The sequence below is a fragment of the Bacillus sp. FSL L8-0099 genome (assembly GCF_038006385.1).
Taxonomy (GTDB): Bacteria; Bacillota; Bacilli; order Bacillales; family Bacillaceae_G; genus Bacillus_A; species Bacillus_A toyonensis.
Window position 1 is genome coordinate 288358 of sequence record NZ_JBBOVC010000002.1, and the last position, 57671, is coordinate 346028.

The window sequence follows — 57671 nt, forward strand, 5'->3', positions numbered from 1 at the left end:
CAAATCCACCATTAATAATTAGATTAGTAATCAAAAAATCACCTCTGTTCTTGATATAAATTAGTGAAAATTCTTTTTTTTGCACATTAAGCTAGATAAGACATCCCTATAAAAATTAAACTATTATATATGTATGAAAATAATAAAATCTATGATTAAACTTTTATACCCTCCAAATAAATTTATTTATGTAACATGCTTACTTTTCTTATATGTATTATTTATCACTGTTTAGCATAACGCAGTATTATCATTAGTAAATAATAGGATTTATCCTTTACCTAGATTAACAATAGTATAATATATGAGTAGAGATAACCTATACAACGATAGGTGTTTTTCTTTTTTGTCTCTTTGTAGAAGCTATAATAATAGTAAAAGGAGATAGTATTTATAATATAGATAGATTGAACAGTTGAAGATGGAAAAATGTTTAAAGTACAGAGTAATATTACATCGTTTGGGGAAGAACGTTGGATGATTTTACATAACAATAGTGAACCTATTATCCCAGTCATGAAGTTTATAAAACATAAGGATTCGTTAGGAAAAGCATCTAATACGCTTAAAACGTACTTTTATCATTTGAAAATATTCTGGTGTTTTCAAAACGAAAAGAATAAAGATTACACAGAAGTGGATCTAAGTCTATTAACAGAGTTTATTCATTGGTTAAGAAAACCAACAAATGATATGAATATTATCTATTTAAATGAAACAAAGAAGTTAGCGTATAATAAAAAACTGAATACCTTTGCGACGACTCAAAATATTTTAAAGAAAATGTATTTGTTTTTTGATTTCATTGTAGAAAATTATTCAAAGTGGATAGATTTACAGAATCTACAAAGACAGGACATTGAAGATTTTTTATTTTATGTAAGAAATCGTGAAATGGGAAGAAAGAGTTATACGAAAAATCGCGTTCCTAGTAATCGTCATGTGATAGAGTGCCTTTCAAATGTCAGAAGAATAATTGAATATATGTAAGGTTTTGAATGGAAAGAAGCACCTAAAACCCCTCTTAACAGATTAATATTTCCCAAAGACTTTCCTCGAAGAGAAAAGAAGAACTATCACGAACATATTAAACATGTGCCAGATTTTAGATGGGAGCAAGTGCTGGAAACTCTACATAATTTAGATTCTGAAATTGCATGATTAATAGTCATAATGGAAGCAACAGGATTTAGAGTCTCAGATGTATGTCAGCTACAATTAAATTGTCTAGCATATAAGCAAGATGGTTGGTGGTTAGTAGGAGATCATCGAAAGGTAAATGTAAAAGAACATATTGTTCCTATTTCAGAATAAATTGTGGAAATCGTTAAAATACAACAAGATTATATTAACAATCATGAAAAGAAGCATAACAACTTAAATTGATTTTTGTTCCCTGTTCTTAATGGAAAAAATAGAGGGATGGCTTTTTCACAAAAATCGGTTACCTATTCATTAAATCAACTAGCCGAAAAATATAAAATCCTTGATAAAAATGGAGAAATATTTCTGTTTAAAGAATAAGATTAACCTCTTAAAACATAAGAACAAGCTATTAGAAAGTGAAAATGAGCACTTAAAAACACAACTAAAAAAAGAATTAGGAAAAGTGTATAAAAATTTCTAAATATGTGATATCGTCGTATCAGTTTTAAGATAACACACTTAATACAACCAGTGGCTTTGAACACTTTTATTTTAACGTATTCTCCGAAAGAATTCTCCTTCCTCAAGCGTGTGAAGGGCTTAGCTCAACGATAGGTGGGAGATGAATTTCGGTTTGGCATAGCCAAAAGGCTTTGCTTTTTATTTTGCCTCTGATAAAATCAGTCTTATAAAGAATAAAGGTTGGTATACGAATGAAATTAGATAACAATAATCATTCAGTGTTCTTGTTGTATTATCATCTTGTGTTGGTCGTAAAATACAGAAGAAATGTGTTCGATGATGATATATCAGACTATGCAAAAGACATGTTTGTTAGGTTATCCGAGAATTACAACATAACACTAATAGAGTGGAATTATGATGTAGACCATGTTCATATTTTGTTCAAGGTACATCCCAATACAGAAATGACAAAATTTATTAATGCTTATAAAAGTGCAAGTTCTCGACTTATTAAAAGAGATTTTCCACAAGTAAAAAAGAAACTTTGGAAAGATATGTTTTGGTCAAGAAGTTTTTGCTTACTAACTACTGGTGGTTCGCCAATAGACGTAGTAAAGAAATATATTGAAAATCAAGGTGAAAAGTGAGGTGAAATGATATGACAAAGCAGAATAAAGCATATAAATTCCGTTTGTATCCAACAGAAGACCAAGCATATCTTATGCGTAAAACCTTCGGTTGTGTACGTTTCGTGTATAATAAAATGTTAGCTGAACGAAAAGAAGCATACGAAAAACACAAAGATGATAAGGAACAACTAAAGAAACAAAAGCCTTCAACTCCTGCGAAATATAAAGCAGAATTTGAGTGGTTAAAAGAAGTTGATTCATTAGCTTTGGCAAATGCTCAACTAAACTTGCAAACTGCCTATAAGAATTTCTTTAGTGGTCAAAACGACTTCCCAACATTCAAAAGTAAAAAAGACAGAAAGTCTTATACAACGAATGTAGTAAACGGAAATATCATGTTGCTTAATAGTCATATCAAATTGCCAAAACTGAAAATGGTACGTATTAAACAACATAGAGAAATACCACAAGATTATATAATCAAGTCATGTACGATTTCTATGACACCTACTGGTAAATATTATGTGTCCATCTTGACTGAATACGAAAAAGAGATTGTACAAAAAGAAGTAAAAACAGTTGTTGGGTTAGACTTTGCGATGGGTGGATTATACGTTAGTTCTGAAGATGAGAAAGCCAATTATCCTAAGTTCTATCGTGAAATGTTAGACCGATTAGCAAAGGCACAACGAGTATTATCAAGACGCAATAAAGATTCTGATCGTTGGAATAAACAACGTATTCGTGTAGCTAAGTTACATGAGAAAGTAGCTAACCAACGTAAGAATTTCCTTCATCATGAGTCTAAAAAGTTAGCTGCTAATTTTGATGTTGTAGCTATTGAAGACCTAAACATGAAAGGAATGTCGCAAGCACTTCATTTTGGAAAAAGTGTCGCTGATAATGGGTGGGGTATGTTCACTTCATTCTTAGCTTATAAACTAAATGAACAAGGAAAACAACTTGTGAAAATAGACAAATGGTTTCCTTCCACAAAAACATGTAGCAGTTGTGGAAATGTAAAAAATATGACATTGTCTGAACGAGTCTATTCTTGTATATGCGGTGTAAATTTTGGTAGAGATTATAACGCAGCTATCAATATCAAAAATGAAGCAATACGGTTATTAGCGTTAGCATAAATAGTAATCAACCTTTGGAACAAGGGAGTTAGCTCGACTGTCTTAGGACGAATTCGTTAGCTATCAAAAGTAACGACTAACCGAGAAGCCCCCACTTCAAAAAGTCCGTTAGGACGTTAAGTGGCGGGTAGTTCACGAAAAAGAATTTAGATCATAATTATACATATTAAAATCTTTTGCAAATACCTCTTGAACCAACTGAATTGTTTCTGCGTCATAAAAACTATCATAAGTAGGTAATCGTGGGAAAAGAGGGTTTGTAATATCAGCTTCTGCATAAACTCCTTTGTAAATCATCTTACTCCTTTGATGATGCCAAGATTTTGATAATAGATCTAATGGTGATTTTTTTAGTTTATATTCCTCTTCTAGTTTCGAAATGCCTGTGTTGAAATTTTCTAGATAAATATAGTTTGTAACGAATTCTTCTTCTCCTTCGATATATTGTTGAATATAGTGAGGGTCAACCTCATCTAATTTGGTCATATGAGCTCTTAGGTAATACAAAAATAATTTAAAAGAGATTGGTTTGTTGCATGTCTCATCACCATAAAGGAATAATCGAATATGTCTCCATGCAGGATGATAAATATTTGGAGGAGAAATCAGAGAAGTAAAAGAACTTACTGCTCTTTTATAAGGGTTTCTTACTAGTTTGTACGTATTCTTTTCTTTTATTTGTAATGCGGTAGCTACTTGTATTAAATAATTTGTAGAGTTCTTATATATATCATGTTCATAGTTATGGATGAACGAGTCATATTTTATTGCTTCTTTAAATAAATTAATTTGATAAAAAAACCAATGTGCTAGTGAAGTACAACCGCTTTTTTGACTCCAAAACAAGATAAGAGGAAAATCTTTATGAAAATGAGGTACACGCTGTTGCTTGAGTAAAAAATGATATAGTTCTGTATGATCCATTTTGAACCTCCATTCTTATATAGTAAAAACATAAAATATTTTTAATAAGTGATAACTAACTTTAGTCCACTAACACCTATAATGATAGCTAAAAATATTTGAAAAGGTTTAACGGGGATCTTAGTGGAGAATATACTATCAAGTATGACAACTGGGATAGAACCAATGAGTAAGTGAATTAATAAAAGAATCTTGTTGTATTCCACAAAATTTTTAGTTGAGTGATTTCTTTTTCAATATAGATTCTCTCTTGGTTTACTAGTACAGCATCAAATTTAGGGACCTTTAAATTCCCCATCCCAAAATGTGGTACATATCGATTAATGCGAATTCCATATTTTTTTAAAAAAATTATTCGATACAAATTTGGTGACAGGTGAGCGTATTCTGCGTTAGTTGAAAAAGTTATAATAACTGATTTTGTAAAAGTTGTAGTTCTATTTTGACAGTTTCTACACATTGAGTTAATCGTTGATATATCATGTCTGTCATATCTTTATTATAATGTTGAAAAGCGTATAAAATTCTCTGTAGAACTTCCTGTAAAGCCTTTTGATATTCTGTTTTATTTTGTAAAAAACCATAATTTTTAGATACAGTTATGAGATGTGTCAAATCTTCGATACCTTCTAATAGTTTCATATTTGATTGTAATTGTTGACCAGAATGAATACGAAAATAACTTAATGGTTCTGAGATATATGTTAAATTTCCTTTTGATAATAAATGAATCCATGATGCCATATCTACACAACAGTTATATTCTCTTCCATTTAAAGTTCCGAAAGCTTCTATTAAATGTTCTTTTTTGAATAATGGTGTAGTGGGTTCCCCGATATAATTGCAACAATTCATTAACATTTGATTTCCTACATCCATTCCAGATAATTTGGTAGTAATTTCGCATAATTTGATATTGATAGGACCATCAGGTATATGTTCCCCCTTTTCATCAATCAATTTCCTATATGATGTTACAAGAGAAAGACTATTATCTGTTAAAAACAAGTTCATCATTTTTTGTATTTTATCTGGATGTAATAAGTCATCATCCATTAAATAATTAATATAGTTCCCCGATGCTTTTTCAAATAAAAGTAAGCCATTTTGAAATTGACCCAAAGAAACAGAATTTTGAATATAAACAATATTTTTATATATAGGTAAATAAGATTGCTTAATTAACTCTTGAGTTTTATTATCAGTACTATCATCTCCAATAATAATTTCAATATTTGGGTAGGTTTGTGCTAGCGCTGAATCTAAAGCTAATTGAAAGTAATGAGGCCTGTTGTATGTCGGAATTAAAATAGAAACAAGTGGATATGTGTTAATCGTCATACAAATCACTCCAATTTTTAGTTAATAATATTTCATTTTTATTATAAGCTTATGAAGTATGTTCAAATATATATTCACAATATTTTAGAATAAGGGCTTTTTCATCCATATTCCTAAAAAGGTCACAACCAAGATACATGAGAAGGTTTGCGTGGGACTTATTTTTTTATAATTCAAGGAAATATATCTTGAATTAGCGTCAGTACTTTTTATAGAAAACTTATTTTAAAATTAGATGAAAATAAGAGATGATATTATGGATATTCATGTGAATTTTTCATTTTCGGGATATTACTTATCAATTTTATAATATAAAAATCTATTATAGGAGAATTATGTATGAAGATATGTGTACAAAGATAAAGGGATTAACATCGCTACAATAATTAAAAAAATGTCTTGAAAAAATGGTAAAGAGGTGAGTCTTTTTACTTTCGGATTTCTTTATGCACATTTTTTTCCGTTTTCTTTTAATCAACACATATCTATTAAATAACTCTTTTTTAATTAAAAAATCTTTATTTCTACGAAGTGCATACTCGTATATTATTTGCTAAATATTAAGTAAGAAAATAATTGGTTCTGGTGCAAAAAAATACTTCACTCTTTCTCATTAATATAAAAGAATAGTAATGTGCTTTTAATTTTAAGAATAGACTAAATACTTAAGTTGAGGGTAGTATGGCGGGATACATGTCTATCATGTTGAAAAATAAAAATTCCCTATAACGAAAAAAATGATAACTTTTTCTTTAAAGTCCATAGAAAAAAAGAATTTCTCTCATTATGGGGATACAAAGCTGTCTTAGCTTGATGTTGATGTGGCAGTACCCCACATCCATCAACTTAAGGTATATTTTTATACAAAATGCGGTCTTTCCATATAGTTTTTTATTATCTTTTATAGATTTTATAAAAGTAGGCATATCAAATAAACCCTGACGGGCTTCAATTTTTTTACTATGCTACCTGATGAGTAGAAGTGGTATACTCATAAACAACACCCAAAATATCAAAGACTGTCTTTTTCTCATATCGATGAGATTTTCGTCCGTTGTGCTGTAGGAGGTTAAACAGACGAAGGAGAACCTTTGATAATTCTTGGGTGTTTTTGTGTAATGCTTGGTAAAAAAGTAAAAAATAATCCTTAATTATGTACATCGCTTTATATTCACTTAGCTCTTTCTGTTTCTTACGTAACAGGAGTTCTCGCATTTTAAACATAGTAGAAGAACATAATAGAATACTAATGAGTTGCCCATAAAGGTGACATTCTAATCGTTCTTGTTTAATAGATTTACAATGATGAATTTGAAACCAAGATTTCCATATTTTAAATAACAGCTCAATTTGCCAACGCAGTGAATATAGATCATAAATTTTCTCTTTTGGTACCCATTCCGTAGGAATGTTTGTCATATATACCGTAATACCTTGTAAAAGTTTTGTACGCTCTGTATATGTAATTCCTTTTTTCTTTTCGCGAATAGCTCGATCACGTAGGCGTTTCTGTTTTTGCTCCTCGGTACATCTATAAACTACAATTCGAGTAGGCAGTTTGTCTTTACTCCCTACATATACATCATGTAATTCATACACTTGGCCAGGCTGCAATTGTTTCATGATGTCTTCCAAATGAATTTGTATATATACGGGTTTTAATTGAGCGGGTTTTGTTTTAAATACTACTGTTTCAAATTCTTTTCTATATATTTTAGTTGGTAACTTTAGACGTGATAAATAATATCCTTGCTTATCTTGAATAGACTTAAAGTCTTGTAGACGAAAATATCCTAAGTCACGAATATATAGTTCATTCTTTTGTGCCATGCCTGTTCGAGTCGCACTATATGCCTGATCACTTCGTTTTCCTGGTTCAATTTCCACATCAGAAAATTTTCCACTCAACAAGTCATACTCTAGTTGAATTTTCACACCAGCTGTATGACTACATCCTCCGGCACCAGGATAAGTAGTTGCGAATCGATCTGGAACTTGGAAGGTTGTAGAATCAAGGACGAGAATCCGTTCAAAATAAGAAGAAAGAGAATGAGAAATCTTAGATACTCCTCCAATTTTAGCTTGTAGAAGTGTAGTAAATACAGTGCGAAAGAAGGCTACTGAAGCCGAATTAAATCGTCGATTAAGTCCCTCCGGACTTAATAAAATTCCTGTTGAAGTTTCTAATTGACTACAAAGTTGAGTAAGAGAGGTAGTAGCGATTTGTTGATTTAACCATACACACAAAGATAAGAAATGGTGCCCGTGGCACTTGCGTTTTCGTTTCATTCCGCCTGCTTCTATAGCTAATTGATTAAGTGTAGCGGGAGACATATATCGATATAGCTCTTCGGCAAATAAAGATAACTCTTGTTTTTGATGCATATTCATAAAAAGCACGTCACCCTTTCTCATTAACATAAGAAAATAGTAACGTGCTTTTAACTTCAAAAATAGTCTAAATCCTTAAGTTGATGGATGTGTGGCAGTACCCCTTATAGGCAAAGGTTTTGACCCTTATTTTAATGGTGGGCGTTGTATATTGATAATAAAGTCATTTAAAAACAAAAGTAAATCTCTTATTGTTATTTTGTTAATTTTCACCATGAGGAAAAATAAAGTTAAAAGTGATGTAAAATGAATTCTTAGATTTGAATAAATAGGAGGAAAGTTCTAATAAACGAAAAAGAAATTGAAGAATTATTTGAAGGCGTAACACCAACATTTCGGAAATTTTGTACGGTAAGCAGTCAAAACTATAAAATTTGATTGTAATATGTTCGCTTAAGCCATTACCAAAAAGATATTAACCAATAATCATCGGCACTTTGTTTTTGGTAATGAGTTTTGGTGACAGCGAAAGAAGCCAGTGAGAAATGGGGCATTTCAGATCGTCGGATACAGCTTTTATGTAAGTAGGCAGGATTATAGGTGCATATCGCTCGGCTGGACATGGGCTATTCCAGAGAATACCGTAAAACTTGTTGATGGACGAATGAAATAAATCTTAAAACTACAGGGAAAATACAGATTGCTGTGTTATCCTTTTTTCGGAGGTATACATTTATGGATATACGAATACTGCTTGTCGAGGACGATGAGCATATTTGCAATGCAGTAAAAGTCTTTTTATCTGGAGCGGGATATAAGGTGGATGCCTGTTTTAACGGGGATGAAGCGCATACCAAGTTTTATGATAACACCTATCAGCTTGTCATTCTTGACATCTTGCTGCCGGGAATGAACGGTCATGAGCTTTTAAGGGAGTTCCGTAAGCTGAATAATACGCCGGTTCTGATGATGACTGCTCTTTCCGATGATGAGAATCAAATCAGAGCGTTTGATGCGGAAGCGGACGATTATGTGACTAAGCCGTTCAAGATTCAGCTATTGCTGAAACGTGTGGAGGCGCTGCTCCGTCGCAGCGGTGCGGTGGCAAAGGAACTTCACTATGGCAAGCTGACACTTTTGCCGGAAGATTTCAAGGTTTTTTATGACGACGAAGAATTACTTTTGACCCTTAAAGAGTTTGAAATCTTAATGCTACTGGTGCAAAACAATGGCAGAACACTATCTCATGAAGTTATTTTGTCCCGCGTGTGGGGCTACGATTTTGACGGTGATGGTAGCACCGTGCATACTCACATTAAAAATCTACGGGCGAAGCTACCGGATAATATCATTAAAACAGTACGCGGAGTGGGCTACCGATTGGAGGAAACTTCATGAAAAAGAATGGGATATTTATTAAGATTTTTGCCTATACGATAGTTGCTATGCTGTTGATTGTTTTCGTAACTGCCGCATTGTTTTCAAGTCAATTCTTAACACTGTACAGAGCAGTTGAAAGGGAACAAATATTAGTGTCCTATCAGCCTTTGGTCAATAGAGTAAAAAATAGTAATTATAACGATATTCCCGCAGCAGCGCAAAGGTTTCGTGACAACAACCAATCATTTGAGTTTTGCATTATAGATGATAATCGCGGCGTGATTTACGCTACGCCGGGTGCTGATACCTCGGATAATTTCAATGGTGACTTTTACTATGTGGTGCATAATGATAAAGCCCTCGGTTATTCTGTCGTCGCCCAGACCAGACCGGGCTTAACTGCTTTTTACAATGAAATAATTGTGCGGGCATTGGTCGCGTTTGCCATTATACTCGCCCTCTGCCTTGTGTGTGCGTATGTTTTTGCACGGCAGATAACCAACCCAATCAAGCGACTGGCGGATGACGCCGGGAAAATGACAAGGCTTGAAGATGTACCGCAAAACTTGCCTATACGCCGGGATGAATTAGGCGATTTGTCGCGTGACATTCACTCTATGTACGATAAGTTGAAAGATACCATTTCCCAGTTAGAAAATGAAATCCTGCGGGTAAGGGAAATGGAGGAAGCACAGCGATATTTCTTTTCGGCGGCTTCACATGAGCTAAAAACGCCTATCGCGGCAACAAGTATTTTGCTGGAGGGTATGCTCGAAAATGTAGGTGATTACAAAGACCATCCAAAATACCTGCGCGAATGCGTGAAGATGATGGAGGCGCAGGACGATGTGATTTCCGAGATACTGGAGATTGTCAACCTGAGCGATGGGAAAATCTCTCAAGATCCTGAAAAACTGAAAGTTAGGCAATTAGTGGCTGACATACTGCCTGACTTTCAGATATTAGCTGAAGCAAACGGTCAGTGCATTGTTATGGACATTCCTGACGGACAAAACTGCCTTGTCGATTCTAAAATGCTTCAAAAAGCACTTTCCAATATCATTTTGAACGCAGTACAGAATACGCCTACAGGCGGTGAAATTAGGATATGGAGCGAGCCTGCGGCTAAACAATATCGCCTTTGTATACTAAACACAGATGCAAGGATAGACGCTACAGTTCTGCCTAAGTTATTTGACCCATTCTACCGTATGGATAAAGTGCGGGGGCGGAAAAGTGGGCGCAACGGTTTAGGCTTGACCATCGTGCGGAAAACGTTGGAAGTAATGAACATTGAATGTGCTTTGGAAAACGTTCCGGATGGCGTTCTATTTTGGATGGATTTGCCAAAGGCATAAATAACACAAGGAGAAAAATAATGAAATCAGAAAACCGAAATAAACTTACAATTACATTGTTTGTAATATATATGCTGCTGTTGACAGGCGTCATTCTCTTCAAATTACCGTTTTTTTCTTCTGAAATATCAGACGGGATACGAGTAATCAATCTGATTCCGTTTCAGGGGTCTTTCGATAACAGCGGAACTATTGATTTTAGAGAAATAAGAGATAATATACTTATTTTTATCCCTTTAGGTATATATATTTGTATGCTAAAAAGCAAATGGCCTTTTATGAAGAAAGTTCTTCCAATTGTTGCTTTGACATTGGCGTTTGAAGCTATACAATTCATTTTCGCAATGGGAAGAAGCGATATTACTGATGTACTTGACGATACGCTTGGAGGGGTAATCGGCATTGGTATTTATGCTTTATTGTTCAAGATTTTCAAAAATAGGACTGTTAAGGTTGTAAATATACTTGCCTTGGTAGTAACTGTTTGCGTAGTATTATATTTCGCCTATCTGTTTTATCTCAGCCATTTTGTTATGAGGCGTCTGCACCCCTGATGTTAGCAACCAAGCTTTATCACTTTGATCGACAGGGTTATTCCTGCCGGTCTTTTTTGATTTTCTCCGCTACAGACAAACTACAGGTTGACTACAGGGAAAATACAAATTGCTTTGCCATAATAGGAGCATGACAAACGTAAATGTCTATTTTAGGCCATACATAGAATGACTACCGCAATTTAAATGAAAAAACTAATCGCACTCGCTTTAGCACTTTTTCTCGTACTATTATTTCAACCAACCTGCTGGTTGATTGAAATAGGGATATTTGATTAACTTTATTGTCATTGGATCCCTGCCACATTCCAACCACCTATACTCCCCAAAATGAAAATCCGAGCTGTATTCCGCAAATAAGTTTTTAAAATTATCATTTGGGGGTATTTATTTTTCTTAGCTTGATGGGTATGTCCGGTACCCTTTTAAAAATATTTTTCTTACCAGCCCATAAACCGATTAAAAATAAGCCTATATATTCCGGAATTCCTATTAGTAGTTGTTGAGATTCCTCTGTCATCAGAAAGAATAGACGCGCTTTTACTTGTTGCAAATAATGTGTAAATAGATTTACCGTATGATTGGTAGTGTTGCCTGTAAACATATATTGATAGTAATTTGGCACTTCAGGAATAGAAGAACTTGCTCGTAAAAATACAATAATATGTAATACATAACTAACCAGTAGGAAACTACAACCAGCTATAAAAATAAGCTTAGTAGATCGCTTATAAAAGAACAATAGAATAAATCCAGCTATAGCATACGCATGTAGAATATCTCCATACCATAGAAAGGTGAAGTGGAGTAAACCGAAGGCTAGTAAAATACACAGTCTGCGAATAAACAACCTATACATGGGATATTCTTTTGCTTCTGTATTTTTCATAAAGATATAAAATCCTACTCCAAATAAGAATGCGAAAATAGTGTAGAACTTTGTTTGTATAAACAAATCTACTAAAAAACGAATTACTTTATCTGTACCGGAATAACCTGCTTGATTAAAGGGATCTAGTCCCGTCATAGTGGGTAGATTAGCAAAAAGGATACATAGTATGGCTATACCTCTTATTATGTCTAAAGAATGAATGCGTGCGTTTTGTTGCATGTTAATTCTCCTTTCTTACAAAGAAAAACGAGCACTATACTAGCTAGCGCTCGAATTACGTCTTGCAAAGAATCCATCATATGTAGCAGCTGACACTGCCCCTTCTAGGCGTTCAACTTCTTCGCCTCTATTGTAAGCTACAACAACTGGAGTACCAGGAATGTCGAACTCTTGAAAGGCACTTTGATTTTCTGGCGTAGAGATATCAATGCGATAGATGGTTCTATCATGCTTTTTGGACATACTATTGATATCTGGTGCAGCCTTTTTACAATAATGGCAGGTTGGTTGATAGTACTAAGCAATAAATTCTTCATGGGATTGTATCTTTTGCTTTAATTCTTCTTTTGAAATATCTTTTATATTTTTTGTTGCAATTTCTGCATCTGCAGCAGATACAATTGTTTTTTCTGGTGTTACTATTTCTTTTTTGACTGATTCATTTTTAGTTAAAGTAAAGATCGTGATACCAATAACACATAAAGTTGTTATAACTGCTCCGATTTTGTAGATTTTTTTCATAGTAAATTCCTCCTTAAAGTAAAAAAAGGACAAACCTCGCCCGAGTTAACTGGGCGTAAGGTTTGTCCTTCACGCTACGTACAATAGAGTATAAACAATGGAAACAAATTTTCTATCTATATAATACCATAATATTCATATAGAATGCTATAAGAATTTTAAAAGAAAAGTAAAGGAATAACTTAGTTTTTATAATTTCATGTACCGGAATTTGATTAAAAAATTTATAAACACCACAACAAGGGGATTCTCTGTGTTGTATCCCCTTGTTAGGAAAAAAATACTCCGCCATTTAGCGTAAAATTATGCAACAAACAACCTCTCAAAAAGTGTGTATATTTATGAAGTATGTTTTAATTACATTTTGATACCTTTTGAAGTGGTTTGTGCTGTAAAAAATATGCTTTCTCTTAAGGTGTACCTTTTGAAACAAAAAAAGAAAAATCAAATTTAGTTTCTTCTTCTATACAAAATAGATTATTCATTGAATATTAATTATTTTATTCTCCAGCTTTCGTTTCTTCTATTGCTTCAATTACATATTGTGGTTCTAGTGCAAAAACTTTAATAGACATGTAAGTAATCTCTAAAACGTGGACATACTGAATCTATTACTCTGGAAAAGGTATGTGATTAGTCTGGGAAAGGAACATGTATTCAAATATATGCATTATCAGGTGATAATATTTTGTTAACGATACAACCTCAGTTTTCAAGATTTGGTAGAAATGATGGGGAAACGGGTTTTATCCATTTCTCATTCAACGATTATGCGTTAGGTTCATCAGTATGGTCCTGAATTGGACAAACGAATCCGTCGTCACCTCAAACAAACAAATAACTCTTGGAGAGTCGATGAAACATATATCAAATTAAAAGGTTAATGAATCTATTTATATCGTGTTGTTTATTCGAAAGGAAACACAATTAATTTTTTCCTAAACAAAACAAGAGACCAGAAGGCTGCAAAGCGTTTTTTCAAGAAAGCTTTGCGGTCTTTTCATGTTTCAAAGCCACGTGTTATAACAGTCGATAAGAACCTAGCTTATCCTATAGCAATTGAACAGTTGAAATAAGAAAAAAGCATACCTGATGGTATGCAACTTAGACAACAAAAGTACTTGAATAACATAGTAGAATAAGATCATTGCTTTATAACGAAACGATGATCTTATTCTATGCTAGGGATTAAATGTTTTGACACAACTACATCCATTCTTCCTAGAGTAGAAGCCATGCATATGATTAAAAAAGAACAGCATGATTTACGGGACCAGTCTGTCCAAAATCAGAAAGAATTCAGCCATCAATTATTACGTATGCGCTGTTCTGTATCAATATCGAAAAAGTGCGCTTTAGTTAAACTAAAAGCTAACGAAAGTTTATCGGTAGCTTTAATTTCTGAACGAGCGTTGATCCGCGCAACAAAGTTTTGACTCGAAAGTTTTCCATGAATCATCGTTTCAGCACCTAATAATTCAGCAACTTCTACTGTAATTTCGACAGTGGATTCAGGAGAAGATTGAAGAACAATTGGTTCATCATGAATGTCTTCAGGACGAATACCGAGTATGATTTCTTGTCCATTATATCCTTTTTTCTTTAATACTTTTAGTTGACCATCTGGTACTTTAAAGCGAATATTCTCTATATAAAAATAGTTATCTCGTAATATTCCGGTAAAGAAATTCATAGCTGGAGAACCAATGAATCCGCCAACAAAAATGTTTTCAGGAGTATCATATACTTCTTTTGGAGTACCCACTTGCTGGATAAGCCCATCTTTCATAACAACAAGGCGTGATGCCATTGTCATTGCTTCTGTTTGATCATGTGTCACATATATAGTGGTCGTGTTTAAACGGCGATGAAGTTTAGAGATTTCTGAACGCATACTTACGCGTAATTTTGCGTCTAAATTGGATAGAGGCTCGTCCATTAAAAACACTTTTGCGTCACGGACGATAGCTCTTCCTAGCGCAACACGTTGGCGTTGTCCACCTGATAATGCCTTTGGTTTTCGTTTTAAGTAATCTTCAAGCCCTAAGATTTTCGCCGCCTCCGTTACTCGGCGATTAATTTCATCTTTTGGAAGTTTGCGTAGTTTCAAGCCAAACGCCATATTATCATAAACAGACATATGTGGGTATAGTGCGTAATTTTGAAATACCATCGCAATGTTGCGATCTTTTGGAGCGACATCATTCATACGCTCTCCATCAATATAAAATGAACCATTAGAAATGTCTTCTAGACCTGCAATCATACGCAGAGTTGTTGATTTTCCACATCCAGAAGGACCGACAAATACGATAAACTCTTTATCTTCAATATGTAAATTAAAATCAGAAACAGCAGTCGTTTTATTATCATAAACTTTAAAAATATGATCTAATACAAGTTCTGCCATGATTACTCACTCCTTTTTTTGAATTAATTGAATTATAAGGTTATTTCAGGTGTAGGTAAATTGGCAGGTTGCACAAAAGAATGAGAGGTTTTTATGCAAGTTTACAGAATTACGATACAAGAAAGCCCCTGTAGGACTTAAGTCCGCCTTTAGGCATGGGATGAAAGTATCAAGTATCACTTTTGCGTAGCAAAACATGTTAAAATAGCTTCAAAATCATGCTAAAGACCCTAAAACAATGAAGTTATCTGAAAAATGAATATTGTATGAGGTTACACAGATCAATTTCATTTCGTGCGTAAAACAATATATATCGTCAAGTACAAGACCCTACAACATAATGAAAACGAAACAATCTGTACGGTATGGTAACAGTACCGTAGCCCATGAACCTATACGGTCTGTCATGGGAGTGTCAAGAGATATCCATAGAAAGAAATGCCATATAAACTGCTACTGCACCTTCAAAAGTTTTTATATTAATTCCCGTTTTTTCAATGAATTTATCAATTCGATACTGCAAAGTATTACGATGTAAATATAATTGTTTAGCTGCAAGAGATACATTTAAATTACATTGGAAGAATGCTTTAACACTATCTATTAGTTCTTTGTCATTTGAAATGTGTGCTAATAATTGATTCGTGTACTTTTCTCTTTCTTCTTTCGGTAATGAGATCATTAATTGATAAGGGAGCAGTTGTTCAATGTGTGTAATTTTTTTAGATAAATAGGGAGAAAGAACAGAAAATAAATTTCGCTCCCATTGATACAGACGAGCAATTTCATTTGTTTGCGTATAGTGTCTTCCAATAAAGAAGGATAGAGATATAAAAAAATCTGTTTCTAGTGTATCCAGGGCTGTTTGCAATACAGATTCCGGTATATTTTCTTCTAAGATGAGGACGCCGGTTTGCGAAGTTTTCCATATTGCTGTAGTGGTGAAAGAAAACATAGATTGTAAAGCATCTTGAAATTCTTCTCTCTCTACTATAGGTTGCATTGTGAAGAAGTGTAAAAAACGAACCGACACTATAGGAATGTTCTTATTTTTATATAATACTTCATACCACGATTTTTCTTTTTCTGTTTCATAAAATGTATCAGTATGAATAGGCGTTAAGATGGATGAAAGCAATAGACGTTCCCTTTGATGTAATCGAGTTTTTCGAATCCCTACTTTGTTTCCTTCAACTAAAAACCAGCTATAATCTTCAGACAAAACGGCTTCATTAATCTTTATATCTTTACCATAATATGTTTTTAATTGCTGAATCATAGGAACACTCCTTTTTATATGAATTAGGCTTCATTTTTCGATTTTGATGCAAAAATAAAAGAGAATAAAGCGCATATATTCCTAACGGAATTGTATCTTATGCTGCAAGTCCAAACAATTGATGGATGAATTCTTTCTGATTTTGGACAGACTGGTCTCGTAAATCAAGCTGTTTTTTTAATCATATACATGGTTTCTACTTCAGAAAGAATGGATATAGCTGTGTCAAAATATTTGAACCCTAGCATAGAACGGATGGGCTTCTTTAAAAAGCGATGATCTTGTTCTACTATGTTATTCAAGTACTTTTGTTGTCTAAGTTGCATACCATCAGGTATGCTTTTTTCTTTTTTCAACTGTTCAACTGCTATAGGATAAGCCGGGTTTTTATCGACTGTTATAATATGTGGTTTTGAAACTTGAAAAGACCGCAAAGCTTTCTTGAAAAAAACGCCTTGCAGCCTTCTGGTCTCTTGTTTGTTTAGGAAAAAATCAATTGTGTTTCCTTTCGAATCAACAGCATGATACAGATATATCCATTGACCTTTTAATTTGATATATGTTTCATCGATTCGCCAAGAGTCATTTGTTTGTTTGAGGTGATGCCCGATTCTTTTGTCCAATTCAGGACCATACTGATGAACTCAACGTATAATCGTTGCATGAGAAATGAAAACCCCCCTTTCTAAAATGGTAGTAACAATATGTCAAAAAATTATAGATTCATTGCAATTATCTTTAAATTTTTGCACTAGAACCTGGTTTGTTTTTGCTAGAATTTATAGCGTTTCTGTATTGTGAAGGAGATAGATTCGTTTCTCGTTTAAATGATTGTGCAAAGAATGATTGAGAAGAAAAACCGGTAATGGTTGAAATATTAGAAATCGAATAGTTGGTAGTTTCTAACAATATTTTACTTTCTCTAATACGAGTTTGAATTAAGTATTCAATAGGCGAAACACCGACGAATTTCCTAAAGGAATGGGATAGATAATATTTATTAATATGACTGATGCTTGCTAAAGTATCCAGGCTGATATTTTCGTGAAAACGCTGCTTAATATAATTTTTAATAAATTCAATATCTTTATTGATTTTTTGAGTAGATGTTTTCTCTACATTGAAAGATTTTTTTCTCATCATCTTAAGTAACAAAATTTCCAGAATATTTTGTATAATTAAATCGTAATCTTCTTGATGGTTTTCCACTTCCTCGACCAATTGCTGAAGGTAGAAGAGGAAGTTTTTTTGATCTTGTTTATAGTTGTGAATAGTGACTGGACTAGGATTTTCTATAGATGAAAAGGACAGGCCTTGAATACCAAGTGCGATGTATTCAAGTGGGTGATTCGTATCAGACTTTTCCGTATGCTCGATATTGGGATTGATGATAATCAAATTGTGCTCTTGGACGGGGATTTCTTCTTTGTAAAAGATAAAAGTTCCTTTGCCCTTGGTAATATACAATAGCTCTGTAAAGTGATGCGCGTGAATGGTGCTATGCCAATCTTTATCGTATTTTGATTTCGTAATATAAAGTAGTTTTACTGGAAGATGGTTTCGTTGAAATTGTGGAATCTCATATACTTCATTGGACAAATGAATCCCTCCTTTGTAGACTTTTTATCTATATTATAAAGATTTTAGTGGGATATGCAGTAAAAAGCAAGATATCTAAAAAACAGAACAAGATGTTTATTGTGAAAGCGTTATCTATTTTGTATTCTTTAATTATGAAAGGAAGATTAGGAGATGGGGGTAAGATAAAGATGAAAAAAAAGTTATTGTTGTCTGTAATGACAGCTTTGTTATCTTTTAGTTTAATAGCCTGCCAGAGTAATAATACAAAAGTTGATAACTCTAAGGAAGGTACAAACTCTAGTAAAAAACAAGTCCTTCATGTGGCAGCACTTGAATCGGCTTATGGTAAAGAGATGTGGACCAAAGTGATTGATGCATATGAAGCTGCTAATCCAAAAGTTGATGTTAAATTGACGGTGGACAAAAATCTTGAGGATGTCATAGGCTCGAATATGAAAGCAGGAAACTATCCGGATGTTGTGTTGTTAGCAACCGGGAGAAAACAGGCACTTACAGAAACATTAATTAAAGATAAAGCTTTAGAAGACATTACAGACGTTTTAGATAAGAACGTTTATGGTGAAGAGGTTAAAGTGAAAGATAAGTTGATACCAGGGATTACTGGTACATTGGCCACTAATCCTTATAACGATGACAAAACTTACATGGCGCCGATGTTCTATAGTCCAACTGGTTTATTTTATAATGCCAGCTTATTAAAGGAAAAAGGTTGGGAAGTACCAAAAACTTGGGACGAAATGTGGACTTTGGGAGATAAAGCGAAAGCAGAAGGAATTTCTTTATTTACTTATCCTACCACTGGTTATTTTGATACATTTTTCTATACTTTACTATTAGGGCTGGGGGGACCGGAGTTCTACAATAAAGCTATGAAATATGAAAATGGTATTTGGGAAACTCCTGAAGCAACTAAAGTTTTCGAAATTTTCGGAAAGTTATCAAAATATACAGAGCAAACAACTGTTGCGAATGCCAATGACAAAGACTATAAGAAAAATCAACAATTGATTCTCGATAATAAGGCGCTGTTCATGCCAAACGGTACATGGGTTGTTGGTGAAATGGGAGAAGCGCCTCGATCGAAAGGTTTTGAATGGGCCATGATGACTTTACCAAGCTTTGATGCTAGCAGCGACCGTTATGCGTTTACTTATTTTGAACAAATGTGGATTCCTTCTGCAGCTAAAAATAAACAAGCTGCTAAAGATTTCTTGACGTTTGTTTATTCGGATAAAGCCGTTGAAAAATTTGCAGAATCTAGTGCGATACAGCCGATCAAAGGTATTTCTAGTAAACTGACAGGTAGTAATAAATTATTCTATGGTATCTATGATAATGGAGCGAAAGTGGGGACAGGTGGATTTGCCGCAACGAAAGCCGTTGAAGGTGTTAGCATGGCAGACACATTATTCAGAACGATAGACAGTGTTATGTCTGGTAATAAAAAAGTGGAAGATTGGCAAAAATCTGTTGAAAAAACGAGTGACCAATTACGGTCTGTATTAAAATAAATTAGTTTTTTAGTTTTTTAGTTTTTTAGTTTTTTAGTTTTCACTACGTACAATGGTGAGTCGCTAGTTTCACCATTGTACTTATTAACTGAGGTGATGGCATGAATAAGACAACAGAAAAAAGAATTTTTATTTTTGTTTGTACTGCACCCGCACTAATCCTGTTAGCCATTTTTATGATTGTTCCTACGATTGAAGTATTCAGGATGTCCTTATATAAGTGGGGAGGATTTTCTAATAATAAGGTATTTGTTGGGCTCGATAACTTCAAGATTTTATGGAATGATATGAATTTCTTTCGATCTCTCCAAAACAGTATCGTATTGATTGTTATTGTCACACTTGTCACGATGGTGCTGGCAATCTTGTTTGCCACTTTGTTAACAAGAGAAAAAATAAAAGGGAAAAGCTTCTTTCGAATTATTTTTTATATTCCTAATGTTTTATCCGTTGTAGTTATCGCGGGAATATTTTCTGCAGTATATGACCCAACTACAGGGTTGTTAAATAATATACTTGCTTTATTTAACCTTGAAAACCTTCAAAAGATGTGGCTCGGCAATCAAAAAATTGCTATTTTCAGCATCGGCGGGGCACTTATTTGGCAAGCAATTGGTTACTACATGGTCATGTATATGGCGGCAATGGCAAGTATCCCCGAAAGTTTTTATGAAGCATCTGCTTTGGAAGGTGCTGGACGGATCAGACAATTTTTTAGTATTACTTTACCGTTAATTTGGAATAACATTCGGACGACGTTAACTTTCTTCGTTATTAGTACGATTAATTTAAGTTTTCTACTCGTTCAAGCGATGACTGGCGGCGGACCTGACGGATCGACGGAAGTGTTTTTAAGCTACATGTATAAGCAGGCTTACACTAATTCTTCTTACGGTTACGGTATGGCTATTGGGGTGGTCATTTTCCTATTCTCATTCGCATTATCTGCAATTATCAGCGGTGTCACTAAAAGGGAAGTGTTGGAGTATTAAGGAGGGCCAAAAACGATGGAAACACAAAAAAGAATGACAACAGAAACAGCTTATCGAGATCCAAAAATGATGGAAACCCAAAAAGAAATGATTGTTGAAACAGCTTATCAAGCCCCAAAAACAATGAAGCCCCAAAAAGGAATGACTACAGAAGCAATATATCGCTGTTTTATCTATGTAGCACTGATTACGTTAGCAATTTCTATTATTATTCCTGTTGCATGGGTTTTCTTAGCCTCAGTGAAGAAAAACTCGGAGTTTTATGGAAGTCCTTGGGCCATGCCGAAAAGTTTCTATTTTCAAAACTTTATCGATGCTTTCCAAAAGGCAAATATGGGTACCTATATGTTTAATTCAGTCATGGTAACTGCGTTGGCTCTGCTTATTTTATTGATTGTGGCCTTACCAGCAGCCTATGTGTTGGCAAGATATACCTTTAGAGGAAGCAAATTAATAAATACTTTTTTTAAAGCTGGGTTATTCATCAATGTGAACTACATTGTTGTTCCAATTTTCTTGATGTTATTGGACGGAGATACCTTTTTACGAGGCCAACTTGGTGATGGATTTCTACTAGACAATTTATTTATTTTAGCTGTGGTATATGCGGCGACGGCGTTACCATTTACCATTTACTTGCTGTCTAGTTTTTTTCAATCGCTTCCATCCACATATGAGGAAGCGGCGTTGGTCGATGGTGCCGGGTATTTCAAAACAATGATTTCAGTCATGATTCCGATAGCTCGTCCAAGTATTATTGCCGTCATTTTATTTAATTTCCTTGCCTTTTGGAACGAATACATTATTGCCTTAACATTAATTCCAGGACCGAATAAAACGTTACCTGTCGGATTAATGAACTTGATGGCAGCTCAAAAATCTGCTGCGAACTATGGTCAAATGTATGCAGGAATGGTTCTTGTCATGCTGCCCACTTTGATTTTATACATCATTGTTCAAAAAAAATTAACACAAGGAATGACCCTTGGTGGTTTAAAGGATTAGAGGAGGATTTACATGAAAAAGAAAAAAGGCCGTGTTACTTTACCGAGTGAAGAAAATTTTCTTAAGGAAACAAAAGAATTAATGGAACGATGGGGTGCGGATGCGATTCGCGATAGCGATGGAACGAAACTAGATGATGATATTAAACAATTGGATGCGAAAATTTATACGACCTATTTTGTTGCTCGAGCTCACAATGAGTTCGCAGAGAAGCACATGGATGAATGCCAGCAACTTTATTTGATGAGCTTGTTCAATACTGCGCTTACTGACACCCTTGAAATTGATTTTATGAAAGGCTACTTTGAGGAACAATTAAAGCCGGATTACGTTCACAGTCCTAAAAAATACTGGGAGGTTATTGACCGGACAACCGGAGAAGTTGTTGACGCTAATGATTGGGAAGTAAACGAAGAGCAAAATCGTGTTTTGATTACGAAGGCGATTCCTTGGCATGAATATACGGTTTCATTCCTAGTCTATGCGATTTGGGATCCAACCCAAATGTACAATCATATTACGAATAATTGGGGCGATAAGCCACATGATATTCCTTTTGATGTCAGGCAGCCACATTCCAATGAATTTATGAAAACCTATTTAAAACAATGGCTGACAGAAAATCCGGATACAGATGTGGTCAGATTTACAACGTTTTTCTATCATTTTACCCTTGTGTTCAATAATCTTGGCAAAGAGAAATTTGTCGATTGGTTCGGATATGGTGCTAGTGTTTCAGTTGCTGCTTTGGATGCTTTTGAACAAGAAAAAGGCTATCGTTTAAGACCGGAAGACATCGTTGATCAAGGCTATTACAATACTTCGTTTCGAGTTCCAACTCCAGCCTATTTAGATTATATGGATTTTGTACATAAGTTTGTTGCTGAAGAAGCAAAGAAACTTGTGGACATTGTCCATGAAAGTGGCAAGGAAGCGATGATGTTCCTTGGGGATAACTGGATTGGTACGGAACCGTATGGAAAATACTTTGAAAATATCGGATTGGACGCAGTTGTAGGCAGTGTGGGCGGCGGAGCCACATTACGTATGATTGCCGATATACCACATGTTCGTTACACAGAAGGACGATTCTTACCTTATTTCTTCCCAGATACTTTTTACGAAGGTAACAACCCGACGATTGAAGCGAATGAAAACTGGTTAACGGCGCGAAGAGCTTTACTGCGGAATCCTGTTGATCGTATCGGCTATGGCGGTTATTTAAGTCTAGCCTATCAATTTCCAGAATTTATCTCTTATATTGAAAAAGTTACTGAGGAATTTCGTGAAATTCATGACACAATTAAAGGCATTCAACCATACAGCGGTCTTAAAGTTGCAATTTTGAACTCTTGGGGAAAGTTGAGAACTTGGCAAACACATATGGTTGCTCATGCCTTATGGTATAAACAAATTTATTCTTATTTAGGTGTTTTGGAATCCTTGAGCGGGGCTGCCGTGGAAGTTTCGTTCATTAGTTTTGATGATGTTATTAACGATGGGATACCTGAGGATATTGACGTTATCATTAATGCTGGCGATATGGGCACAGCTTTTTCAGGAGGGGCTAATTGGATTAATGAAAAGTTAGTCACTACAATCAGGGCCTGGATGTATAATGGCGGAGGCTTCATAGGCATTGGTGAACCTACAGCCTATCAGCATGAAGGACATTATTTTCAGTTGGCGAACGTCTTAGGTGTTGACAAAGAACTAGGATTTAGCTTATCAACAGATAAATATTTTATTAATCCTGTCGAAAATCATTTTATTTCTGCAGACAGTACCCAATTTGATTTTGGTGAAGGAATGAAAAACATTTATGCGTTATCAGAAAAAACCGAAATAATAGAATATTCAAACGGAGGAGTTCATCTTTCTAGTCATCCGTTTGGAGAAGGCAGAGCTATCTATATAGCAGGGCTGCCATACAGTGAAGAAAATACGCGTCTGCTGATGCGCGCGTTATACTATGCTGCCCATAAAGAAGGAGAGTTTCAAAAGTATCATGCGAGCAACATTTATTGTGAAGTTCATGCATATCCAGCTATTCAAAAAATGGTGATTGTTAACAACTCGATGATTGAACAAACGACAGTTGTATATGATGGACAAGGAAATTGGAAAGAAGTGACGTTAGCACCTAGTGAAATACGATGGGAGGATTTTTCAAATGAAGGCTAGTGCTCTATTCATTATTAAATTTGTTGTGTTTATCATATGCCTGTCTTTGATTATCATCTACCAAAAAACTGCTGGTAAATTCGAACTAGGTATGATGTTGATTGGATTAGCTGGTCTCTTAGGGCTACTTTATGATTACAATCGGAAATACGTATAAATCAAGCAGGGAAGTGGATTGATCAAGGAATCGCAGACATATGTTTAACGATAACAATTATAAAACATTACTCAATACTTCAAATACAAACCTAGGGGTGCGGACAAATGAAAAAGGCAGTCGGCATTGATATTGGGGGAACGAAGATTGCAGCGGGAGTCATTTCGGATACAGGCGAACTACTTGAACGTTCAGAAATAAAAAGTGATCCTTCAGATCGGGAAAAAATGTTTGGTAGAGTTGTAGAAGCTGTGGAACAAGTTCTCAGAAAATCATCGATTTCCATCGCTGATATCGAGGGTATTGGCGTTGGGGTACCGGGAAAAGTGGATTACGAGAAGGGAATTGCCGTTTTTCAAAATAATTTACCTTGGAGACAGTTTCCTATTTCAGTCCGTTTGCAGGAACAATTTGGTATCCAGCGAATCACGATTGACAATGATGTCTATATGGCGGCTTATGCCGAATGGAAAGCAGCGCATGTAAAAAGGAATGAAACCTTTGTCTACGTGACTATAAGTACGGGAATATCTTGTTCTATCATTCATAACGGCTCATTTTTTAGGGGAGCAGGATTTGCTGGAGAACTAGGCTTGATCCCTGTCCTCTCAAAGGGGATCAATGAACGATTAGAAAAAATCGCTGCTGGGCCAGGGATCCAAAGAATAGCCGAAAGGGACTTACAGGTAGATACAATTTCAACAATGGATGTTTTTGCTGGTTATATAAACGAGGTACCGGAATATCAGTTCATCATCAACGAAGTAACCGACTACTTAACTCAAGGACTTTATACGATTTCCTCCTTATTAGATCCGCACAAAATAGTTTTTGGCGGTAGTGTCATTGTGAAAAATCCATTTCTACTGAAGTTAATTAAAACGAAGCTGAAAATGTATCAGCTTCCTGAGCAGCAACATCTTTTGGAGCAGATGAGTATTAGTACATTGGCACAAAATAATGGAGTTACTGGTGCTGGATTACGAGTGTTTGAAGGTATGTAATGAGGCGGTGCCGATCTTCTTTTATGAAGAGAATGCTGGTAAATAGGTAGAGGAGTGGACGAATATGTTTACATTAAGTCAAGAAAACTTAGTTTCGTTAGGTGCATCGATAACAACAGCGGAAATAAAACGGCAGCCTGATTTATGGGCTGAAACCTTTGCTTTGTATATGGAGAAAAGCGAGGGGATTGAAGAGTTTTTACAAAAAATAGTAACGAAACACAATCGGGTTCGAGTTATTTTTACGGGCGCTGGAACGTCTGCCTATGTCGGTGATACAGTCACCCCTTATTTAATAGAAAAAGTCGATGAACAACAGTGGGAGGTACTAAGTATTCCGACAACCACGTTAGTTTCAAATCCTTATCAATTCTTCAAGAAGGGTTTTCCGACCTTACTCGTTTCATTTGCTAGAAGCGGAAACAGTCCGGAAAGTGTTGCTGCCGTACAATTAGCTGAGCAAATAGTAACGAATTTGTATCAAATAACGATTACTTGTGCGAAAGAAGGTAAATTAGCCAAACGGGCAGTAGGGAATGAAAATAATTTATTGCTATTGATGCCTGAAAAATCAAACGACCAAGGATTTGCCATGACAGGAAGTTATACTTGCATGGCGTTAACGGCATTATTTGTTTTTGATTCTATATCGACTGAAGAAAAATTAAAGATAGTGAAAAAAATTTATAAAATGGGTGAAAGTGTCATTCAAAGAGAAGGCGTCATCAAAGAGATAGTAGATTTTGATTTTGACCGAATTATTTACTTAGGTTCTGGTTGTTTAGAAGGTTTAGCGAAAGAATCACAATTAAAAATATTAGAACTGACAGCTGGAAAAATTGTTACCGCATTTGATTCACCACTCGGATTTCGACACGGTCCAAAATCATTTGTAAACGAAAAATCATTAGTTTTCGTGTTTGTTTCTAACCATCCTTATACACGTCAATATGATTTAGATATGTTAAAAGAAATGCGGCAGGACGACATTGCCAGTTATATTTGTGCCATCGAGGTTGATGGAGAAATTAATTATGCTGGGAACAGATTTGTATTCGGCAGCGAGGCGCAGTCTGTACCAGATGCTTACTTAGCATTACCTTTTGTCATGATTGGGCAAACAGTCTCACTGTTAGCTTCCGTGAAAGTAGGCAATACACCGGATACACCTTCACCGACAGGAACAGTGAACCGTGTCGTTAAAGGTGTTACCATCTACGAATATGAGTAACTAGGATAGGAGAAACATACATGTCTATTTTTATCTTTGCAGATAAGTTTTTTCTTGAGGAGATGGTCACAGGGCCTGGATTTTTAGAGATAAAAGACGGAAAATTCGGTATTTTCTCAGAAAACAAACCAGAGGAAACGACAGACATTATTGAGTATAGAGGACATTGGATCGCTCCTGGCCTAGTAGACACACATATTCATGGATTTAGAAATCACGACATTATGGACAATAGTTTTAGAGGACTGGACCAAATTTCGGTAGGACTCCTTTCTTGCGGCGTTACATCCTTTTTACCGACAACCTTAACATCCTCAATAGAATCGTTAAATAACGTCGTTGAAATGATTGGTGCCAATTACACAAAAGTGCAAGGTGCAAAAATTAAAGGAATCTTTTTAGAAGGACCGTTTTTTACTGAAAAGCATAAAGGAGCACAAAACACGAAATATTTTTGTGACCCATCAGTTCATATGTTGAAAGTTTGGCAGGAATTATCAAATAATACTATTAAAAAAATCGCGATTGCACCTGAAAGGAAAGGGGCAGCGGAATTTATTGAATATGCTGTAGGAGAAGGGATTGCTGTGGCGTTGGCCCACAGTGACGCAACTTATGAAGAAGCAAAGCAAGCGGTAGAAAAAGGAGCTTCTATTTTTATTCATACTTTCAATGGAATGAGTCCACTACACCATCGTGAGCCAGGGATGGTCGGAGCGGCTATGAATCTAAAAGATGTTTTTGCCGAAATCATATGTGATGGACATCATGTTCATCCTGTTGCCTCAAATGTTTTAATGAATATCCGCGGCAGAGAAAAGATTGTAATGGTGTCCGATTGTATGATGGCTGGAGGTATGCCTGAAGGAACTTATCAACTGGGAGAATTTCCTGTGAAAGTAAAAGAGGGGATGGCTCGTTTGGAAAGCGGAAGTTTAGCAGGTAGCATTTTGCAATTAAAAGATGCTGTCAAAAATGTCGTCGAGTGGGGAATTGCCACGCCTGAGGAAGCGATTTACATGGCGAGTACTGCACCAGCAAAAAGTATTCAGCTCGATGGCGAATGCGGGAAGATTGCCGAGGGATATGCTGCTGACTTTATTGTGATTACGCCAACGATGGATGTAACTGCTACTTATCTAGATGGTGTATGTCGTTTTCAAGCTTAAACAATTTTCTGAAAGAGGGAGTACCAATGATTTTATCTGTCACCATGAATCCATCGGTCGATATTTCCTATCCGATTCATGAATTAAAGTTAGATGTAGTTAACCGTGTGGAAACGGTTCATAAAACTGCTGGTGGAAAAGGTTTGAATGTTGCACGAGTAATTGCTCAAATGGATGAAGTTGTCCTAGCGACAGGTGTGCTTGGTGGTACGATTGGTGAATACATTATTCAAGAATTAAATAAAGTCAATATTCCAAATGACTTTTTAAAAATCAAAAAAGAATCAAGAAATTGTATTGCTATTCTTCATGAAGGGATGCAAACAGAGATTTTAGAATCTGGGCCGACATTATCCAAAGAAGAAGGGATTAATTTTTTAGAGAAATTCGAATTTTTACTTACAACAGTTTCACTTGTGACAATTTCAGGAAGTTTGCCGAAAGGGTTACCGACTAACTTTTATTATCAAATGCTAGAAATCTGTCATAAAAATAAAATTCCAGTGATTATGGATTCGTCAGGGGAATCTTTAAAACAAGCGATGGTGCATAAAGAAAAACCATTTGCCATTAAACCAAATACAGCGGAATTATATCAGCTGTTGAGCATTAACATGGAAGCGGGAATCATAGATCTAAAGCAAGTATTAAACCATGAAATATTTACTGGGATTGAGTGGATTATCGTGTCAATGGGTAGTGAAGGTGCATTTGTTAAGCACGGTGAGGACTATTACAGAGTTACGATTCCGAAAGTAGAAGTGGTCAATCCTGTAGGATCAGGTGATGCAACAGTTGCAGGATTAGCTGTGGCACTACATCAACATCAAACAGTCGAGACTGTTCTTAAAACGGCGATGACTACAGGAATGTTAAATACGATGGAAGCTGGAACTGGTTATATTAATGTGAATAAGTTTAAACAATACTTTGATCTCGTTAAAGTTAAAAAAATAGATTCATAGAGGAGAATGTTGATGTTAGAACTAACCAAAAATAAATTGGAAGCTCTAAAACGTTTATCTGCTGAAAATGGCATAATTGGAGCATTGGCTATTGATCAACGTGGTTCATTGAAAAAAATGATTGCGTCTGGCGGTGCAAGTCATGTTGGAGATGAGGGTATTATCCGTTTCAAAGAATTAGTTTCTGAGGAATTAACACCATTTGCTACAGCGATTCTTTTGGACCCTGAATACGGTCTGCCAGCGGCTAAGGTTCGCGATAAAGAATCAGGCTTAATCGTAGCGTATGAAAAAACTGGATACGATGCATCAGAAGTAGGCCGGTTGCCGGATTTATTACCAGAATGGTCAGTGAAACGATTAAAGGAAGCAGGTGCCGATGCTATTAAATTTTTACTCTACTATGATGTCAATGAAGATGAAAAAATTAATAACTATAAACATGTCTATATGGAACGTATCGGATCTGAGTGTGTAGCTGAAGACATACCATTTTTCTTAGAGATTGTTACTTATGATGCTGACAGTGATGATGTGAAAAGTAAAGCATATGCAAAAATAAAACCGTATAAAGTGATTGAGGCCATGAAGGAGTTCTCAAAACCACAATATAAAGTAGATGTATTAAAAGTAGAAGTTCCAGTAGATATGAACTATGTGGAAGGATATACAGAAGGAGAATTTGTTTACAGTAAAGAAAAAGCAGCTTCCTATTTCAAAGAACAAAGTGAAGCAACTAAGCTACCGTTTATTTTCCTTAGTGCAGGAGTAAGCACAAAATTATTTCAGGAAACATTAAAATTTGCTAAAGACTCTGGTTCTACTTTTAACGGAGTGTTATGTGGTCGGGCAACTTGGAAAGACGGTGTTATACCGTTTGCTATAGGCGGTGAACAAGCAGGTCGTGATTGGTTAAAAGATATTGGTAAAAGGAATACTGAAGAACTGAACCTCGTATTGAAAGAGACAGCTAATTCATGGTTTGCTAAAGTAAAAGTAACAGCTGAGCTTCAAAGTTAGTACAATATCTTTTCTTCCATATGTCCTTCATTTCCTGAAGGAAGATTTGCACCAGAACTGCTTTTTAATTGGAATGAAGAAAAATGAGTAGACATTCGTCTGCTCATTTTTTAGTTGCGTCCAGTATGGCCACAAATTCTAGAGTGAAAGCTCAGAACAGTTAAGGGAGCAGTGATCATGACTAAAGGGAGGGAGAACAACCGTTATATGTAAATAAAAAGAATAATATTAATTATCGTATAAAATCCAATCGATTGAATGTAGTAAAATTCAATAAAAAACATACTTAAAAAGGTAACAACACCCTTATTTTGTAAGCGTTTTAAAAAGACAATATAACTAAAAAAAGAAACAATATCTTTATTGAGTCGGCACTTGAAAAAAACTATTCTAAACATAAGTGAAAGCGGTACCTTTCAGGTTTTGGTATATTTTAAAAATGAATGTGCAGGTATTGTTTTTAACTAAAATTAAAATTTCAAAGGGGGAGAAGAATTGGAGAGTAAACATTTCAAGAGAGCTTTTAATACCCTTCTTACACTTGTGCTAATTGTGCCGACATTTTTAGTTAGCATGATTATGCCATTATATGTAGGAGCAAATGTGTCTAATCCATGGGTTACAATTTCATCTGGAGGAAACGAAATCAATGCAATAATAGAACAAAATGGGAAGTCATATGCAAGGCTTGGAGCAGGTGCCGGAAATGATAATGGGGCTAAAGCTGCAATTTTTCAAGAACAAAATAAAATCGCTAAAGAATCGGGAACGATGGCGTATACCTTTACTCCAGAAACCAAGGGAGAAGATACTAGATTTGGTTTCTATCCTCATTATATTGACAATAATAACTTCGTTTTTGTAGGCTACGACTCACTTGGATGGTTCTATGAATACAAATATGAAGGAAAAGGTGATTGGTTAAAAACGAGACCGAATGTGCCATTTCCAGAGGCTGGGACCTCACATTCTATAAAAATCGATTATAACGGAACCACTATGAATATTACATTAGATGGAAAAGATTTATTTGGACCGGTTACTTTACCTAATGATGTAAATACCCTCCTTACAGGTAAGGAAGCAGTTAAACTCGGTGCTTTTGGAGATAAAAAAAGTCAAGTCCTCATTGAATTAGGAAATGCACCTGGAGATGGAGGCACGGATCCTGGAGATGAAAAACTTGTCGACATTAGGGATAATAAATTAGAAGAAGGCGACTTTAAAATTATCTCAGGAGACGGAAAAGTTACTTATAATGAAGATGGTTCAGCGACTTTCGCTGTTACATCTACCCAAAAGAATCGAATTGTATACAACCAAATGAAAGCGATTAAAAATGGTGTCTTTGAAGCGGATGTTACTACTAATACTGATAAGATGAATCGCTTTGGATTAATCTATCGTGTTCAAAATGCATCTACATACACATATGTGGGAACAGGGGATACGAACGATCAGTATTTTGGTGAAACATTTGGACCTATAAACAATTGGACGTCGATGACTTCAAACGTGCCGTTAAAAGCAAAACAAACATACCATTTACGTTTAGTATTCATGGACGATGTTGCAACGTTATACATTGATGGTAAAAAGGTAGATTCTTGGACTTTAACAGGTGGTGTAGATCAAGCGGGTGGACTTGGGTTTGAAAAAAGCCGAGGAGCTGCCGATATTACGATTTCTAATATCAAAATCAAGGAATATAGTGCGCCAAAACCTCCAGATACTCCACCAGTAGAAGATACATTAAAGTCAAAGTATATGGATGTCACTATTGATCAAGTATTCCCGCGGATTGTGAAATACAAAATTGGCGATAAAGTAATGAATGGGCAAGAATCACCTGTTTACGGATTGAAAGTAAATGGTGCACTATACTATCCTAAAGTAAGCTTTGAAAAGTTAAGCGATAGCGAAGTGCTATATACATTAAAAGTTGTGGATGAAATGAAAAATCTTGATGCTGTATTTAAGGTATCTTTGAAAGTAAATGATAATAAAGTTATTTATAGTTTCGATGAAATTAAAAATAATGGTAGTGCAAAAATTGAAACAGTTGAGTTTGCTGATATGAACGTTATCTCAATAAATTCGGAGCAAAAAGGTGCAAAAGCTAAATTAACGAATATTAGCACTGATGTTAGGAAATCAGGAGATGTGGATGTAAGCGTAGATTCTTCCATGGGAGAAATAGGTACATCTACTAAAAATTATACTGCATTTTTGTCAACTGACGAATTGAGTGCGGGTGTATGGTCCAGTTCAGAAGTGGATGGCTATAAAAACTTAGTTGCAAATCGATATGTAAATAAAAATGGTGCTAAGGCAATGGGGATAGGTTCTAGTGCACTCTATTATCAAAGAGATTTTATGTCAGAACCACAAAAAAATAAACCAACTATTAAAATAGCTATCGCTAAAGATTTGAATACTGATAATAAGACAGATTGGCAAGATGCGGCGATTGCATACCGTGATATTATGCAAGACATTAAAGGATATCAAGATGTAAACAATAATGTTGGAATGCGTATTGCAATGAATTTCGGATCACAAGCACAACAACCATTCTTAAAAACAGCAGATAATATTAAAAAGGTTGCTCTTGCTACAGATGAATTGGGGCAGGCTGTTTTATTAAAAGGATATGCAAACGAAGGACATGACAGTGGTCATCCGGATTACGGTAATGTAGGTGAGCGTATGGGTGGCGTGAAAGATTTGGATACGCTTATTAAAGAGGGGCGTAAGTATAATACCCAATTTGGTGTCCATATCAATGCGCAAGAAGTTTATCCTGAAGCGAAAGCTTTCAACAATGATTTTATTGATCGTCCAAATTCTTTAGGATGGGGATGGATAGATCAATCTTATACAATTAATAAATTAAAAGATTTGTATACTGGAGCGCGTGCGAAAAGACTAGATGAATTGAAAGCTGCTGTTTCAGATCTTGACTTTATTTATTTAGATGTATGGTATCAAAATCAATGGGAATCAAATAGAATAGCAGATCAATTTAAAGATAGGGGCTGGAGACTAACAACGGAATTTGGTGGTTCTATGGCCAATTATTCAACGTGGCAACACTGGGCTACCGATAAAAACTACGGTGGACCGGAAAGCAAAGGTATCAACTCAGAAGTACTACGCTTTATTAGCAATCACCAAAGAGATTCTTGGGTGTTGAATTGGCCTGAAGTAGGAGGAACTGCTAATCATCCATTGCTTGGTGGATTTGAATTAGCTGGTTTTGAAGGGTGGCAATCTGATAAGAATTTTGATAATTTTATTCGCATGACATTTGATACGAATCTACCTACTAAATTCTTACAAAAATATTATGTAACGAATTGGACAGCTGTAGAAGGGGATAAAAGCAAGACAAACTTAGAAAAGGAAATAAAATTGAAAGACCCAAGTAATGGGGATGTTGTCGATGTAACTAGAAAAGACAATTCTAGGGAACGTGTTATTACACTGAATGGAAACGTTGTACTTGATGGACACACTTATTTAATTCCTTGGGTGAAACAAGACTTTAAAAACCCAACTTCTAATTCTGAAAAACTGTATCACTGGAATTTGGAAGGTGGCACAACTACATGGACACTTCCAGATGAATATAAAGATGCATCTAGTGTTTATGTATACAAACTGACAGATCGCGGTAGAGCAGATATGAAAGAAGTCAAGGTCGTAAATAATAAGGTAACTTTGACAGCTAGTGCGGCAACTCCTTATGTTGTTGTACCAAAAAGAGATAAAGGTTTGGAAATCCTTGACTATGATTGGAGCAAGGGTGCTCATATATATGACGCGGGATTCAATACAGGAAAAGTAAGTGCATATACAACAATTGAGGGTGATAACAAAGCTGTAAGCGCCGTTAGAACGAATCAAACTGGAAGCAACCGTAATGTAAGTAGTGGAGATTACTACTTGAATATTGATAGTCCATCGAAAGATACAACTGTTTCTCGTGTCCTTACTGGTTTGGAACCAGGTAAAGATTATGTAGCAGAGGTATATGTTGAAAACAATAGTGATGTAAAGGCCGGAATTATAGTAACAGGTGGGAAAGAAGATGTTAGCAATTACACACTGCGTAGCCTGCAAAAGAACTATGTTAAGGCAGATTCACATGCCTCAAATGATGGATATAATAGCAAAATGCAAATAATGCAAGTGAGCTTTACAGCTGTATCTAATAAAGCTAAATTAACTCTCAGCCGTGATTCCGGAAAGGGAAACACAAAATTTGATGATATTCGGATAGTTCAAAAGTCCTTAAAAAATGATGTCTCACCGACGGAATTTAAACAAGATTTTGAAACGGTGGTACAAGGCATTTATCCATTCGTTATTGGTAACACAGAAGGTGTAGAAGACAATAGGGTTCATTTGTCGGAATTGCATTCTCCATATACGCAAAAAGGATGGGCAGGAAAAAAATTAGTCGATGATGTATTAGATGGGAATTGGTCCGTTAAAGTGAACACTGGAAACAAAGGTTTACTGTATCGTACCATTCCTCAAAATTATCGTTTCGAACCTGGAGTAACCTATAAAGTATCATTTGACTATCAAACAACAGAAAATGCATATCGCTTTATTTCAGGGGATCAAGAAATTGATGTTCGAGACATTGCTAATGCAAAGGGGGTGAGTGTGAATAACACTCTAACTGCATCTACTGACACAAAAACAGCAAGGTTTACTGTGACAGGTTCTGAGAACGGTCAAACTTATGTTGGAATTTTCAGTGATGGAACTAATTTAAACGGTGATACCGGAGCAGGTACGTTTATTTTAGATAATCTACGTATTGAAAGGGTGGCTTCAGGAGGAGAGACACGGAGGTAAAGATCTTGATTTAAAATGAAGGTAGTTTTATAGTTAGCGTAATATCGTGAATTAAAGGCCTATCTCGGAAGAGATAGGCCTCATTGTGTTCATTGAATCGTCGGGAACCGCTCTTGAAAAAGATTCCCTTTGTATGTTTTTTAATTGAGTTTTTGCAAGTGAAAAGCAAGATGTCTAAAAAATACGACAAGATGTTTATTGTAGAAGTGTTTTTACATACGTATAATTTAACAAAATAGCTTGTCAAATGAGTGCCCCACTGATGCTGTAGATGGCAAGATATAAAATCATTATTATGAACACTAATAAAAGAAGAGAGCTATCTGATTCTAAGTATGATGAACGAAGAAGAGAATTGTGAATCAACATTAGCACAGCTGCATGAAGTAGTGGGGATGGAGCAAGAGAATTAGTAAAGGAGGCAGTAAAATGAGTGTTTTAGTGTTAGGCGGCGCTGGCTACATCGGTTCTCACGCGGTTTATAAACTAATTGATCAGCAATATGATGTAGTAGTTGTGGATAATTTGCAAACAGGCCACGAACAAGCTATTCATCCAAAAACAAAATTTTATAAGGGCGATATTCGGAATAAAGGTTTTTTGCGAGAAGTGTTCCGAACGGAGAATATTGATACGGTGCTGCATTTTGCTGCAAATTCCTTGGCAAGCGAATCTATGATGAAGCCGATTACAGAAGACATGCTAAATAATGTGACTAGCGTGTACGGGGAACCGAAATTGACAATGGAGAAAATGATGAAATGGTGTTATGTTGCTTATGGATTTAAATATGTCTCTCTACGCTACTTCAATGTTGCAGGGGCAAGAGAAAGCGGCGAGATCGGTGAGGATCATTCCCCTGAAACACATTTAATTCCGATAGTGCTTTAAGCAGCATTAGGGCAAAGAGAACATATTAGGATTTTTGGTGACGATTACGATACGCCAGACGGTACATGTATTCGTGATTATATCCTTGTAGAAGATTTAATTGATGCGTACATTTTAGCAATTCGTTATTTAATGGACGGGGAAAACAGTGAGATTTTCAACCTCGGGAGCAATCAAGGCTTCTCGGTAAAAGAAATCGTGGAAACGGCCAGGGAAGTTACCAATCATCTGCTTCCCGTAAAGATTGGCAAAAGACGAGCGGGCGACTCAAACATGCTAATAGCTTCTTCGGAGAAAGCAAAACGGACATTAGGATGGCGGCCAACCCGTACGTCTGTCCATAAAATTATAAAAGATGCATGGAACTGGCATCGCAACAACCCAAACGGCTATGAGGCCTGAGGAGGAAAACGTTGATGATATATCAAGCTATCCAGCAGTTAATTGATAGTGCTATTGAAGTTCAATTGATTGAACAAGAAGATGAAATATATGCAAGGAATAAAATCCTTTCCCTGCTTCATTTAGATGGCTTTGTAGTGGAAGCGTCAGCGTCTGCAAAGAAAGAAATTCCTGAATTATTGGAAGAATTAATTGAATATGCTTGTACGCAAAAAGTCATTGAGAAAGTACTGGATGAGAAGGAGATTTTAGCAAGTGCAATTATGGATGTTTTTATGTCCAAGCCGTCCGCTGTCAATGGCCTATTTTATGAAAAATACGAACAAAATCCGAAGACTGCGACAGATTACTTCTATGAATCAAGTAAAAACAGCAACTATATCCAAATGAAGCAAATTGCCAAAAATATAAATTATAAAGTAAATACGGAATATGGTGCCATTGATATAACGATTAACTTATCAAAGCCGGAAAAAGACCCCAAACAAATTGCGAGAGAAAAAGCATTGGAAAGTACGAGTTATCCAAAATGTTTACTCTGTATTGAGAATGAAGGATATACAGGCAAAGTTGGACATCCTGCACGCTCGAACCACCGTATGATTCATATGAACCTTACAGATGAAAGATGGTTTCTACAGTATTCTCCGTATATATACTACAATGAACACTGCATTGTATTGTCCGCAGAACACCGAGATATGAAAATTGACCGTCAAACATTTTTGCGTTTATTAAAATTTGTAGAAAAATTCCCACATTATTTCCTTGGTTCCAATGCAGATTTGCCAATTGTAGGAGGGTCTATTCTAACACATGACCACTATCAAGGCGGAAAATATGAATTTGCTTTGGTAAATGCACCGAACGACTTAATCTTCGAACTAACCGAATTTTCAGAAATAAAATGTTCTATTGTTAAATGGCCCATGTCAGTTATTCGCTTAAGAAGTAAAGACATAGATCAATTAGTAAATGCAGGGGAGTACATATTAGAGAGGTGGAAGGGATATAGTGATTCTTCTATTAATATATATGCTCTTACGAATGGAATTCCGCATAATACGATTACGCCAATCGCACGCCACCGGAATGGTGTGTACGAATTGGATCTTGTTTTGCGAAACAATCGTACAAGTGAAGAACATCCGTTGGGTATTTTCCATCCTCATGAGGAAGTCCAGCATATTAAGAAGGAAAATATCGGCCTGATTGAGGTAATGGGATTAGCTGTACTTCCTGCTCGTTTAAAAACAGAGCTTCAGGAAGTGGAAAAGTTCTTGCTTGATATTCCAAGTGATATTCCATCGTATCATATACTATGGACAGAACAATTAAAAACTCAATATGGAAATCGGGTAAGTGAACAAAATGTACAGGATATTGTAAGAGAAGAAGTTGGACAGAAATTTGTACAGGTGCTTGAAGATGCTGGTGTTTTTAAACGCGACGAAGAAGGATTAGCTGCGTTTAAACGTTTTATTCAGACTTTAAATTAGGGATGGACAGAGGGGAATTGAGAATGGTAAAAGGAAATATTTAAGGCAGAAAAGGAAGGAACCTGTTAGTTTTACGGTGATTACAAAAGTACCTAATTTATATGATAAGGGAGGTAATAATATGGAAAAGTGTGAGCATAAGCAACTACATGAATTGAAACAGGTGGGTGGTCCTATATTAATGATGTGTATAAAATGTAATCAAATCCTTAAAGTGTCAAAAGGTCAGTGCAAAAATAAAGTAAAAAAGAATTAAGCGCATGTATTCCTAACGAGTGAAAAAGTAATTGGCGGGATCATAAATATTTTTATGTAAATGGTTTTGTAGCTAATTTATAGCACCCGGCTGTATATGGAGTGGCAGGCATGATAGGCTGATGATGAGTTGAGGTCCTTTTCAAAGGTATCGCCCAATCGCCAAGCATCATGCCTGCAGAGGCTTATTTACCAGTAGCGTGTGGTAAATAAGCTTTTCTTGGGGTAGCACCACACATCCATCAACTTAAGGATTTAGACTATTCTTGAAGTTAAAAGCACGTTACTATTCTCTTATGTTAATGAGAAAGGGTGACGTGCTTTTTATGAATATTCATCAAAAACAAGAGTTGTCTTTATTTGCTGAAGAGTTATATCGATATATGTCTCCCGCTACACTTAATCAATTAGCTATAGAAGCAGGCGGAATGAAACGAAAACGCAAGTGCCATGGGCACCATTTTTTATCTTTGTGTGTCTGGTTAAATCAACAAATCGCTACTACCTCTCTTACTCAACTTTGTAGTCAATTAGAAACTTCAACAGGAGTTTTATTAAGTCCTGAGGGACTTAATCGGCGATTTAACTCGGCTTCTGTATCCTTCTTTCGAACTGTATTTACTACACTTCTACAAGCGAAAATTGGAGGATTATCTAAGATTTCTCATGCTCTTTCTGCTCACTTTGAGCGTATTCTTATCCTTGACTCTACAACATTTCAAGTGCCGGATCGATTTGCATCTACTTATCCTGGTGCCGGAGGATGTAGTCATAGAGCTGGTGTAAAAATTCAACTAGAGTATGACCTGTTGAGTGGAGAATTTTCTGATGTGAAAATTGAACCAGGGAAACGAAGTGATCAAGCGTATGGTGCGACTCGAACAGATATGGCACAAAAGAATGAACTATATATTCGTGATCTAGGATATTTTCGTTTACAAGACTTTAAGTCTATTCAAGATAGGCAAGGATACTATTTATCACGTCTTAAGTTACCAACTAAGATATATAGAAAAGAGTTCGAAACAGTCGTATTTAAAACAAAACCCGCTCAACTGAGGCCGGTATATATACAAATTCATTTGGAAGAAATCATGAACCAGTTACAACCTGGCCAAGTGTATGAATTACATGATGTATATGTAGGGAGCAAAGACAAATTACCTACTCGCATTGTGGTTTATAAATGTACGGAGGAGCAAAAACAAAAACGCCTACGTGATCGAGCTATTCGTGAAAAGAAAAAAGGAATTACATATACAGAGCGTACGAAACTTCTACAAGGAATTACGGTATATATGACAAACATTCCTACGGAATGGGTACCAAAAGAGAAAATCTATGATTTATACTCACTACGTTGGCAAATAGAACTGTTATTTAAGATATGGAAATCCTGGTTTCAAATTCATCGTTGTAAATCTATTAAACAAGAGCGATTAGAATGTCATCTTTATGGACAACTCATTAGCATCCTATTATGTTCTTCTACAATGTTTAAAATGAGAGAACTCCTGTTGCGTAAGAAACAGAAAGAGCTAAGTGAATATAAAGCGATGTACATAATTAAAGATTATTTTTCACTTTTTCACCAAGCATTACACAAAAACACCCAAGAGCTATCAAAGGTTCTCCTTCGTCTGTTTAACCTCCTACAGCACAACGGACGAAAATCTCATCGATACGAGAAAAAGACAGTCTTTGATATTTTGGGTGTTGTGTATGAGTATACCACTTCTACTCATCAGATAGCATAGTAAAAAAATTGAAGCCCATCAGGGTTTATTTGATATGCCTACTTTTATAAAATCTATAAAAGATAATAAAAAACTATATGGAAAGACCGTATTGTGTATAAAAATATACCTTAAGTTGATGGATGTGGGGTACCGCCACATCGCTATCAAGCTAACAAAATAAAATACCCCCTAAAATGAAAAAATACGCTATTCTTTCTGTAGAATCATAGGAAAGGATGGTGTTTTTCGCATGAACTTATCGACTTTTGATAAACTAGAATTGTTTTCTAAAGAGTTGCAACGAAATATGTCACCACATGCCTTTTTTTAGAGTAATAATATTAGTATGTCCAAGTTTAAGAGATTACTTGCAAGATCTTTAGAATTCTTGCACCAGAACCCAGCTGGTCCAACAGCATGAAAAGGCAGTGTTTTTGAAAAACCACAAAAATCAAAATAAAGTTCGCTTGAGAAGTGATGCTGTTCTTTTTTCATAAAGATTGCTTATTCCGTGGGCTTCTTTCCTCTTCGTGATTACTATAACCTAATCTGCCTTTTGAAGGAAAAAATGCAACAAAAGGTTAAATGAAGGTCACAAAATGATATAAAAAAGAAAACGCTTTCTTGTTAAGCTATATACATGAAAAAGAAAAACATAGGAAGGACATTAATGTAGTTCATTAGTTTTTTACGCTTAACTTTGTAACCGCTTTCTTATCATTATTAAAGTTAAGTGGAGGTGAAAATTACAAAAAAAGGAGAATGAAAATGCATGGACAATTAAAACAACGTGTTTCCTATGCCTTAGGTGCATTTGGTCATGACATATTTTATGCAACCTTGAGCACCTATTTTATGGTCTTTGTTACGAGTGCGATGTTCACTGGGGCTGATAAAGCAACGACCGGAAAAATGATTGGAATTATTACGAGTTTAATCGTAGTAATCCGATTGGTACAAATTATTTTTGATCCGGTTATTGGTGGAGTAATTGACAACACAAAAACGAGATTTGGGAAGTTTAAGCCCTGGTTAGTCATTGGTGGTTTAGTTAGTTCTATCCTTCTTGTATGCATATTTACCAATTTCTTTGGTCTTGCAATTCATAATACTACACTGTTCATCATTTTGTTTGCAATTATTTATCTCTTGCTCGATATTTTTTATTCATTTAAGGATATTGCTTTTTGGTCGATGATTCCAGCGTTAAGCACGGACACTAAGGAACGAGAAAAATTGGCAACAGTTGCACGACTTGGTTCATCACTTGGTGCAAATGGGACTACACTAGCAGTTGTACCAATCGTCACCTTCTTTACGTTCTTGATGACTGGTAAAGATTCTCAAGGTGCCTCTGGTTGGTTTTGGTTTGGTTTAATTGCTGCTGTTATTGCTGGTGGAACAGCGATTATTACAGCACTTGGCACAAAAGAAAATGATAGCGTAATTCGTCAGCAACAAGAAAAAGCAGGCATTAAAGATATTTTCAAAGCTATTACTAAAAACGATCAATTGATGTGGCTAGCACTTTCATATATTGCATATGCGATTGCCAATGTTGCAACTACTGCTGTGTTATTCTTCTTATTCAAATATATTTTAGGAAATTCAGGTGATTTCTGGATTGTGGGATTAATTGCAGCTATATCAGGCTTAATTGCTGTTCCACTTTTCCCAACGCTCACGAAATTAATTTCAAGACGTTTTGTCTATATTGGCGGTATTGTGATGATGCTTCTGGCATATGTATGTTTCATCTTAGCTGGAACAAGTTTACCAGTGGTTATGGTGGGATTGGTGCTCTACTACTTCCCTCAGCAGCTAATTTTCCTTTCAGCTTTGATGACGATTACCGACTCAGTTGAATATGGACAGTGGAAAAATGGTACCCGAAACGAAGCTGTGACTTTATCAATTCGTCCATTACTCGATAAAATTGCTGGAGCTTTATCAAACGGAATCGTTGGGTTTGTAGCTGTTGCTGCTGGGATGACTGGCAATGCTACAGCAGCAGACATTACTGCACAGGGTGTTTCGACGTTTCATATTTATGCGTTCTACCTTCCAGCAGCACTCATGATTTTCTCTGCCATCATTTTCGCATGGAAGATCACATTAACAGAGAAAAAGCATGCGCAAATCGTCAAAGAACTAGAAGCAAAGCTAACTCATGGCAAGAAAGCAAATGAAGAGTTCAATTCTAGCGCTGCACTTTCTCATTCTAAATAAAGGCGTAGAAGCATAGAATATTTAGTCGAAATATATTGAATATAAAAGATAAGTTGAAAAATTGATGAATGGAGCTAAAGGTATGAAGTTTAATAAGATATTAAGCTTAGTTATAACTACAATATTATTTATAACTTCTCTAGGGACAACAACATCGGCAGAGACTATGGCAAAAGATAATAGTGAAATAGTTAAACATAATGAAGCACAAAGAACAACATTAAATTTTAACAATAATTGGGGATTTTATCGAGGGGATCTGGCAGGCGCTGAGAGTGTTGGCTTTGACGATAGCGCTTTTGCTGCAGTGACAATTCCACACACGATGAGACTTGAAAAAAAGCATGCCAATGGCGCGAGCGCTGTTTACCAGGGAATTGGCTGGTACAGAAAATATTTCACAATCGATGAAAGTCATAGGGGCAAAACAATCAATATTGATTTTGAGGGTGTAATGATCGATAGTGATGTTTATTTGAACGGAGAAAAAATTTACACCCACAATGGCGGGTATATAGGTTACTCCGTGGACATCACAAGCAAGGTGAAATATGGACAAACCAATGTGTTGGCGGTAAAGGTGTCCAGCTTTGACAATCCTGATACACCGCCAGGCAAGCCGCTTGCGAATCTTGATTTTCATTATTATGGTGGAATTTATCGAGACGTAACAATGAGAATTACGGACAAGCTACATATTTCCGATGCGTTACAAGCCAACAAAACGGCTAGCGGCGGTGTTTTTGTCACTTACCCTGAGGTGTCAAGCTCCAAAGCAACGGTTAATGTAAAAACTCATGTAGTGAATGAAAGTGATGATGCTGCACAAACCAAAGTCATCAGCAAGCTTGTAGACAAGAATGGAAATATTGTCGCACAAGGCGAAACAGACACAACAAATATAGCTGCAGGCGGGGATAATCAATTTAATCAAAATTTAACTGTAGTAAATCCTAACTTGTGGAGCGTTGATTCACCGTACTTGTATTCACTAGTTAGCGAGGTTTACAACGCATCAAACTTAGTTGATTCGACTACCACTAAAGTAGGTATTCGAACTATCGAGTATAAGTCGGATGGCTTGTATCTCAATGGTAAAAAGATTTACTTACGAGGGGCCAATCGACATCAAGCGTTTCAAAATGTAGGGGATGCTGCTTCGAACTCCATGCAGTATCGCGATGCGCTGCAAATCAAAGAAAACGGATTTAATGCGGTACGCGCTACTCATTATCCAAATGATCCTGCCTTCTTAGATGCAGCCGATGAACTTGGATTATTGGTCATAGAGTGTCAGCCGGGATGGCAAAACTTCACACAAAGCACTAAATTTTACGATTTAACTTTACGGGATGCCCGCGAAATGATACGACGCGATCGAAACAGACCTTCGGTTATCTTGTGGGAAACTTCCTTGAATGAAACCGCACCCCCTGCGTCTTGGGCGCAAGAAGTAACGCAAGCTGCGCATGCTGAGTATCCTGGAAACCAACTTTATACAGCGGCAGACCACGGTCTTAATGGTTCATATTATGACGTTAATTACAAAGTGGTCGATACGAACTGGAGTACAGATCCCGCTAGCTGGACGGATTTTAGTCCGAACAAACCATTTTTGACTCGTGAATGGGGAGATTTTGAAGAACCCAGTAAGGCACTCAGAAAAGAGGGTGAAGCTGTCATGAACACCCAAGTGATGACACGTCAGAGATATTTAAATGGCAATGGATATTCGGATTGGGGCGGTCTTGATGCCAATAAACGAATCGGCGGTTATTTCCTGTGGAGCTGGAACGATTATACTCGTGGTTCAACTACGAAGACATTAGGTAGCGGGACTGTAGATATTGACAGATATGAAAAGTATGGCTACTACTGGCTACAGTCGATGCAATCCGCTAAGGACCCATTGTATGGTCCAATGGTGTTTATTGCAAGCGATTATTCTCCAACATCAAGTCTTTCTGTCAATGTTTTCAGCAACTGTGATTCTGTAAAATTATATCAAAATAACGTATTAGTAAAAGAAATTACAAGAGCAGAGGCCTCCAAATCAGTTCCTAATATAGTAGGAAAAGGTGGAAGTCCGATATTTACATTCAATTTGGATCGGTTTGTTGCAGGAGAATTAAAAGCAGAAGCTCTATTAAATGGAGCTGTAGTTAAAACTCAAACCGTTCGGACACCTGGTCAGGCCCATCACCTCCAAATTGAAGTACGGGATAGAGGTATCAAACCGATAGCGGATGGTTCCGACTTAATTCCTGTGTATTTCAAAGTTGTCGATGCAAACGGAACTATTGTTCCGAATTATACAGGAACTGTAAAAATCTCTGTAGCTGGAGAAGGTCAACTGGTAGGAAAAGATATTCCAAGAATCGGGGTTGAAGAGCAAAATGTAGAAGGAGGAATTGGTTTCGCATTTGTAAGAACTTCCGGCACAAGCGGAAATATACAAATTACTGCTGAATCCGATGGTTTGGCTTCTGGGACTCAAACGGTAAGCACATTGCCTTACCAAGGACAGTTTGTGCAAGACGGACAACATACTCCTTGGGTTGGAGGGGTTGAAAAATTAGAGATTAAGGACGACTCAGATAAGAACATCGCAATTGGAAAGCCAGTTACAAGCTCTTCGGATCAAACAGGAAACGATGCTGTACATGCAGTAGATAATGATGAATCTACAAGATGGACTGCAAATGGACCATCTTTGCCTCAATGGTTGAAGGTAGATTTAGGGCAAATCTATTCACTTAAAGGTTTCAAGATGCTTTGGGAGAAACAAAATGATGTATATAAATATAACATTGAAGTTTCAAAAGACGGTTTAGTATGGAATAAAGTTGTAGACCAATCAACAAATACATCTCCTAACGGAGCGGAAGAGACAGCATTGACCGACTGTAGGGGCAGATATGTAAGGATAAATATTGTAGGTAGCATAACGAATAATGACTGGGCGTCTTTATATGAATTTAAGGTTATCCCGGCTGATGAACAGTTACCGGGTGCTATTATTCCCGATGAAGCTATTCAAACGATCGAGTCATCTTCGGAAGCTGAACCTGGTCGAGGCACCGATAAGTTAAGAGATGGCGTTACAACTATAGGTACCGGATGGCTGGCCAAATCGACGGCATTACCGCAATCGGTAACTGTTAAGTTCAATAAACCTCAAACCTTAACAGGAAGTCGTATACATTGGGAAAAAGACAGCAATTGGTACAATTATGATTTGGAAGTATCAAGTGACGGCCAAGTATGGCAAAAAGCTCTAGATGGCCGTTACGTAGGTGGACAGCAGTTCACACCGGAAACTTTTACTAAGGCGTATGAGAATATTAATTATGCTCGTGTAACAATCAATCAAATAGTTGCTGGCGGAGGTTATCGAGTAGGCATGGCCGAACTGATACTATACGGCCAAGACTAAAACGATTCTGCAACTGTTTCAGGGGTTCTGTTGCAAAGTTTGAAAAAAGCATAAACAGATCGATAAATGAGGAACAATGTTTAGGAAGTAGCTAGTAATTGTTGAAGTTCATTGTACGTTGAAAAGGCGGAGTCTATTTGATTTTGTTAAAAACACCGAAAGGTATTATCGGGCTTTTAGTTACTGACTTTCTATATAATGTTCCACATTATATAGCGTAAGAGAAAAGGATAGATAAAGCAGATATAATCAGCTTTATCTATCCTTTTTTAGTACCACATATGACCTCATTTACTACTACAACAATAGGGAATTTTACTGCAACATGTTGTAGGTTATATTTAACAAAAGCGCCCGTTTGTTAAATATAGATTTGCTAAAAGATTAATTTAATATAACTAAGAATTGGTACTATACAATTAGAATTATACATACTTTCAAGCTCTGATTTTGTTATCCATTTTTAGGTTCAATTTCATTTGTCTCAAATACCCCCGTTTTTGAGATTAGATAAATCACTTAGACTAGAAAAAGTAACGTTTTTTCATGTCTAATTTTGCTTAGCGTATATTTTCGTTAAAATGTGGGCGATACGCCAGTCGAGGGAATTTTCGATTACTTGAACGATTATTCTCCCAAATTGAAAGAATAATGAAAATTAATCATTTAGACAAAATCACTACCGAAGTCGTTGATGTAGCAAGAGATTCTTTAGTAATTGGAGAAAATGAGTAAACAAGCAGAAAGAGAAGTCTATAATTTTATAGATTTCTCTTTTTTTATGCAAATTATCTCCTAAAGTTACACGTTTAAATAAACTGGTAAATAATAGTATCCCAAAAACTTTACTTTTTGGGATACTTTATTATAAAAAGTAGGGGGCCCACCAACCAAATGACATAAAACCCATGTTAAGACATTTTATGAAAGTGACGTAAATAGTGCCTGTTTTAATGGAATTGAGTTACCAAGATTATAATTTAAAGCCGATTATCTTTTGATTCGTGAGTAAACCATCGCTTAAAATTACTTATAGGGACAGTGAAAAATCTTAAGTTGATGGGCATGTGGCGGTACCCCACATCCATCAACTTAAGGTATGTTTTTACACAAAATGTGTTCTTTCCATAGAGTTTTTTATAATCTTTTCTGGATTTTATAAAAGTTGGCATATCAAATAAACCCTGACGGGCTTCAATTTTTTTACTATGCTACCTGATGAGTAGAAGTGGTATACTCATATACAACACCCAAAATATCAAAGACTGTCTTTTTCTCATATCGATGAGATTTTCGTCCGTTGTGCTGTAGGAGGTTAAACAGACGAAGGAGAACCTTTGATAATTCTTGGGTGTTTTTGTGTAATGCTTGGTAAAAAAGTAAAAAATAATCCTTAATTATGTACATCGCTTTATATTCACTTAGCTCTTTCTGTTTCTTACGTAACAGGAGTTCTCGCATTTTAAACATAGTAGAAGAACATAATAGAATACTAATGAGTTGCCCATAAAGGTGACATTCTAAGCGTTCTTGTTTAATAGATTTACAACGATGAATTTGAAACCAAGATTTCCATATTTTAAATAACAGTTCAATTTGCCAACGCAGTGAATATAGATCATAAATTTTCTCTTTTGGTACCCATTCCGTAGGAATGTTTGTCATATATACCGTAATGCCTTGTAAAAGTTTTGTACGCTCTGTATATGTAATTCCTTTTTTCTTTTCGCGAATAGCTCGATCACGTAGGCGTTTCTGTTTTTGCTCCTCGGTACATCTATAAACCACAATGCGAGTAGGCAGTTTGTCTTTACTCCCCACATATACATCATGTAATTCATACACTTGGCCAGGTTGTAATTGTTTCATGATGTCTTCCAAATGAATTTGTATATATACCGGTCTCAATTGAGCGGGTTTTGTTTTAAATACGACTGTTTCGAATTCTTTTCTATATATTTTAGTTGGTAACTTAAGACGTGATAAATAATATCCTTGCTTATCTTGAATAGACTTAAAATCTTGTAGACGAAAATATCCTAAGTCACGAATATATAGTTCATTCTTTTGTGCCATGCCTGTTCGAGTCGCACTATATGCCTGATCACTTCGTTTTCCTGGTTCAATTTCCACATCAGAAAATTTTCCACTCAACAAGTCATACTCTAGTTGAATTTTCACACCAGCTGTATGACTACATCCTCCGGCACCAGGATAAGTAGTTGCGAATCGATCTGGAACTTGGAAGGTTGTAGAATCAAGGACGAGAATCCGTTCAAAATAAGAAGAAAGAGAATGAGAAATCTTAGATACTCCTCCAATTTTAGCTTGTAGAAGTGTAGTAAATACAGTGCGAAAGAAGGCTACTGAAGCCGAATTAAATCGTCGATTAAGTCCCTCCGGACTTAATAAAATTCCTGTTGAAGTTTCTAATTGACTACAAAGTTGAGTAAGAGAGGTAGTAGCGATTTGTTGATTTAACCATACACACAAAGATAAGAAATGGTGCCCGTGGCACTTGCGTTTTCGTTTCATCCCGCCTGCTTCTATAGCTAGTTGATTAAGTGTAGCGGGAGACATATATCGATATAGCTCCTCGGCAAATAAAGATAACTCTTGTTTTTGGTGCATATTCATAAAAAGCACGTCACCCTTTCTCATTAACATAAGAAAATAGTAACGTGCTTTTAACTTCAAAAATAGTCTAAATCCTTAAGTTGATGGATGTGGGGGCTCGCCACATCACCATCAAGTTAAGAATTTGGTTGCTCCCCAAAACGAAAAAAATGTGCTTTTTTGTTACAAGTAGCACAAAATTTCGTTCTGGGGGTAGTATAAAATTTTAGCTTGATGGCTATGAGGCGGGACTCCTATAGGAAACTACAGGCCAAAGTACAATATAAAGCACCCGCCAAATTTGAGAAACTTTCAGATGTGGAAGGTTATTCTTTGAATCATTTCCGTATTCCTATCTAACTGATTTCTTATATTTTGTCGGATATTTCAATGCATTTTTAAATATCTGACAAAATATCATTGACAGCTTATTAATTTATACATCATTATTAATAATGAAAATCATTATCGAACTTATCGGAGGACTTACTATGCGTACATATTTAAAGACGATACTTAGTTTATTGTCAGCTCTTTTTTTAGTGTTCATAGCTGCTTGTGGTAGCAATGACGTGTCAAAAGAAAAAACAGATTCAAAATCAAACAAAGTACAAGGTTATACCGTTAAACATGCTATGGGTGAAACAAAGATCACAAAAACTCCTAAACGCGTTGTTGTTTTAACTAACGAAGGAACAGAAGCGATTTTATCAATGGGAGTAAAGCCTGTTGGTGCTGTGAAATCTTGGCTAGGGGATCCATGGTACGATCATATTAAAAGCGATATGAAAGATGTTAAAGTTGTAGGGGTTGAACATGAAGTTAACTTAGAGAAAATTGCATCGTTAAAACCTGATTTAATTATTGGTAATAAGGTACGCCAAGAAAAGGTGTACGATAAATTAAGCGCAATTGCTCCAACAGTATTTTCAGATACACTAGGAGGCGATTGGAGGGAAAACTTTAAATTATATGCAAAAGCTTTAAATCTTGAAGAAGAAGGCAACAAAGTATTAAGCAAATTTGATGCACACCTAGAAGGTGTAAAACAAAAATTGGGTGATAAAGTAAATCAAGAAATTTCTGTTGTCCGTTTCATGGCTGGAACTTCTCGTATTTATTACACAGATTCTTTTTCTGGAGTTATTTTTGATCAATTAGGTTTTAAACGTGTGAAACAGCAAAAAGAGCTTTTTACTGCTAACAGTAAATTTGGCAACCTTGCTATAGATGTAGGAAAAGAAATGATTCCTAAAATGGATGGAGATGTTCTTTTTTACTTTACATATGCTCCAGAAAATGATCAAAAAGCATTAGATAAAGCAAAAGAAATGACAAGCGATCCTCTTTGGAAAAATCTAAATGCTGTTAAAAAGGGAAATGCACATGAAGTTAGTGATGCAGTTTGGAATACCGCTGGTGGTGTAATTGCAGCTAACAAAATGTTAGATGAACTTGAGAAAATTATGCTTCGCAAATAAGGTTTCAACTTCTTAATTTTTTTATATTAAGGCCGGAGAGTATAAAAATACTTTCCGGCTTTTACTATTTTTTAATGGAAACTTTTGAAAGGATAGCACCCCATCGCTATCAAGCTAACAAAATTAAATACCCCCTAAAATGAAAAAATACGCTATTCTTTCTGTAGAAAGACATGAAAGTCTAAACTAAAATCTCATGAATAGTCGCTGATAATTGGCCGTTATGATAAATTTTATAGGTACTTTTATGTCTTAATAACGGGACATTAAACTCTAAACTACTTAGCCAGTAATATTACAATATTTGAAAATAAATCTTTGAATAGAAGTTTACTTTCACAGTTTCAATAAGAAAAACCACAGCAATTACTGTGGTTTTTTTATTAATGACCCAAACTATGTTGTAAATGCTCATAGTATTTTATGTTGGATTTTAAAAAAAGTGTTAGATTGTAAATATTTTTAATAAATTTTTTATTTTGGGATTTCTTATGTAGAACATAAATGAGTTAAACAAAAAACCTAGTAAAAACTAGGTTTTTTGTTTGAAAAAATACCATTTTCATCTTAATACATCTCTAATTTCACTCTATTTTATACAAATTTTTATAAAAGGTTCCAAAGTAAACTAATAAATATTAGTTTATAGTTTCTTGCTTCAACAAAAACGTCAATGTGAAAGTTTAGAGATTCTTGTCCTTGTACAGTACAAATTTCTAAGATAGGAGGGGAGTTTAACATACATCCTCCAAGTGTTCGTTAAATTCACATTTAACGAACACTTGAATGGTGAAATTCTATCTCTACTAGGGGTAGCATCAAATTGCTATTAAGTTAAAATTTATAAACCTAAAAAGCGTAGAAAGATTTATTTTCCACGCTTCTTATTATTAATAAATATTTACTGTTGTTCTAAATTTCTTATATAAGATTTTACAGCTTGTAATAAGAATTCTTCCTGTCCCATACCTGCACTCGCTGCCATTTGAACTATTTTCTGCTTAAATTCATGATCTGCATGAAAAGTGAATGGCTCCACATTACTTTTAAAGTAAATTCCTTCAACATGTGGAAGTATCGTACCGGATTTCATATGAGAATGTAAGTATTTAATCTCTTCTTGAAATTGCAATGGATCAACTTGTAATACGAAAGGTTTGATTTCTAATTTAATAGTATCAGATGAAACACTCAATCGCATATTTGTGACACCTAGCTCTTTATAAAATAAATTTATTAGATTATAAGTAATGGAATGAAATAGCTGAGGTTTTTTAAATGAAAAAGATAAATACCCTCGTTTTGTAATTACAGCTTGCTTATGGAAAGGTTCAAAGGAGTAATCATGTTCTTTATACGTGGATAGAGGGAAAATTTCTTCGTCTTCTGTAAGAATCTTGCCGTCTGCTCCATTGACTTCTATTACTCTCGCTATTTTTCCGGTATGTTGATGTGTTAATAATTGATATAAATATATATCTTCGTCTTGAATCTTAGCAATGAATGTTTTTCGCTCTTTTGATGTAGTTTTTTCATAAGTAAGTTGAAAAGTTTCAAGGTCATCTTTATCAATGATATATACTTCTTTTCCGCGCTTTTCAATCTTTGAAGCAGGTAGTTTTCCAGATTTGATATATGTAAAGATAGTAGATGGTGCTACATTCAGAATCTCAGCTGCTTCTTTGGTACTATAACCCTCAATCTCTTCGCTATTTTTTAAACGTTCAATATCCTCTAAGTAGAAAATCTTACTACCAAATTGCTTCCAGTTATCTTTATATACACATTCTATTAATCCATCTTTTTCTTTCTTTAAAATTGTTTGTACCGTTACTCCTAATAAGTCGGCTGCCTCTTTTGTCGTTACAGTAGGTTTTGTAATGAACAATAAATCTTGTGTCATGAAAGGACACCTCCATAACTATTGTTTACTAGTATTTTAGATATGTATATATCATATCAGAATATGAGATATATTTAAAATGAGAAATAGATTTTATTAAAGTTCTTATAAATTTTTGTATTTTAAAAAAAATTTAGATTTAAATTATCTCTTAATGTATTTTAAGTTTTATTTTCTTTATAAAAGTGATTTGAAATCTTAGATATTAACTATTAAATGATATCTATTCACTAATAAATTATAAAAAAATATAAGTATAGGATAATAGAGAAGAATGTGGGATTCTTACAGAAAGAAAATGTGTTATCATTTGTATAATTGATAGAAGTAAAATAAAATAATAAGTATAAGTAATGAAGAGAACTATATTCATAATCTTCAATAGGAGAGGTGAATTCGAAATATGGATAATAACAATACAAAAGATAATTTATCTATTATAAACAATCAAAGGGAGTATATAGATACATATGTAGAGAATATAAATGATATCGTTCCATTTCTGCATAACAATGGTTATGTAGATAAGGTGGAAGAGAAGATGGAGGTTGCAGAGAAAGAGGGGAAGAGTAAATATACGTATTTAAGTGACCTAGAAGTCATTTATCATTTCGTACATTTACAAAAAGATATGGATGAAAAGAAAAATAGGAAAGAGGATACGAAAAAGAGTTATATATCTGAAATCTTGTCGTTTTGTCAGTGCATGGTACAGCATGCAGAGGAATTCGAATTGAATGGGGAAGAGGTACAGCAAAATGACTCTTTATTAAAAACATTACAGCCCTGGCATATTCGTAAATATAATGCCTGGTTGAAGCAGGTAGAGAACGGTAGAAATGGGGATACGTACGCGGTCGCAACACTTGCAAAAAAATCAGTACTTATACGTTCTTTTTTAAAACACCTTCATGTATTTGCGTATATTGAAAGACCTCTTCACGAAGAACTGCAGCGCGCTAATGTAAATGAACAGGATCGGCCAAATCGGGACCTATCCTATGATGAAGTGATGAAAATTTTAGGGTTTTATAAAGAAAAAGGGCATTTAATAAACTATACAATTTTACTAGCTCTAGCAAGTACTGGTGCAAGAATTCAAGAATTGTGCACCGCGAAAGTGAAAGACTTACATTATGACGGAAAGTATTGGTTAAAAGTCACAGGAAAAGGGGATAAAGTACGTGAACTTTTCATTCCTGAGCATTTATTCCATTGTATTAGCGAAATGAGACGGAGAAGAGGAGTCTCAACTATATTGGATCGGGGAGATGAATGTCCTTTATTCGTAAATCAAAGAGGAAATTTTTATAATCCGAAAACTTTATCAAATCAGGTAACAGACATGATAAAAAAGACAAATTTAGATTTCTTAAAGTATCGTGAAAATCCTGTAACGGCACATACATTTCGTCATGCATTTGCAATCATGGCAGTTGAACAAGGAAATGCGGATCTATATCATTTAATGCAAACACTAGGTCACGAAAATATCCAAACAACAAAAATCTATTTAGAGAAGCATATGAAAAGAAAGAATAATGTGGGGACTTCATTTGCGGATATGTTGGTGTAAAATTTTAATATGAAAAATTGCTTAATTATGTCTTTTTTACATAATTAAATACTCATTATTGAACGTGTGAGGAGGGTTAATTATAGAATAGAATACTCAAGAATCTACACATTAAGAAATGGCCAAGAAAAATCAATAAAGGTAGAGTCCTGGCGTTCATTTCGGGAAGAAATGAATGTGTTAGGAATTCAGGATTCAGATGTGTTTCAAATTCAGTTAGTGGAATATGGGAAAGAGAGAACGAAAAAGAATTCTCCTAAAAATCCTAGAAGAAAATAGTCTACTTACGTATAAATATCATAATTAAGCACATGTTATATACAAATATAGTGGAGGTGCAATTATGAATATTCAAAGACACGAAAGTAATACAAATGAAATTCTTATTTCTGCTGCTGCAAGTGCTATCGAACAAATGAAGTATGAAATTGCTCGTGAATTAGGAGTCACACTAGGACCTGATACATCATCACGTGCAAATGGATCTGTCGGTGGAGAAATTACAAAGCGCTTAGTTCGAATGGCTGAGGAACAATTATCAGGACAACACAGATTACATTAAGTTAAAATAATAAAAGGAAAAAGGGTCCATAAAACGGATCCTTTTTCCTTTTATTTACACAAAATCAGAAAATTAGTTTTTATTACTTAAAAACGACCTTCCAGATTGCTTTATAAGAGGTTTTATTCAATAAGGCAATACAATAAGAGGTGAATTGAAAATAATCCATTACAAGTAGATTTAGAGCTTTTCAACATATTATTGTTATGTTTTATTATTTTTTTATTAGTTTATTAAAAATTGATAATTAATGAAGTCATCTCTTTAATTAACCATTGATATTAATCGATAAATAAGGGAATAACAAGGATAATTAAGCCTAAAGCAGAACCAAAGATGTAATTAAAAACAGGAGTTTCTTTGGTTTTAGAATATACTATGCCATGTAAAGAATGACGTATTAGTAAGATAAATGATAGAATCCCTACAGCAAGAAATATAGTTAAATTCGCAATTGGTGATAGTGTTTGATTTATTTTTATAATACCGGTTGAAATAAATCCAAATAATATTGTATTCCATATAACGTAAATAAAGAAAGGTATATAGTATAAATTATTAGATTCTTTTTCCCTCCATTTTGGATCTTTTGAAACTTGAACTGACATTTCCAAAATATCTCTCATAGGCTTCATTTGTATATTCCCCCTAAGAACTTTTGTATTTAAGTAATATTATACCAGCTAACAATTGAAACATTAAATCAATTTCAAGATTGTGTATGAGTACCAAACTGCAGATAATTAGTTTGAAGATTTAACAATAGTTTTGTTAATTGAGACAACTTAATTGGATAGAGTGTTTTTATAATAAAGATAGCATAAACGTAATTAGAATTTAAAATGATGTAATTTTTGGAGTAGAGTTATAAATGGAGGGATTAGTGTGATTTCATCTCTTATATTTGATGTAGATGGTACAATTTTAGATACAGAAAAAGCAATATTATGTTCGCTACAATGGGTTTTGAAGGATGAATTAAATGAAGATTATACATTAGATGCGTTGGAATTAGCATTGGGTATCCCTGGGAAGGAAGCTTTAAAAAAATTGAATGTGCCTAATATAGACGTTATTCATGCAAAATGGAGTAAAGCTGTATTAGATTAATATCATGAAGTCTCTATGTTTAAATCACTTGAAGATATCATTGGTATGTTGTCTCTAAGTAATATAAAACTAGGTATTGTGACGTCGAAAACTAAACAGGAATTAATAGACGAATTTGAGCCATTTGGCTTAAGTAGTTATTTTAAACATACAATTTGTGCATGTGATACGGATAAGCATAAACCACACCCTGAACCTTTATTAGCCTGCTTAAAACCATTAGACGTTCCTTGTCACGAGGCAATTTACATTGGTGATTCTATATATGATATGCAATGTGCCAAAAGTGCTGGTGTGAAATTTGCTCTTGCTTCGTGGGGATCAAAAACAAAAGATGCTTTTAAAAACGCCGATTATATTTTAGAAGAACCAAAAGATATTTTAAAATTAATATAAAGGCTTCATGTTTTACTTTAACTAGATTAGATATTGTAAAACCATATATTAAGTAACATTAAACTAAACAAAAAAGGAAGTGAAAAGTATGGCTGTATATACTGAAGAGCAATTTATATATTTTACAAATAAATTGAACCAATTGGAGTCTGTAAAAGAGAACAGGGAAACATATTGGTATGAATATAGAAAGCTACAAGACTGGTTGCATGAACAGCAACTAAGTACTAGTTTTATTAGATGGGTTGAAGAGAGAATGAAGAAATAGTTCCTGATATATCATTTAGAAGTAACTAATAGATAAAAATGGCTATTTTGAAATCACCTGCATACCATTCATGATGAAGTAGTTTTTAGTTGATATATAACAAATGAGGCATCCAGTGGGGTGCTTTTTCTTTTGGGATAGAAATCCCCTTGGTGACTATATTTTAAAGATAATTAATAATTACGGTACGTGAAATTTTACAGACAGAGGAGATATAGGATTACATTTTATATAAGGAGGGGAGAATGAAATGTAAGAGTGTGAGTCAAATGTATTTACTATTATAAAAATGGAGGGATGTTATGAACGCAGTTTTTAGGAAGTGTATACGGATTTTAAACGCGTTAAACGCTGCCAATACATACTTAGATAGCTTATTGCAAACTAAAACGTATCTGCAGCTCATAATACTGATCTTATTTTGTATCGCCACAGTATACTTACCTTCCCCTGCATTTACGTTCAATTTTATAAATAATATAGATATCGTGTTACAATATGCGTTTAAAGCATTATGTTTTTCGCTTCCTATCTCATTGGTATTTTTATTTATAATGTGGGATCAAAGATTTTTATTTTCTAAAAAAATCACATTCCATCAGCTAAAAATTTCTTTCTTCAGTGCTTTCATTATTTATTTTATAATGTTGCTGTTTTTGGCTGTACTAATATCGCTAACAACATTCACCGGGACATCAAATCCCATTGTTAATGAAGGGAATATCAATATGTTTTATAAAACTCCTGGAATTGCAATTCAATTAATTGGGGAGAATATCATGTTTGTATCTATATTATTCTTTTGGCACAAGATTATACGCTCCTTCGTAACAAGTCCCATTACCTCAATTACAACCTCTTTAATATTGTCTGGAAGCTCATTTGGGTTACTCCATCTTTCCACGTATAATTTTAACTGGATACAATGTTTAGCAATTATCGGTATACCAGCCATCATTCAAATGATTTTCTTTCTAATATTTAAAAATATCCATATGGGATATATACTTCACTTCAATTACAATTTAATCATTTTACTTTTTAACTACATAGTTTCTATTTAAACTATTTTACAACTAAAAACGAAAGAAAAGGTACCCCTGCTGCAAGGTACCTTTTCCAAGGGGTATAACTCATTACCTAAGCAGCCGTTGGTTAAGTATACCGCTTAGACTATTACATGAGTTATATTTTTATTATACATTGATCATACCAAAAATATTATCATTAGTGAAATTAACATTCATTATTTTGTAATTCTAAAGCTGCCACCATAATAATAATGTTCACCAAGTTTCATAACAGCTACTTATGATCCTGGCTTGTAAACTGATGTAATAGATGTTACAAATCTACAATAATTATGCACAGTACCAGAATCATAAATTGTTTTATACCTTTGCATATTTACTACTTCATTTAGTCGATATATCTTTACAATACCTGTATCTTTACCACCTGTATAAATTGTAATGTCAAAAGTATCTCCATGCTTCAAATCACCAACGGTTAATTCTTGTAAGAAGAATTCTAGTTCAGTGTAAATTGCACAGAATACGGTTCAATAGGATACAAAAGTAAAGAGTGGTGTTTATATACTGGAATTATAAAAAAACTAAAGGGAATAGAAATGTTTAAAAATCCATAAAAAAAGAGCCTGTCCTTGAAACAAGCCCTAGCTACAAGAAATAGCGTAATTGAGATGTCTATATATTACCATTTAACTATTTAAAATTCTAGTTGTCTTATGTTGAGAAATAAATTATAGGTATCGTAATGAAAACTTTATTTGGGATCAAATAAATTCTCTGAAACGTAGGTCGCTTCAGTTTTAATTAACAGCTCGTGAAAAGTGAGAAGAAGAGCTTTAAACTGATGTTTTTATGAAAAAAACAATGAGGAGAACTAAAAAACAGAATTCTTTTTAAAAATTAAGTACGTGATTAGTACAGGATAAAAGAAATGGTTCAGTTCATAAAAAATAAATTTAAGGTTATTTTATTTGCTACAAATATACTTCTTGGAAAAATAAAGACAAATGTTATATGATAAATTTAAGAGATTGGGGGAATGAAATTTTGAACGAGTCATATACAGCAGAAGAAGCTGCAAAGAAGTTGAAGATATCTAAACTAACTGTTTATGAGCTTATCAAAAGAGGAGAACTGCCATCTTATCGAATAGGTAGGCAAGTTCGAATTGATGTAGAAGATCTACAGAAATACATAGAGCAAAGTAAAACAGGGAGCTTAAAAAATTCCGCTCAATTATCTGAAAAACATAATTTAACGAATGCAATTGTAATAAGTGGACAAGATATGGCATTGGACATACTAGGAAAGTATATGGAGAGTAGTATGGGAGAAAGAATGCTAAGAGCTTATGATGGGAGTCTTACAAGTTTGATTCGTTTGTATAATGGTGAAGGAAATATAGTCAGTCTACATCTATTTGATGGTGATACCAAAGAATATAACATTCCCTACACTAAAAGAATTTTAACAAATTCCCAGTATATAATTTTAAATTTACTTTTAAGAAATGTTGGATTTTATGTACAAAAAGGTAATCCAAAGAATATCAAAACTTGGGAAGATTTATGTAGAGAAGATGTAAAGATAGTGAATAGAGAAGTTGGAGCGGGTATACGCGTTTTATTAGATGAACAGTTGCGTATTCATAATATACATAGAACAAAGATTAAAGGTTATGATTACGAAGAAAGTAGCCATTTTAGTATTGCAACTAGCGTAGCTATGGATAAAGCGGATGTGGGAATAGGGATTGAAAATGTAGCTAATATAACAAAAGTTGAATTCGTTCCATTAATAAAAGAACAGTATGATCTTATAATCTTAAAAAATGAACATACTGTTAAAATCATTAATGAAATTAAAGAAGTACTGCATTCAACAGACTTTAAACAAGAACTAGAGTCTATTGGAGGATATGATTTAACATTGACAGGAAACACTATATATGAATCTTTTTAGTTAGATTTAAT

39 protein-coding genes and 10 pseudogenes (1 of these 49 running past the window's edge) are annotated in these 57671 nt (G+C 34.9%); 34 read left to right on the plus strand and 15 right to left on the minus strand.

The genetic code is table 11. The features are described 5' to 3' along the window. Window positions 1–85: pseudogene (locus tag MHH42_RS29135) on the minus strand (NTTRR-F1 domain) (it extends 2129 nt beyond the left edge of the window). Between the two features lie 344 nt (window positions 86–429). Here MHH42_RS29135 and MHH42_RS29140 point away from each other — a divergent pair. From MHH42_RS29140 to MHH42_RS29155, 4 genes are all read left to right on the plus strand, one after another. Next, a complete protein-coding gene (locus tag MHH42_RS29140) occupies window positions 430–990 on the plus strand; it encodes a hypothetical protein (RefSeq protein WP_240522471.1) in 561 nt (186 codons plus the stop codon). Window positions 991–1173: 183 nt separating this feature from the next. Continuing rightward, window positions 1174–1314, plus strand: coding sequence for a hypothetical protein (locus MHH42_RS29145; RefSeq protein ID WP_170958011.1), 141 nt, complete (start codon window positions 1174–1176; stop codon window positions 1312–1314). 545 nt (window positions 1315–1859) lie between these two features. Next, window positions 1860–2258: an IS200/IS605 family transposase gene (gene tnpA / locus MHH42_RS29150; protein ID WP_070174322.1), complete on the plus strand. Its 399-nt coding sequence runs from the start codon at window positions 1860–1862 to the stop codon at window positions 2256–2258. Window positions 2259–2269: 11 nt separating this feature from the next. Further along, complete coding sequence (locus tag MHH42_RS29155) at window positions 2270–3382, plus strand: RNA-guided endonuclease TnpB family protein (protein WP_340895060.1); 1113 nt, start codon at window positions 2270–2272, stop codon at window positions 3380–3382. A 132-nt stretch (window positions 3383–3514) separates the two neighbouring features. Here the strand turns inward: MHH42_RS29155 and MHH42_RS29160 are convergent, their stop codons facing one another. The 4 genes and pseudogenes from MHH42_RS29160 to MHH42_RS29175 all read right to left on the minus strand — a co-directional run bounded on the left by MHH42_RS29160 (window position 3515) and on the right by MHH42_RS29175 (window position 8038). Continuing rightward, window positions 3515–4306, minus strand: coding sequence for a sulfotransferase family 2 domain-containing protein (locus MHH42_RS29160; RefSeq protein WP_070174401.1), 792 nt, complete (start codon window positions 4304–4306; stop codon window positions 3515–3517). Window positions 4307–4347: 41 nt separating this feature from the next. After that, window positions 4348–4494: pseudogene (locus MHH42_RS29165) on the minus strand (sulfite exporter TauE/SafE family protein); the annotation flags it as partial. A gap of 217 nt (window positions 4495–4711) precedes the next feature. Continuing rightward, window positions 4712–5647: a glycosyltransferase family 2 protein gene (locus tag MHH42_RS29170; protein ID WP_070174400.1), complete on the minus strand. Its 936-nt coding sequence runs from the start codon at window positions 5645–5647 to the stop codon at window positions 4712–4714. A 960-nt stretch (window positions 5648–6607) separates the two neighbouring features. Beyond that, window positions 6608–8038, minus strand: a complete 1431-nt coding sequence (locus MHH42_RS29175) for an IS4 family transposase (RefSeq protein WP_340893558.1) — start codon at window positions 8036–8038, stop codon at window positions 6608–6610. 675 nt (window positions 8039–8713) lie between these two features. Here MHH42_RS29175 and MHH42_RS29180 point away from each other — a divergent pair. From MHH42_RS29180 to MHH42_RS29190, 3 genes are read left to right on the plus strand one after another with little or no spacing between them, the layout of a single operon-like run. Beyond that, window positions 8714–9376: a response regulator transcription factor gene (locus MHH42_RS29180; RefSeq protein ID WP_098071359.1), complete on the plus strand. Its 663-nt coding sequence runs from the start codon at window positions 8714–8716 to the stop codon at window positions 9374–9376. Continuing rightward, on the plus strand, window positions 9373–10716 hold the full coding sequence (locus MHH42_RS29185; protein ID WP_340895061.1) for a sensor histidine kinase: 1344 nt from the start codon (window positions 9373–9375) through the stop codon (window positions 10714–10716). The genes MHH42_RS29180 and MHH42_RS29185 overlap by 4 nt, the downstream gene beginning before the upstream one ends. A 20-nt stretch (window positions 10717–10736) precedes the next feature. Next, entirely contained in the window at window positions 10737–11270 is a 534-nt protein-coding gene (locus MHH42_RS29190; protein ID WP_340895063.1) for a VanZ family protein, read from the plus strand. A gap of 394 nt (window positions 11271–11664) precedes the next feature. Here the strand turns inward: MHH42_RS29190 and MHH42_RS29195 are convergent. Together MHH42_RS29195 and MHH42_RS29200 are read right to left on the minus strand one after the other, a co-directional pair. After that, window positions 11665–12381, minus strand: a pseudogene (locus MHH42_RS29195) (DUF418 domain-containing protein); the annotation flags it as partial. A gap of 39 nt (window positions 12382–12420) precedes the next feature. Next, window positions 12421–12903: pseudogene (locus tag MHH42_RS29200) on the minus strand (thioredoxin family protein). Window positions 12904–13541: 638 nt separating this feature from the next. Here MHH42_RS29200 and MHH42_RS29205 point away from each other — a divergent pair. Continuing rightward, window positions 13542–14231 (plus strand): annotated as a pseudogene (locus MHH42_RS29205) (IS6 family transposase); the annotation flags it as partial. Here the strand turns inward: MHH42_RS29205 and MHH42_RS29210 are convergent. From MHH42_RS29210 to MHH42_RS29225, 4 genes and pseudogenes are all read right to left on the minus strand, one after another. Then, complete coding sequence (locus tag MHH42_RS29210; protein ID WP_340895065.1) at window positions 14210–15313, minus strand: ABC transporter ATP-binding protein; 1104 nt, start codon at window positions 15311–15313, stop codon at window positions 14210–14212. The pseudogene MHH42_RS29205 and the gene MHH42_RS29210 overlap by 22 nt on opposite strands. Before the next feature lie 415 nt (window positions 15314–15728). Then, on the minus strand, window positions 15729–16592 hold the full coding sequence (locus MHH42_RS29215; RefSeq protein ID WP_340895066.1) for a PucR family transcriptional regulator: 864 nt from the start codon (window positions 16590–16592) through the stop codon (window positions 15729–15731). Between the two features lie 97 nt (window positions 16593–16689). Continuing rightward, window positions 16690–17284: pseudogene (locus MHH42_RS29220) on the minus strand (IS6 family transposase); the annotation flags it as partial. Window positions 17285–17330: 46 nt separating this feature from the next. After that, the gene (locus MHH42_RS29225) at window positions 17331–18191 is read right to left on the minus strand and encodes an AraC family transcriptional regulator (protein WP_340895068.1); all 861 of its coding nucleotides are present in this window, start codon (window positions 18189–18191) and stop codon (window positions 17331–17333) included. Between the two features lie 170 nt (window positions 18192–18361). On the opposite strand from MHH42_RS29225, the gene MHH42_RS29230 reads away from it, so the two are divergent. From MHH42_RS29230 to MHH42_RS29320, 18 genes and pseudogenes are all read left to right on the plus strand, one after another. Next, complete coding sequence (locus tag MHH42_RS29230; RefSeq protein ID WP_340895070.1) at window positions 18362–19705, plus strand: carbohydrate ABC transporter substrate-binding protein; 1344 nt, start codon at window positions 18362–18364, stop codon at window positions 19703–19705. A 101-nt stretch (window positions 19706–19806) separates the two neighbouring features. Beyond that, window positions 19807–20697, plus strand: a complete 891-nt coding sequence (locus MHH42_RS29235; RefSeq protein ID WP_340895072.1) for a carbohydrate ABC transporter permease — start codon at window positions 19807–19809, stop codon at window positions 20695–20697. A 15-nt stretch (window positions 20698–20712) separates the two neighbouring features. Next, entirely contained in the window at window positions 20713–21702 is a 990-nt protein-coding gene (locus MHH42_RS29240; protein WP_340895074.1) for a carbohydrate ABC transporter permease, read from the plus strand. Window positions 21703–21714: 12 nt separating this feature from the next. Further along, window positions 21715–23886, plus strand: a complete 2172-nt coding sequence (gnpA, locus tag MHH42_RS29245) for a 1,3-beta-galactosyl-N-acetylhexosamine phosphorylase (RefSeq protein ID WP_340895077.1) — start codon at window positions 21715–21717, stop codon at window positions 23884–23886. Next, complete coding sequence (locus tag MHH42_RS29250) at window positions 23876–24043, plus strand: DUF6903 family protein (RefSeq protein WP_171903035.1); 168 nt, start codon at window positions 23876–23878, stop codon at window positions 24041–24043. The genes gnpA and MHH42_RS29250 overlap by 11 nt, the downstream gene beginning before the upstream one ends. Window positions 24044–24150: 107 nt before the next feature. Further along, window positions 24151–25047 (plus strand): ROK family protein, encoded by an 897-nt coding sequence (locus MHH42_RS29255; protein ID WP_340895082.1) that lies wholly within the window; start codon window positions 24151–24153, stop codon window positions 25045–25047. Window positions 25048–25111: 64 nt separating this feature from the next. Then, window positions 25112–26278 (plus strand): SIS domain-containing protein, encoded by a 1167-nt coding sequence (locus MHH42_RS29260; RefSeq protein WP_340895084.1) that lies wholly within the window; start codon window positions 25112–25114, stop codon window positions 26276–26278. 20 nt (window positions 26279–26298) lie between these two features. After that, on the plus strand, window positions 26299–27447 hold the full coding sequence (gene nagA / locus MHH42_RS29265; protein ID WP_340895086.1) for an N-acetylglucosamine-6-phosphate deacetylase: 1149 nt from the start codon (window positions 26299–26301) through the stop codon (window positions 27445–27447). A gap of 26 nt (window positions 27448–27473) precedes the next feature. Beyond that, window positions 27474–28412, plus strand: coding sequence for a tagatose-6-phosphate kinase (gene lacC / locus MHH42_RS29270; RefSeq protein ID WP_340895088.1), 939 nt, complete (start codon window positions 27474–27476; stop codon window positions 28410–28412). Window positions 28413–28424: 12 nt separating this feature from the next. Then, window positions 28425–29432, plus strand: a complete 1008-nt coding sequence (gene lacD / locus MHH42_RS29275; protein ID WP_340895090.1) for a tagatose-bisphosphate aldolase — start codon at window positions 28425–28427, stop codon at window positions 29430–29432. A gap of 495 nt (window positions 29433–29927) precedes the next feature. Next, window positions 29928–34304, plus strand: a complete 4377-nt coding sequence (locus MHH42_RS29280; RefSeq protein WP_340895092.1) for an endo-alpha-N-acetylgalactosaminidase family protein — start codon at window positions 29928–29930, stop codon at window positions 34302–34304. 429 nt (window positions 34305–34733) lie between these two features. After that, window positions 34734–35597 (plus strand): annotated as a pseudogene (locus MHH42_RS29290) (NAD-dependent epimerase/dehydratase family protein). A gap of 14 nt (window positions 35598–35611) precedes the next feature. Next, window positions 35612–37096, plus strand: coding sequence for a UDP-glucose--hexose-1-phosphate uridylyltransferase (gene galT / locus MHH42_RS29295; protein WP_340895124.1), 1485 nt, complete (start codon window positions 35612–35614; stop codon window positions 37094–37096). Between the two features lie 121 nt (window positions 37097–37217). Further along, complete coding sequence (locus MHH42_RS29300) at window positions 37218–37352, plus strand: hypothetical protein (RefSeq protein WP_340895093.1); 135 nt, start codon at window positions 37218–37220, stop codon at window positions 37350–37352. 325 nt (window positions 37353–37677) lie between these two features. Then, window positions 37678–39108, plus strand: a complete 1431-nt coding sequence (locus tag MHH42_RS29305) for an IS4 family transposase (RefSeq protein WP_139138377.1) — start codon at window positions 37678–37680, stop codon at window positions 39106–39108. Between the two features lie 750 nt (window positions 39109–39858). Further along, window positions 39859–41319: a glycoside-pentoside-hexuronide (GPH):cation symporter gene (locus MHH42_RS29310; RefSeq protein ID WP_340895096.1), complete on the plus strand. Its 1461-nt coding sequence runs from the start codon at window positions 39859–39861 to the stop codon at window positions 41317–41319. Between the two features lie 82 nt (window positions 41320–41401). Then, window positions 41402–44755: a discoidin domain-containing protein gene (locus MHH42_RS29315; RefSeq protein ID WP_340895097.1), complete on the plus strand. Its 3354-nt coding sequence runs from the start codon at window positions 41402–41404 to the stop codon at window positions 44753–44755. A 597-nt stretch (window positions 44756–45352) separates the two neighbouring features. Further along, window positions 45353–45490, plus strand: a pseudogene (locus MHH42_RS29320) (AAA family ATPase); the annotation flags it as partial. A 471-nt stretch (window positions 45491–45961) separates the two neighbouring features. On the opposite strand, the gene MHH42_RS29325 reads toward MHH42_RS29320, so the two are convergent. Beyond that, on the minus strand, window positions 45962–47392 hold the full coding sequence (locus tag MHH42_RS29325) for an IS4 family transposase (protein WP_199692109.1): 1431 nt from the start codon (window positions 47390–47392) through the stop codon (window positions 45962–45964). Between the two features lie 470 nt (window positions 47393–47862). Here MHH42_RS29325 and MHH42_RS29330 point away from each other — a divergent pair, with 470 nt between their 5' ends. Next, window positions 47863–48852, plus strand: a complete 990-nt coding sequence (locus MHH42_RS29330; protein WP_340895099.1) for an ABC transporter substrate-binding protein — start codon at window positions 47863–47865, stop codon at window positions 48850–48852. Window positions 48853–49753: 901 nt separating this feature from the next. Here MHH42_RS29330 and MHH42_RS29335 read toward each other — a convergent pair. After that, complete coding sequence (locus MHH42_RS29335) at window positions 49754–50755, minus strand: helix-turn-helix domain-containing protein (protein WP_340895100.1); 1002 nt, start codon at window positions 50753–50755, stop codon at window positions 49754–49756. A 403-nt stretch (window positions 50756–51158) separates the two neighbouring features. Between MHH42_RS29335 and MHH42_RS29340 the strand changes: the two genes are divergently transcribed. From MHH42_RS29340 to MHH42_RS29350, 3 genes are all read left to right on the plus strand, one after another. Further along, window positions 51159–52331 carry a tyrosine-type recombinase/integrase gene (locus MHH42_RS29340; protein ID WP_098993356.1) on the plus strand — a complete coding sequence of 391 codons (1173 nt, stop codon included), beginning with the start codon at window positions 51159–51161 and terminating at the stop codon, window positions 52329–52331. Window positions 52332–52397: 66 nt separating this feature from the next. Continuing rightward, the gene (locus MHH42_RS29345; protein ID WP_423243080.1) at window positions 52398–52610 is read left to right on the plus strand and encodes a hypothetical protein; all 213 of its coding nucleotides are present in this window, start codon (window positions 52398–52400) and stop codon (window positions 52608–52610) included. Between the two features lie 64 nt (window positions 52611–52674). Continuing rightward, window positions 52675–52893, plus strand: a complete 219-nt coding sequence (locus MHH42_RS29350) for an alpha/beta-type small acid-soluble spore protein (protein WP_001025757.1) — start codon at window positions 52675–52677, stop codon at window positions 52891–52893. A gap of 281 nt (window positions 52894–53174) precedes the next feature. On the opposite strand, the gene MHH42_RS29355 is transcribed toward MHH42_RS29350, so the two are convergent. Then, window positions 53175–53528: a prenyltransferase gene (locus tag MHH42_RS29355; RefSeq protein WP_340895105.1), complete on the minus strand. Its 354-nt coding sequence runs from the start codon at window positions 53526–53528 to the stop codon at window positions 53175–53177. A gap of 250 nt (window positions 53529–53778) precedes the next feature. Here MHH42_RS29355 and MHH42_RS29360 point away from each other — a divergent pair. From MHH42_RS29360 to MHH42_RS29370, 3 genes and pseudogenes are all read left to right on the plus strand, one after another. Continuing rightward, window positions 53779–54399 (plus strand): annotated as a pseudogene (locus tag MHH42_RS29360) (HAD family hydrolase). Between the two features lie 88 nt (window positions 54400–54487). Next, window positions 54488–54667 (plus strand): hypothetical protein, encoded by a 180-nt coding sequence (locus MHH42_RS29365; RefSeq protein WP_070174370.1) that lies wholly within the window; start codon window positions 54488–54490, stop codon window positions 54665–54667. 302 nt (window positions 54668–54969) lie between these two features. Continuing rightward, on the plus strand, window positions 54970–55731 hold the full coding sequence (locus MHH42_RS29370) for a hypothetical protein (protein WP_070174369.1): 762 nt from the start codon (window positions 54970–54972) through the stop codon (window positions 55729–55731). Between the two features lie 182 nt (window positions 55732–55913). On the opposite strand, the pseudogene MHH42_RS29375 reads toward MHH42_RS29370, so the two are convergent. Then, window positions 55914–56192, minus strand: a pseudogene (locus tag MHH42_RS29375) (DUF5065 family protein); the annotation flags it as partial. A gap of 520 nt (window positions 56193–56712) precedes the next feature. Between MHH42_RS29375 and MHH42_RS29380 the strand changes: the two are divergent. Beyond that, on the plus strand, window positions 56713–57660 hold the full coding sequence (locus MHH42_RS29380; RefSeq protein WP_098072435.1) for a helix-turn-helix transcriptional regulator: 948 nt from the start codon (window positions 56713–56715) through the stop codon (window positions 57658–57660). The last annotated feature ends 11 nt before the right edge of the window (window positions 57661–57671 follow it).

What these genes read in the sequence shown, in the direction of transcription:
- MHH42_RS29155 (WP_340895060.1), top strand. Translation starts at nt 2,270, where the DNA reads ATGACAAAGCAGAATAAAGCATATAAATTCCGTTTGTATCCAACAGAA.
- MHH42_RS29210 (WP_340895065.1), bottom strand. Translation starts at nt 15,313, where the DNA reads ATGGCAGAACTTGTATTAGATCATATTTTTAAAGTTTATGATAATAAA.
- MHH42_RS29255 (WP_340895082.1), top strand. Translation starts at nt 24,151, where the DNA reads ATGAAAAAGGCAGTCGGCATTGATATTGGGGGAACGAAGATTGCAGCG.
- MHH42_RS29240 (WP_340895074.1), top strand. Translation starts at nt 20,713, where the DNA reads ATGGAAACACAAAAAAGAATGACAACAGAAACAGCTTATCGAGATCCA.
- MHH42_RS29235 (WP_340895072.1), top strand. Translation starts at nt 19,807, where the DNA reads ATGAATAAGACAACAGAAAAAAGAATTTTTATTTTTGTTTGTACTGCA.
- tnpA (WP_070174322.1), top strand. Translation starts at nt 1,860, where the DNA reads ATGAAATTAGATAACAATAATCATTCAGTGTTCTTGTTGTATTATCAT.
- MHH42_RS29175 (WP_340893558.1), bottom strand. Translation starts at nt 8,038, where the DNA reads ATGAATATGCATCAAAAACAAGAGTTATCTTTATTTGCCGAAGAGCTA.
- MHH42_RS29310 (WP_340895096.1), top strand. Translation starts at nt 39,859, where the DNA reads ATGCATGGACAATTAAAACAACGTGTTTCCTATGCCTTAGGTGCATTT.
- nagA (WP_340895086.1), top strand. Translation starts at nt 26,299, where the DNA reads ATGTCTATTTTTATCTTTGCAGATAAGTTTTTTCTTGAGGAGATGGTC.
- MHH42_RS29230 (WP_340895070.1), top strand. Translation starts at nt 18,362, where the DNA reads ATGAAAAAAAAGTTATTGTTGTCTGTAATGACAGCTTTGTTATCTTTT.
- MHH42_RS29370 (WP_070174369.1), top strand. Translation starts at nt 54,970, where the DNA reads ATGAACGCAGTTTTTAGGAAGTGTATACGGATTTTAAACGCGTTAAAC.
- MHH42_RS29335 (WP_340895100.1), bottom strand. Translation starts at nt 50,755, where the DNA reads ATGACACAAGATTTATTGTTCATTACAAAACCTACTGTAACGACAAAA.
- MHH42_RS29160 (WP_070174401.1), bottom strand. Translation starts at nt 4,306, where the DNA reads ATGGATCATACAGAACTATATCATTTTTTACTCAAGCAACAGCGTGTA.
- MHH42_RS29300 (WP_340895093.1), top strand. Translation starts at nt 37,218, where the DNA reads ATGGAAAAGTGTGAGCATAAGCAACTACATGAATTGAAACAGGTGGGT.
- MHH42_RS29305 (WP_139138377.1), top strand. Translation starts at nt 37,678, where the DNA reads ATGAATATTCATCAAAAACAAGAGTTGTCTTTATTTGCTGAAGAGTTA.
- MHH42_RS29260 (WP_340895084.1), top strand. Translation starts at nt 25,112, where the DNA reads ATGTTTACATTAAGTCAAGAAAACTTAGTTTCGTTAGGTGCATCGATA.
- MHH42_RS29140 (WP_240522471.1), top strand. Translation starts at nt 430, where the DNA reads ATGTTTAAAGTACAGAGTAATATTACATCGTTTGGGGAAGAACGTTGG.
- MHH42_RS29145 (WP_170958011.1), top strand. Translation starts at nt 1,174, where the DNA reads ATGGAAGCAACAGGATTTAGAGTCTCAGATGTATGTCAGCTACAATTA.
- MHH42_RS29325 (WP_199692109.1), bottom strand. Translation starts at nt 47,392, where the DNA reads ATGAATATGCACCAAAAACAAGAGTTATCTTTATTTGCCGAGGAGCTA.
- MHH42_RS29180 (WP_098071359.1), top strand. Translation starts at nt 8,714, where the DNA reads ATGGATATACGAATACTGCTTGTCGAGGACGATGAGCATATTTGCAAT.
- MHH42_RS29170 (WP_070174400.1), bottom strand. Translation starts at nt 5,647, where the DNA reads ATGACGATTAACACATATCCACTTGTTTCTATTTTAATTCCGACATAC.
- MHH42_RS29350 (WP_001025757.1), top strand. Translation starts at nt 52,675, where the DNA reads ATGAATATTCAAAGACACGAAAGTAATACAAATGAAATTCTTATTTCT.
- MHH42_RS29355 (WP_340895105.1), bottom strand. Translation starts at nt 53,528, where the DNA reads ATGAAGCCTATGAGAGATATTTTGGAAATGTCAGTTCAAGTTTCAAAA.
- MHH42_RS29250 (WP_171903035.1), top strand. Translation starts at nt 23,876, where the DNA reads ATGAAGGCTAGTGCTCTATTCATTATTAAATTTGTTGTGTTTATCATA.
- gnpA (WP_340895077.1), top strand. Translation starts at nt 21,715, where the DNA reads ATGAAAAAGAAAAAAGGCCGTGTTACTTTACCGAGTGAAGAAAATTTT.
- MHH42_RS29330 (WP_340895099.1), top strand. Translation starts at nt 47,863, where the DNA reads ATGCGTACATATTTAAAGACGATACTTAGTTTATTGTCAGCTCTTTTT.
- MHH42_RS29340 (WP_098993356.1), top strand. Translation starts at nt 51,159, where the DNA reads ATGGATAATAACAATACAAAAGATAATTTATCTATTATAAACAATCAA.
- MHH42_RS29380 (WP_098072435.1), top strand. Translation starts at nt 56,713, where the DNA reads ATGATAAATTTAAGAGATTGGGGGAATGAAATTTTGAACGAGTCATAT.
- MHH42_RS29185 (WP_340895061.1), top strand. Translation starts at nt 9,373, where the DNA reads ATGAAAAAGAATGGGATATTTATTAAGATTTTTGCCTATACGATAGTT.
- MHH42_RS29190 (WP_340895063.1), top strand. Translation starts at nt 10,737, where the DNA reads ATGAAATCAGAAAACCGAAATAAACTTACAATTACATTGTTTGTAATA.
- MHH42_RS29215 (WP_340895066.1), bottom strand. Translation starts at nt 16,592, where the DNA reads ATGATTCAGCAATTAAAAACATATTATGGTAAAGATATAAAGATTAAT.
- MHH42_RS29315 (WP_340895097.1), top strand. Translation starts at nt 41,402, where the DNA reads ATGAAGTTTAATAAGATATTAAGCTTAGTTATAACTACAATATTATTT.
- galT (WP_340895124.1), top strand. Translation starts at nt 35,612, where the DNA reads ATGATATATCAAGCTATCCAGCAGTTAATTGATAGTGCTATTGAAGTT.
- lacD (WP_340895090.1), top strand. Translation starts at nt 28,425, where the DNA reads ATGTTAGAACTAACCAAAAATAAATTGGAAGCTCTAAAACGTTTATCT.
- MHH42_RS29365 (WP_070174370.1), top strand. Translation starts at nt 54,488, where the DNA reads ATGGCTGTATATACTGAAGAGCAATTTATATATTTTACAAATAAATTG.
- lacC (WP_340895088.1), top strand. Translation starts at nt 27,474, where the DNA reads ATGATTTTATCTGTCACCATGAATCCATCGGTCGATATTTCCTATCCG.